General features: G+C 59.4%; 56 protein-coding genes, 4 tRNA genes and 1 pseudogene (1 of these 61 running past the window's edge). 26 read left to right on the plus strand and 35 right to left on the minus strand.

What is annotated here, in order from left to right:
* Window positions 1–395 precede the first annotated feature (395 nt).
* From LQ215_RS03195 to LQ215_RS03210, 4 genes are all read left to right on the plus strand, one after another.
* Entirely contained in the window at window positions 396–1,751 is a 1,356-nt protein-coding gene (locus tag LQ215_RS03195; protein WP_230147404.1) for an NAD(P)/FAD-dependent oxidoreductase, read from the plus strand.
* Complete coding sequence (locus LQ215_RS03200; RefSeq protein ID WP_230147405.1) at window positions 1,748–2,863, plus strand: NAD(P)/FAD-dependent oxidoreductase; 1,116 nt, start codon at window positions 1,748–1,750, stop codon at window positions 2,861–2,863. Before LQ215_RS03195 ends, LQ215_RS03200 begins: the two co-directional genes overlap by 4 nt.
* 18 nt (window positions 2,864–2,881) lie before the next feature.
* Window positions 2,882–3,943, plus strand: a complete 1,062-nt coding sequence (locus LQ215_RS03205) for an ABC transporter substrate-binding protein (protein ID WP_057447748.1) — start codon at window positions 2,882–2,884, stop codon at window positions 3,941–3,943.
* 278 nt (window positions 3,944–4,221) lie between these two features.
* Entirely contained in the window at window positions 4,222–5,547 is a 1,326-nt protein-coding gene (locus tag LQ215_RS03210) for a leucine-rich repeat-containing protein kinase family protein (protein ID WP_230147406.1), read from the plus strand.
* A 170-nt stretch (window positions 5,548–5,717) separates the two neighbouring features.
* Here the strand turns inward: LQ215_RS03210 and LQ215_RS03215 are convergent, their stop codons facing one another.
* Complete coding sequence (locus tag LQ215_RS03215) at window positions 5,718–6,422, minus strand: YebC/PmpR family DNA-binding transcriptional regulator (RefSeq protein ID WP_003199952.1); 705 nt, start codon at window positions 6,420–6,422, stop codon at window positions 5,718–5,720.
* A 219-nt stretch (window positions 6,423–6,641) separates the two neighbouring features.
* Between LQ215_RS03215 and LQ215_RS03220 the strand changes: the two genes are divergently transcribed.
* On the plus strand, window positions 6,642–8,048 hold the full coding sequence (locus LQ215_RS03220) for a type VI secretion system Vgr family protein (protein ID WP_230147407.1): 1,407 nt from the start codon (window positions 6,642–6,644) through the stop codon (window positions 8,046–8,048).
* A gap of 126 nt (window positions 8,049–8,174) precedes the next feature.
* Window positions 8,175–8,723, plus strand: a complete 549-nt coding sequence (locus tag LQ215_RS03225) for a cytochrome b (RefSeq protein WP_230147408.1) — start codon at window positions 8,175–8,177, stop codon at window positions 8,721–8,723.
* A 6-nt stretch (window positions 8,724–8,729) separates the two neighbouring features.
* Here LQ215_RS03225 and LQ215_RS03230 read toward each other — a convergent pair whose 3' ends face one another.
* The gene (locus LQ215_RS03230) at window positions 8,730–9,638 is read right to left on the minus strand and encodes a 1-aminocyclopropane-1-carboxylate deaminase/D-cysteine desulfhydrase (protein ID WP_230147409.1); all 909 of its coding nucleotides are present in this window, start codon (window positions 9,636–9,638) and stop codon (window positions 8,730–8,732) included.
* Window positions 9,639–9,828: 190 nt separating this feature from the next.
* Window positions 9,829–11,868 carry an FAD-dependent oxidoreductase gene (locus LQ215_RS03235; RefSeq protein WP_230147410.1) on the minus strand — a complete coding sequence of 680 codons (2,040 nt, stop codon included), beginning with the start codon at window positions 11,866–11,868 and terminating at the stop codon, window positions 9,829–9,831.
* Between the two features lie 239 nt (window positions 11,869–12,107).
* Between LQ215_RS03235 and LQ215_RS03240 the strand changes: the two genes are divergently transcribed.
* The 3 genes from LQ215_RS03240 to LQ215_RS03250 all read left to right on the plus strand — a co-directional run bounded on the left by LQ215_RS03240 (window position 12,108) and on the right by LQ215_RS03250 (window position 15,668).
* Complete coding sequence (locus LQ215_RS03240) at window positions 12,108–13,325, plus strand: DUF3422 domain-containing protein (RefSeq protein ID WP_230147411.1); 1,218 nt, start codon at window positions 12,108–12,110, stop codon at window positions 13,323–13,325.
* A gap of 172 nt (window positions 13,326–13,497) precedes the next feature.
* The gene (locus LQ215_RS03245; protein WP_230147412.1) at window positions 13,498–14,628 is read left to right on the plus strand and encodes a carbon-nitrogen hydrolase family protein; all 1,131 of its coding nucleotides are present in this window, start codon (window positions 13,498–13,500) and stop codon (window positions 14,626–14,628) included.
* Between the two features lie 2 nt (window positions 14,629–14,630).
* Window positions 14,631–15,668 carry an AraC family transcriptional regulator gene (locus LQ215_RS03250; RefSeq protein ID WP_230147413.1) on the plus strand — a complete coding sequence of 346 codons (1,038 nt, stop codon included), beginning with the start codon at window positions 14,631–14,633 and terminating at the stop codon, window positions 15,666–15,668.
* Window positions 15,669–15,972: 304 nt separating this feature from the next.
* Here LQ215_RS03250 and LQ215_RS03255 read toward each other — a convergent pair whose 3' ends face one another.
* Window positions 15,973–16,827: a DUF2242 domain-containing protein gene (locus tag LQ215_RS03255; RefSeq protein ID WP_230147414.1), complete on the minus strand. Its 855-nt coding sequence runs from the start codon at window positions 16,825–16,827 to the stop codon at window positions 15,973–15,975.
* 623 nt (window positions 16,828–17,450) lie between these two features.
* Between LQ215_RS03255 and LQ215_RS03260 the strand changes: the two genes are divergently transcribed.
* From LQ215_RS03260 to LQ215_RS03275, 4 genes are all read left to right on the plus strand, one after another.
* Window positions 17,451–18,383, plus strand: coding sequence for an alpha/beta hydrolase (locus LQ215_RS03260; protein WP_230147415.1), 933 nt, complete (start codon window positions 17,451–17,453; stop codon window positions 18,381–18,383).
* Between the two features lie 364 nt (window positions 18,384–18,747).
* Window positions 18,748–18,891: a hypothetical protein gene (locus tag LQ215_RS03265; RefSeq protein WP_230147416.1), complete on the plus strand. Its 144-nt coding sequence runs from the start codon at window positions 18,748–18,750 to the stop codon at window positions 18,889–18,891.
* 49 nt (window positions 18,892–18,940) lie between these two features.
* Entirely contained in the window at window positions 18,941–20,170 is a 1,230-nt protein-coding gene (locus tag LQ215_RS03270; protein WP_230147417.1) for a YcaO-like family protein, read from the plus strand.
* A complete protein-coding gene (locus tag LQ215_RS03275; protein ID WP_230147418.1) occupies window positions 20,163–21,122 on the plus strand; it encodes a class I SAM-dependent methyltransferase in 960 nt (319 codons plus the stop codon). Before LQ215_RS03270 ends, LQ215_RS03275 begins: the two co-directional genes overlap by 8 nt.
* A 70-nt stretch (window positions 21,123–21,192) precedes the next feature.
* On the opposite strand, the gene LQ215_RS03280 is transcribed toward LQ215_RS03275, so the two are convergent.
* The 6 genes from LQ215_RS03280 to LQ215_RS03305 are packed head-to-tail and all read right to left on the minus strand — an operon-like array spanning window position 21,193 to window position 27,144.
* Entirely contained in the window at window positions 21,193–22,935 is a 1,743-nt protein-coding gene (locus LQ215_RS03280) for an ABC transporter substrate-binding protein (protein WP_053189418.1), read from the minus strand.
* 48 nt (window positions 22,936–22,983) lie between these two features.
* Window positions 22,984–23,256, minus strand: coding sequence for a DUF2160 domain-containing protein (locus LQ215_RS03285; RefSeq protein WP_057451631.1), 273 nt, complete (start codon window positions 23,254–23,256; stop codon window positions 22,984–22,986).
* Window positions 23,257–23,266: 10 nt separating this feature from the next.
* Window positions 23,267–24,067: a carbohydrate ABC transporter permease gene (locus LQ215_RS03290; RefSeq protein ID WP_230147419.1), complete on the minus strand. Its 801-nt coding sequence runs from the start codon at window positions 24,065–24,067 to the stop codon at window positions 23,267–23,269.
* A gap of 10 nt (window positions 24,068–24,077) precedes the next feature.
* Window positions 24,078–24,944: a carbohydrate ABC transporter permease gene (locus tag LQ215_RS03295; protein ID WP_030142069.1), complete on the minus strand. Its 867-nt coding sequence runs from the start codon at window positions 24,942–24,944 to the stop codon at window positions 24,078–24,080.
* Window positions 24,941–26,050, minus strand: coding sequence for an ABC transporter ATP-binding protein (locus tag LQ215_RS03300; RefSeq protein WP_230147420.1), 1,110 nt, complete (start codon window positions 26,048–26,050; stop codon window positions 24,941–24,943). The genes LQ215_RS03295 and LQ215_RS03300 overlap by 4 nt, the downstream gene beginning before the upstream one ends.
* The gene (locus LQ215_RS03305; protein WP_230147421.1) at window positions 26,050–27,144 is read right to left on the minus strand and encodes an ABC transporter ATP-binding protein; all 1,095 of its coding nucleotides are present in this window, start codon (window positions 27,142–27,144) and stop codon (window positions 26,050–26,052) included. The genes LQ215_RS03300 and LQ215_RS03305 overlap by 1 nt, the downstream gene beginning before the upstream one ends.
* A 420-nt stretch (window positions 27,145–27,564) precedes the next feature.
* Between LQ215_RS03305 and LQ215_RS03310 the strand changes: the two genes are divergently transcribed.
* Window positions 27,565–29,421 (plus strand): sigma-54-dependent Fis family transcriptional regulator, encoded by a 1,857-nt coding sequence (locus LQ215_RS03310; RefSeq protein WP_230147422.1) that lies wholly within the window; start codon window positions 27,565–27,567, stop codon window positions 29,419–29,421.
* Window positions 29,422–30,061: 640 nt separating this feature from the next.
* On the opposite strand, the gene LQ215_RS03315 is transcribed toward LQ215_RS03310, so the two are convergent.
* Window positions 30,062–30,574, minus strand: a complete 513-nt coding sequence (locus LQ215_RS03315) for an anti-virulence regulator CigR family protein (RefSeq protein WP_230147423.1) — start codon at window positions 30,572–30,574, stop codon at window positions 30,062–30,064.
* 129 nt (window positions 30,575–30,703) lie between these two features.
* On the opposite strand from LQ215_RS03315, the gene LQ215_RS03320 reads away from it, so the two are divergent.
* The gene (locus LQ215_RS03320) at window positions 30,704–31,915 is read left to right on the plus strand and encodes an MFS transporter (protein ID WP_230147424.1); all 1,212 of its coding nucleotides are present in this window, start codon (window positions 30,704–30,706) and stop codon (window positions 31,913–31,915) included.
* A 232-nt stretch (window positions 31,916–32,147) separates the two neighbouring features.
* Window positions 32,148–32,354 carry a hypothetical protein gene (locus LQ215_RS03325; protein ID WP_027912993.1) on the plus strand — a complete coding sequence of 69 codons (207 nt, stop codon included), beginning with the start codon at window positions 32,148–32,150 and terminating at the stop codon, window positions 32,352–32,354.
* A gap of 53 nt (window positions 32,355–32,407) precedes the next feature.
* Here LQ215_RS03325 and LQ215_RS03330 read toward each other — a convergent pair whose 3' ends face one another.
* Together LQ215_RS03330 and LQ215_RS03335 are read right to left on the minus strand one after the other, a co-directional pair.
* Window positions 32,408–32,716, minus strand: coding sequence for an AzlD family protein (locus LQ215_RS03330; RefSeq protein ID WP_003203770.1), 309 nt, complete (start codon window positions 32,714–32,716; stop codon window positions 32,408–32,410).
* On the minus strand, window positions 32,713–33,423 hold the full coding sequence (locus LQ215_RS03335) for an AzlC family ABC transporter permease (protein ID WP_230147425.1): 711 nt from the start codon (window positions 33,421–33,423) through the stop codon (window positions 32,713–32,715). Before LQ215_RS03335 ends, LQ215_RS03330 begins: the two co-directional genes overlap by 4 nt.
* Before the next feature lie 396 nt (window positions 33,424–33,819).
* Here LQ215_RS03335 and LQ215_RS03340 point away from each other — a divergent pair, with 396 nt between their 5' ends.
* A complete protein-coding gene (locus LQ215_RS03340) occupies window positions 33,820–34,248 on the plus strand; it encodes a DUF2628 domain-containing protein (RefSeq protein ID WP_230147426.1) in 429 nt (142 codons plus the stop codon).
* A gap of 98 nt (window positions 34,249–34,346) precedes the next feature.
* On the opposite strand, the gene LQ215_RS03345 is transcribed toward LQ215_RS03340, so the two are convergent.
* Window positions 34,347–34,499, minus strand: coding sequence for a hypothetical protein (locus tag LQ215_RS03345; RefSeq protein WP_230147427.1), 153 nt, complete (start codon window positions 34,497–34,499; stop codon window positions 34,347–34,349).
* A 288-nt stretch (window positions 34,500–34,787) separates the two neighbouring features.
* Complete coding sequence (locus tag LQ215_RS03350; RefSeq protein ID WP_230147428.1) at window positions 34,788–35,237, minus strand: PACE efflux transporter; 450 nt, start codon at window positions 35,235–35,237, stop codon at window positions 34,788–34,790.
* 106 nt (window positions 35,238–35,343) lie between these two features.
* On the opposite strand from LQ215_RS03350, the gene LQ215_RS03355 reads away from it, so the two are divergent.
* Window positions 35,344–36,267 (plus strand): LysR substrate-binding domain-containing protein, encoded by a 924-nt coding sequence (locus LQ215_RS03355; RefSeq protein WP_230147429.1) that lies wholly within the window; start codon window positions 35,344–35,346, stop codon window positions 36,265–36,267.
* Window positions 36,268–36,330: 63 nt separating this feature from the next.
* Here LQ215_RS03355 and LQ215_RS03360 read toward each other — a convergent pair whose 3' ends face one another.
* Window positions 36,331–36,543 (minus strand): hypothetical protein, encoded by a 213-nt coding sequence (locus LQ215_RS03360; RefSeq protein ID WP_175360877.1) that lies wholly within the window; start codon window positions 36,541–36,543, stop codon window positions 36,331–36,333.
* A gap of 291 nt (window positions 36,544–36,834) precedes the next feature.
* On the opposite strand from LQ215_RS03360, the gene LQ215_RS03365 reads away from it, so the two are divergent.
* On the plus strand, window positions 36,835–37,692 hold the full coding sequence (locus tag LQ215_RS03365; RefSeq protein WP_230147430.1) for an AraC family transcriptional regulator: 858 nt from the start codon (window positions 36,835–36,837) through the stop codon (window positions 37,690–37,692).
* 29 nt (window positions 37,693–37,721) lie between these two features.
* Window positions 37,722–37,937: a DUF6434 domain-containing protein gene (locus LQ215_RS03370; protein WP_230147431.1), complete on the plus strand. Its 216-nt coding sequence runs from the start codon at window positions 37,722–37,724 to the stop codon at window positions 37,935–37,937.
* A gap of 114 nt (window positions 37,938–38,051) precedes the next feature.
* Here the strand turns inward: LQ215_RS03370 and LQ215_RS03375 are convergent, their stop codons facing one another.
* The 7 genes from LQ215_RS03375 to LQ215_RS03405 all read right to left on the minus strand — a co-directional run bounded on the left by LQ215_RS03375 (window position 38,052) and on the right by LQ215_RS03405 (window position 42,412).
* Entirely contained in the window at window positions 38,052–38,489 is a 438-nt protein-coding gene (locus tag LQ215_RS03375) for a GNAT family N-acetyltransferase (protein WP_033028208.1), read from the minus strand.
* Window positions 38,490–38,552: 63 nt separating this feature from the next.
* Window positions 38,553–39,059 carry an AAA family ATPase gene (locus tag LQ215_RS03380; protein ID WP_230147432.1) on the minus strand — a complete coding sequence of 169 codons (507 nt, stop codon included), beginning with the start codon at window positions 39,057–39,059 and terminating at the stop codon, window positions 38,553–38,555.
* 312 nt (window positions 39,060–39,371) lie between these two features.
* On the minus strand, window positions 39,372–39,572 hold the full coding sequence (locus LQ215_RS03385) for a hypothetical protein (RefSeq protein WP_230147433.1): 201 nt from the start codon (window positions 39,570–39,572) through the stop codon (window positions 39,372–39,374).
* 104 nt (window positions 39,573–39,676) lie between these two features.
* On the minus strand, window positions 39,677–40,102 hold the full coding sequence (locus LQ215_RS03390; protein WP_038858728.1) for a hypothetical protein: 426 nt from the start codon (window positions 40,100–40,102) through the stop codon (window positions 39,677–39,679).
* Between the two features lie 260 nt (window positions 40,103–40,362).
* Window positions 40,363–40,581: a hypothetical protein gene (locus LQ215_RS03395; RefSeq protein WP_230147434.1), complete on the minus strand. Its 219-nt coding sequence runs from the start codon at window positions 40,579–40,581 to the stop codon at window positions 40,363–40,365.
* A gap of 61 nt (window positions 40,582–40,642) precedes the next feature.
* A complete protein-coding gene (locus tag LQ215_RS03400) occupies window positions 40,643–41,188 on the minus strand; it encodes a hypothetical protein (protein ID WP_230147435.1) in 546 nt (181 codons plus the stop codon).
* Between the two features lie 468 nt (window positions 41,189–41,656).
* Window positions 41,657–42,412, minus strand: a complete 756-nt coding sequence (locus LQ215_RS03405; protein ID WP_230147436.1) for a hypothetical protein — start codon at window positions 42,410–42,412, stop codon at window positions 41,657–41,659.
* A gap of 337 nt (window positions 42,413–42,749) precedes the next feature.
* On the opposite strand from LQ215_RS03405, the gene LQ215_RS03410 reads away from it, so the two are divergent.
* The 3 genes and pseudogenes from LQ215_RS03410 (at window position 42,750) to LQ215_RS03420 (ending at window position 44,054) form a co-directional block, all read left to right on the plus strand.
* On the plus strand, window positions 42,750–43,175 hold the full coding sequence (locus tag LQ215_RS03410; RefSeq protein WP_230147437.1) for a hypothetical protein: 426 nt from the start codon (window positions 42,750–42,752) through the stop codon (window positions 43,173–43,175).
* A 275-nt stretch (window positions 43,176–43,450) separates the two neighbouring features.
* Window positions 43,451–43,743, plus strand: a pseudogene (locus tag LQ215_RS03415) (type II toxin-antitoxin system RelE/ParE family toxin).
* A 2-nt stretch (window positions 43,744–43,745) separates the two neighbouring features.
* On the plus strand, window positions 43,746–44,054 hold the full coding sequence (locus tag LQ215_RS03420; RefSeq protein ID WP_230147438.1) for an addiction module antidote protein: 309 nt from the start codon (window positions 43,746–43,748) through the stop codon (window positions 44,052–44,054).
* 126 nt (window positions 44,055–44,180) lie between these two features.
* Here the strand turns inward: LQ215_RS03420 and LQ215_RS03425 are convergent, their stop codons facing one another.
* On the minus strand, window positions 44,181–44,453 hold the full coding sequence (locus tag LQ215_RS03425) for a hypothetical protein (RefSeq protein WP_003203821.1): 273 nt from the start codon (window positions 44,451–44,453) through the stop codon (window positions 44,181–44,183).
* A 1,370-nt stretch (window positions 44,454–45,823) separates the two neighbouring features.
* Between LQ215_RS03425 and LQ215_RS03430 the strand changes: the two genes are divergently transcribed.
* Window positions 45,824–46,684 carry an AraC family transcriptional regulator gene (locus LQ215_RS03430; protein WP_436839555.1) on the plus strand — a complete coding sequence of 287 codons (861 nt, stop codon included), beginning with the start codon at window positions 45,824–45,826 and terminating at the stop codon, window positions 46,682–46,684.
* A 488-nt stretch (window positions 46,685–47,172) separates the two neighbouring features.
* The gene (locus LQ215_RS03435; protein WP_230147440.1) at window positions 47,173–47,802 is read left to right on the plus strand and encodes a LysE family translocator; all 630 of its coding nucleotides are present in this window, start codon (window positions 47,173–47,175) and stop codon (window positions 47,800–47,802) included.
* A 116-nt stretch (window positions 47,803–47,918) separates the two neighbouring features.
* Here the strand turns inward: LQ215_RS03435 and LQ215_RS03440 are convergent, their stop codons facing one another.
* A complete protein-coding gene (locus tag LQ215_RS03440; protein ID WP_230147441.1) occupies window positions 47,919–48,563 on the minus strand; it encodes a hypothetical protein in 645 nt (214 codons plus the stop codon).
* An 85-nt stretch (window positions 48,564–48,648) separates the two neighbouring features.
* Window positions 48,649–48,725: transfer RNA gene (locus tag LQ215_RS03445), tRNA-Val, on the minus strand.
* Between the two features lie 183 nt (window positions 48,726–48,908).
* On the opposite strand from LQ215_RS03445, the gene LQ215_RS03450 reads away from it, so the two are divergent.
* Window positions 48,909–50,192 (plus strand): NAD(P)/FAD-dependent oxidoreductase, encoded by a 1,284-nt coding sequence (locus LQ215_RS03450; RefSeq protein ID WP_230147442.1) that lies wholly within the window; start codon window positions 48,909–48,911, stop codon window positions 50,190–50,192.
* A 190-nt stretch (window positions 50,193–50,382) separates the two neighbouring features.
* Here LQ215_RS03450 and LQ215_RS03455 read toward each other — a convergent pair.
* From LQ215_RS03455 to folC, 9 genes are all read right to left on the minus strand, one after another.
* A tRNA-Asp gene (locus tag LQ215_RS03455) sits at window positions 50,383–50,459 on the minus strand.
* Window positions 50,460–50,547: 88 nt separating this feature from the next.
* Window positions 50,548–50,624, minus strand: a tRNA-Asp gene (locus tag LQ215_RS03460).
* A gap of 58 nt (window positions 50,625–50,682) precedes the next feature.
* A tRNA-Val gene (locus tag LQ215_RS03465) sits at window positions 50,683–50,758 on the minus strand.
* A gap of 103 nt (window positions 50,759–50,861) precedes the next feature.
* Entirely contained in the window at window positions 50,862–51,635 is a 774-nt protein-coding gene (locus tag LQ215_RS03470; protein WP_230147443.1) for an SDR family oxidoreductase, read from the minus strand.
* A complete protein-coding gene (locus tag LQ215_RS03475; protein WP_230147444.1) occupies window positions 51,632–52,843 on the minus strand; it encodes an O-succinylhomoserine sulfhydrylase in 1,212 nt (403 codons plus the stop codon). Before LQ215_RS03475 ends, LQ215_RS03470 begins: the two co-directional genes overlap by 4 nt.
* Window positions 52,844–52,901: 58 nt before the next feature.
* Complete coding sequence (gene purF / locus LQ215_RS03480) at window positions 52,902–54,407, minus strand: amidophosphoribosyltransferase (protein WP_003203840.1); 1,506 nt, start codon at window positions 54,405–54,407, stop codon at window positions 52,902–52,904.
* A gap of 41 nt (window positions 54,408–54,448) precedes the next feature.
* Entirely contained in the window at window positions 54,449–55,009 is a 561-nt protein-coding gene (locus LQ215_RS03485) for a CvpA family protein (RefSeq protein WP_003179770.1), read from the minus strand.
* 89 nt (window positions 55,010–55,098) lie between these two features.
* Window positions 55,099–55,767 (minus strand): SPOR domain-containing protein, encoded by a 669-nt coding sequence (locus LQ215_RS03490; RefSeq protein ID WP_230147445.1) that lies wholly within the window; start codon window positions 55,765–55,767, stop codon window positions 55,099–55,101.
* Window positions 55,751–55,865, minus strand: partial view of a bifunctional tetrahydrofolate synthase/dihydrofolate synthase gene (gene folC / locus LQ215_RS03495; protein ID WP_230147446.1) — the end only. It continues 1,193 nt past the right edge of the window; the window shows 115 of its 1,308 coding nt (coding positions 1,194–1,308); the start codon falls outside the window, past its right edge; it ends in the stop codon at window positions 55,751–55,753. Before folC ends, LQ215_RS03490 begins: the two co-directional genes overlap by 17 nt.

A 55,865-nucleotide genomic window follows, 5' to 3' on the forward strand; every position in this document is an offset into this window, starting at 1 on the left:
CCCACAGGAGACTTGCGGCGTACACAAGACCAACATCCACAACAGAACCAATGTGGGAGCGAGCTTGCTCGCGATAGCGGTGTGTCAGGCAACAACAATGTCGACTGGCCTGGCCTCATCGCGAGCAGGCTCGCTCCCACAGGAGACTTGCGGCGTACACAAAACCAACATCCACAACAGAACCAATGTGGGAGCGAGCTTGCTCGCGATAGCGGTGTGTCAGGCAACAACAATGTCGACTGGCCTGGCCTCATCGCGAGCAAGCTCGCTCCCACAGGAGACTTGCGGCGTACACAAAACCAACATCCACAACAGAACCAATGTGGGAGCGAGCTTGCTCGCGATGACGGCTTCGCCAACAGCACAAATCCCCCGGCCCGGCCAATGAGGTGGCGATGAAACCAATAGCCATCATCGGCGCCGGCCCCGCCGGCATTCGTGCCGCGCAGACATTGGTCGCCCACGGCCTGTATCCGGTCCTGCTGGACGAAGCCGCCCGCGGTGGCGGGCAGATCTATCGGCGCCAACCGGCCAATTTCAAGCGCTCGCCAGGCAAGCTCTATGGCTTCGAAGCGCACAAGGCCAACGCCATCCACCAGACGCTCGACGCATTGCGCGAACAGCTCGATTACCGTCCCGACACCCTGGTGTGGAACGCCGAGGCCGGCCTGCTCGATACCCTGCATGAAGGCCGCGCCGACCGCCTCGAGTACGCCAGCGTAATCGTCGCAACTGGCGCCACCGACCGGGTCCTGCCCGTACCGGGGTGGACTCTGCCAGGGGTCTACAGCCTGGGGGCTGCGCAGATCGCCCTGAAGTTCCAGGGATGTGCCATCGGCGAACGGGTGGTGTTCGCCGGCAGCGGCCCCTTGCTGTATCTGGTGGCGTATCAATACGCCCGGGCCGGCGCCAACGTGATCGCGGTGCTCGACAGTTCGCCCCTTGGCGCCCAGGTCCGCGCCCTGCCCGGCCTGCTGGCACAACCGGCTACCCTCGCCAAGGGCCTCTACTATCGCGCCTGGCTGACCGCCCATGGCATCGCCGTGCATCAAGGCGCGAGCCTGTCGCGTCTGGATGGCGAACGCCGGGTGCAGTCGCTGAAATGGCGTAACGCCAAGGGCGAACACACCCTCGACTGCGACGCGGTGGCCTTCGCCCACGGCTTGCGCAGTGAAACCCAACTGGCCGACCTGCTGGGCTGCGACTTTACCTGGAACGCCCTCAACCGCGCCTGGCTGCCCCAACGGGACCACGCCGGGCGCAGCAGCGTGCCGGGAATTTACCTGGCCGGTGACGGTGCCGGCATCATGGGTGCCGACGCGGCGGAAATGGCCGGCGAACGGGCGGCCCTGGCCTTGCTCGAGGACCTCGGCTACTCGACCGACCCACAGCGTTGCACGCAGTTGGAACAAGCCCTTGAACGCATCGGCCAGTTCCGCGAAGGCCTGGAGCGTGCGTTTGCCTTTCCTGAAGAGTGGGCCGCCGGCGCTGCCGATGACCTGATGATTTGCCGCTGCGAAGAAGTCAGCGCCGGCGACATCCGCCAGGTGGTGGGCGAAGGCCATTGGGAGATCAATCGGGTCAAGGCCCATTGCCGGGTCGGCATGGGCCGCTGCCAGGGACGCATGTGCGGTGCCGCCGCGGCGGAACTCATTGCCCGCGAAAGTGGCCGCGCCATCTCCAGCATCGGCCGCTTGCGGGCCCAGGCACCGATCAAGCCCGTGCCGTTCGGCCTGGAGGTCGAGCCATGATCGAAGTGGATGCAGTGATCATCGGCGGCGGCATCGTCGGTGCCTCGGCCGCGTTGTTCCTGAGCAAGGCTGGACGCCGGGTGGCGTTGCTGGAGCGCGACTTCTGCGGTTCGCACTCCAGCGGTGTGAACTACGGCGGCGTGCGTCGCCAGGGCCGGCCGCTGTCGCAATTGCCCTTGTCGCAACGGGCCCATGAGATCTGGCGCCAGTTGCCCCAGTTGATCGGCATCGACGGTGAGTACCAGCGCAGCGGTCATCTGAAACTGGCCCGCAGCGCTGAAGATCTGCAAGCGCTGCACGACTACGCCGCCGCCAGCCAAGGCTTTGGCCTGGATCTGCAACTGCTCGATCGCGATGCGCTGCGCGCCCGTTTTCCATGGGTCGGCACTGTTGCGGTCGGGGCGTCGCTGTGCCCGGACGACGGCCATGCCAATCCGCGCCTGGTATCGCCAGCCTTTGCCCAGGCCGCTCGCCGGCATGGCGCGCAAGTCCACGAACAAAGCGCGGTCAGCAACGTTGTGCATGACGGCCAGCGCTTTGTCGTACACACCGCAACGGGCCTGACGTTCCACGCGCCCTGGCTGCTGAACTGCGCCGGTGCCTGGGCCAGCCAGTTCGCCGCGCAGTTCGGCGAAGCGGTGCCGATGCACGCCGGGCACCCGGCGATGCTGGTCACCGAACCCTTGCCCTTGGTCATGGACGCCAGCACTGGCGTCGAGGGCGGCGGCATCTATGCGCGCCAGGTCTCGCGCGGCAATTGCGTGTTGGGCGGCGGCCAAGGTTTTGCCTTGGACGCTGCACGCGCCCGACCCGGCCAGAACGCCGTATTGGAAATCCTGCGCCAGGCCGTCGAGCTCTACCCGTTTTTGGAAGGCGCCCAGGCGATTCGTACCTGGAGCGGCACCGAAGGTTACCTGCCCGATCGCCAGCCGGTGATCGGCCACAGCAGCACCCAGCCCGGTCTGTTGCACGCATTCGGCTTTGCCGGCGCGGGCTTCCAGATCGGCCCGGCGGTGGGCCAGGCGCTCACCGAGATCATCTGCAGCGGGGCTTCGACCACGCCGCTGGATGCGTTTTCCATCACCCGGTTTCACTCCATCTCCGTTGCTTGATAGAGGAAGGTCGCGCCAATGAATAACGTCAAACGCAGTGCACTGTTCGGTTTCTGCTCGCTGGGTTCCGCTTGCCTGGGCGCCCTGCTCCCAGTCACCCAGGCGTTGGCCGAGCCGACGCTTTACCTGGGCATGAACGGCGGCACCATGGAGCGGCTCTACGCCGACAAGGTCCTGCCGGCCTTCGAGAAAGCCAACAACGTCAAAGTGGTCATCGTGCCCGGCACCTCCGCCGACATCCTGGCCAAAGTCCAGGCCAGCAAAGGCAACCCGCAAATGCATGTGATGTTCCTCGATGACGGCATCATGTATCGCGCCATCGCCATGGGCTTGTGCGACAAGCTCGAAGACAGCCCGCCCCTGGCGCAGATACCGGCCAAGGGGCGCATCAAGGATCAGGCCGTGGCCGTCAGCCTCGGGGTGACGGGGCTGGCCTACAACACTCGGCTGTTCAAGGAAAAGGGCTGGAATACGCCCACTTCATGGATGGACCTGGCCGATCCGCGCTTCAAGGACAAAGTGGTGTTCCAATCGATGGCCTCGTCCACGTTCGGCCTGCACGGCTTTTTGATGTTCAACCGGATCCAGGGCGGCAGCGAAACCGACGTCGAGCCGGGCTTCAAGGCCTGGCCGAACACGGTGGGGCGTAACGTGCTGGAGTACATTCCGAGCTCGGCGAAGATATCCGAAATGCTGCAGACCGACGAAGCTGCGCTATTTCCGCTGACGCCAACCCAGGTGACCGCGTTGAAACTCAAGGGCATGCCGGTCGAATATGCCCAGCCGAAGGAAGGCGCCGTGGTCCTCAACGTCGCCGAATGCGCCATCGCGCAAAATACCCAACCGGAACTGGCGCAAAAGCTCGCGGCTTTCCTGCTGACCCCGCAAGCCCAGGCCATCGCCCTGGAAGAAGGCGACCAGATCCCCTCCAACCCCAACACCCCGACCACCGACAAGACCCGCGGCCAGGTGGAGGCGATGAAGCAATACCTGGAAACGGCGATTGCCGTGGATTGGGACCAGGTCAACGAACAACGCCCGGCCTGGAACGCCCGCTGGAACCGCAGCATCGAGCGCTAGAGCGGACTTTGCAGTTATCATGCGGCCATCTCACAATGAATTGAACAGATGACCTGTGGCGAGGGAGCTTGCTCCCGCTGGGTTCTGTAGGAGTTGGCGAAGCCTGCGATCTTTTGATCTTGAACTTTCGCTTGAGACTCAAGTGGCTGGGGAAAGATCGCAGCCTCTTTGCACTCGACAGCTCCTACATAGCTCCTATAACGCCGCCGAGCGGGAGCAAGCTCCCTCGCCACAGGTTTTTCCGCGCTTTTTCTTCTTGATCAACAGCGAACTCCTCCATGCACACCCTCGCCCAACTACGCGCCGGCCAGCTCTCAGGCATTACCCGGCTGGACCTGGCCTGCGGCTTGACGCAATTCCCCCATGAAATCTTCGACCTGGCCGATTCCCTCGAGATTCTCAACCTCAGTGGCAATCAGTTGGACACGCTGCCCGACGACCTGCATCGGCTGACTCACCTGCGCGTGCTGTTCTGTTCGGACAACCGCTTCACAGAACTGCCCGAATGCCTGGGCCGTTGCAGCGCGTTGACCATGGTCGGTTTCAAGGCCAACCGCATCGCGCGCGTCCCGGGCGCCGCGCTGCCGCCCCGGTTGCGCTGGCTGATCCTGACCGACAACTGCGTCAGCCAATTGCCGGATGAACTGGGCCAACGCCCCTCTCTGCAAAAACTGATGCTGGCCGGCAACCATTTGCAGCAGTTGCCGGCGAGCCTGGCCCAGTGTCATCGCCTCGAACTGCTGCGCATCGCCGCCAACCAACTGAGCGAACTGCCGCAATGGCTGCTCACGTTGCCGAGCCTCAGTTGGCTGGCCTACGCCGGTAACCCGCTGGAAGCCCAGGCAGAAGCGGAGGCCCTGAATACCACGACGCCTATCGACTGGTCGCATCTGCAACTGCAGCAACCACTGGGCGAAGGTGCGTCGGGGGTGATTCATCAGGCGCTCTGGCAGGCGCCCGGCCAGGTGACGCGAAAGGTCGCGGTGAAGCTGTACAAAGGCCAAATGACCAGCGATGGCTCGCCGCTGCATGAAATGCATGCCTGTATCACTGCCGGTCGACACCCGAACCTGATTGAGGTGTTGGGCCAGGTGGCCGGGCACCCCGAGCAACAGGCCGGGCTGGTGATGGCGCTGATCGAGCCCAGCTACCGTAACCTCGCCGGGCTGCCGAGCCTCACGTCATGCACCCGTGACGTGTATGCCGATGAACTGCGCCTGAGCGCCCCGGTGGCCTGGCGCATCGCCCATGGCATCGCCTCGGTGGCGGCGCACCTGCACCGCCAGGGCATTACCCACGGGGATCTGTACGGGCACAATATTCTGTGCGACGACCAGGGCAATTGCCTGCTGGGGGATTTTGGCGCGGCGTCGTTCCACGCCACCACGGACAACGTACAGACCCGCGCACTGCAACGCATCGAAGTGCGGGCCTACGGGATCTTGCTGGGGGAATTGCTGGCGCGGATCGAACCGGCGCTCGGTGCGCAGGATCTTGCGTGGCTGCAGGATTTGCAGGCGCGCTGCTGTCAGCCGGATGTGCTGGCGCGGCCGGGGTTCGATGAGATTGAAAGGTTGTTGAGCGAGTTCAAACACATCGACTAGACCAACACCACCTCGTGTGGCGAAGGGATATATCTGTGGGAGCAAGGCTTGCCCGCGATGCGGACACCTCGTTTTCTCAGAGACCGCGTCGTCTTCATCGCGGGCAAGCCTTGCTCCCACAGAGTGAACCGCACCCTGGGATAAATTCCATCGTCACAGGGGTGTACTGCTTAACCCGCCAACCCGACAAACATGTCCTGCACGTCATCGTGGTTGTCGAGGCCTTCGAGGAACGCTTCGACTTCAGCCATCTGCTCGTCGGTCAGGCCACTGACCGGGTTTTTCGGCTGGTAGCCCAGCTTGGCCGACAACACGGTGAAACCCTGCTCCGGCAAGGCCTTTTGTACGGCATCGAGGTCGGCAGGATCGGTGAGGAACAACGTCGCGCCTTCTTCCCCCGGCTCGAAATCCTGGGCACCGGCCTCGATGGCGGCCATTTCCGGATCGGCGTCCGGGCTGTCCGGTGCGGCTTCGATCATGCCGACATGGTTGAAGTCCCACGCCACCGAACCCGAGGCGCCGAGCTGGCCCTTGCGGAACGCGACGCGAATTTCGGCAACGGTGCGGTTGATGTTATCGGTCACGCATTCAACTATCAGCGGCACCTGGTGCGGCGCGAACCCTTCGTAGGTGACGCGGTGGTATTGCACGGTTTCACCAAGCTGGCCAGAACCTTTCTTGATCGCACGCTCCAGGGTCTCGCGGGGCATCGAGGCCTTCTTCGCCTGTTCGACCACCAGTCGCAAATGCGCGTTGGTAGCGGTATCAGCGCCATTGCGCGCGGCAATGGTGATTTCCTTCACCAGTTTGCCGAAGATCTTGCCCTTGGCGTTGGCAGCCGCTTCTTTGTGTTTAACCTTCCACTGTGCGCCCATTACTCACTCTCTTGTCTGACGCGCCGAGACATCTGCCGGCCGGCGCTGTGGCGCAAGTTTATACGGCCTAAACCGGCTGATCGACCAAAAATTCACCCTGCTGGATCGACTTTTTCACAGCGTGTTGTAGGGCATTTCTGAAATAGCGGTTCACCAGCACCGTTTCCCCTCGCGGTTTCGTACCCTCTGCGCCTCTCTCCCCGGCCAGTAGGAGCTGCGATGCGCAACGACACGGAAAGTCCCTTCAGCCTGACGCTCACGCAAAGCGACTTGCAACTGCAAGTCTTGCGGTTCAATGGCCGCGAAGCCCTCAACCAGCCATACCGTTTTGACCTCGAACTGATCGGCCTGGCCCCACCGATAGATCCCGAGCTGCTCTTGGGGCATCCGGCCTTCCTGCGCCTGGTCGGCGAGTCGGGCGTCCATGGGATTGTCCACAACGTCAGCCTGAGTGCCCTGGCGCCGCGGCGCATAGGCTATCGCTTGACGTTGGTCCCCTACCTCCAGCAACTGGAGCAAGGCCCGCGGCGCAGGGTTTTCCATCGGCTCAGCGTGGTGCAGGTGCTGCAACGCCTGCTGGAGGAACACGCGCTACCGGCCGACAGTTACCGTTTCGAACTGCCCCATGGGCAGTATCCGTGTCGCCCGTTTTGCATCCAATACGACGAAAGCGACCTGACCCTCCTGCAACGACTGTGCGAGGAAGAAGGCATTCATTACCACTTCGAACACGCCCCCTTGGGCCATGTCCTGGTGTTCGCCGAAGACCCGAAGAGCTTTCCCGCGCGCGCCGTCGAGCTGCCTCTGCGCCCGAACGACAACCTGCAACCGGCCGTCAAGCACTTGTATTTGCATCACCATCCGATGATGCCTGGTCTGCCCGCCGGGTTCAGCGACCGGGCCTCGTCCGACACCGAAGCCTCGGCGACGAATCAATCCCTTGAACGGGTCGATCACGAAGGCATGCGCGCCAATCCGGCCTTGGCTCACCGTTACCAGGCCGGTCGCCGCCGCCTTGAACGACTGCGCTGTCGGCAACGGGAAATCCATGGCCACAGTACCCAACCGGCCCTGCACGGCGGCGACATCGTGCAGATCTGCGAACACCCGGTTTCCACCTTCAACGATCAATGGCTGATCACCGAGATCCAGCATCGCGGACGGCAGTTTTCGATCCTGGAACCTGACCTGCCCGCCGCACCGTCGGCCCGTGACTACCGCAACCGGTTCACCGCCATTCCCTGGTCCACCGTGTTCAGGCCGGCCCTCAAGCATCCCAAGCCCTGCATCCCCGGCTACCACCTGGCCCACGTACTTGGCCGTGCCGGCCAGCCTGCCAGCCCCGATGAACGTGGCCAGGTAAATGTCAGCCTATGGGCGCCTGACCAGGACGGCATCATGCTGCCCGTGTCGCGGCTGACACTGGATGGCAGCCCCTGCCTGATGGCCGGCAGCGAAGTGCTGGTGAGTTTTCTCGATGGCGACCCTGATCGACCGGTGCTGTGCCCAGGGGCTGTCGATACCGGCGCAGGCCATACCGCCACGCCCCCGAAACCGCCACGCGGCAATCATGATGCGGGGTTGCTGTTGGACTGGCTGCTCAATCCGCCGGACTTCACGCCCTGACTCAATCCTATGACTTCATACCGGCAAAACTGATCTGGCTCATGCAAACCCAGCGAAACGGGCTTAGAGTAAACGGATAACGCCGCGCTAGACGGCGCTCTACCCTGATCGCTGGAGATACCTGCAATGCCCTGGAAAAACTCAGAAAGCCGCTACAGTACCGTCACGGTAACCTTGCATTGGCTGATGCTGGTGCTGCTGGCCGTGGTTTATGCCTGCATCGAGTTCCGGGGGATTTTCCCCAAGGGCAGTGGCGGTCGAACCCTGATCAAGGAAGCGCACTTCATGCTCGGCCTGACGGTGTTCCTGCTGGTCTGGCTACGCCTGTTCGCCCGCAGCATGGGCAAGGCACCGGCGATTTTCCCGGCGTCGCCTGTGTGGCAAACCTTCCTGGCTCGCCTGATGCACTGGGCGCTGTACCTGTTCATGATCGCCATGCCGCTGCTGGGCTGGCTGATCACCAGCGCCGAAGGGCATCAGGTGATGTTCTACGGTTTCGATCTGCCCTTGCTGATCGGACAGGACAAGGATTTTGCCAAGCAACTGGAAGGTTGGCATGTGCTGGGCGGCACCATCGGCTATTGGTTGATTGGCTTGCATGCCCTGGCGGGGCTGTACCACCACTATGTGGTACGGGACAACACGCTGCTGCGGATGATGCCAAAACGCGGTTGATCGCCGTTACTCGAATCCTCGGCGGCCTTGCAAACCGCCGGTGTGGACAAAGATCAAACGGGTGCCAGGGGCAAACCTTCCAGTCTCGACTCGCGCTTTGAGCAACATCAAGGCCTTGCCGGTGTACAACGGCTCCAGTTCGATGGCCGCCGTGGTTTCGATGAATTCGGTGAGTTCGGCATCGACCCGGGCGAAACCGCCACGGCTGCCGTCGAATAATTCATAAAGCGCACTGCAAAGGCCCGCCTCCTCCACGATGCTTTCGACTTGCTGCGCCACGCCGTGGTCCTGGGGCACCGCCAGCACGCCATAGACCGGGCGCTGCCCCGCTTCGGCCAGCACCAGCCCGGCCAGTGACGTTCCCGTGCCGCAAGCCAGCCACCAGCCGTGAAAATCCGCCCATCCCAACGTCGCCAGTTGATCACGGACACTGGCTGCCCAGACCATACAACCTTGCGCACCAGACAACCCCGAACCGCCCTCGGGCACCGGATGCAAATGGGGATAGCGGGCTTGCCAAGGCGCCCAGAAACCCGCCGCGTGTCGCTCTCGGTATCCGCCATACCCCAACCAGTGCAGGTCCATGCCCAACGCTTTCAGATCGCGCACCGTCGGCGTGTCCTGGGGATGACCACGCAACAGCCCCGCCGTGGGAAACCCGAAGCGCTTGCCCGCCGCCGCCAACGCATGCAAATGATTGGAATAGGCCCCACCCAGGCTCATGACCCCCTCGGCACCGGCCTCATGGGCGGCGCGCAAATGATGAATCAGCTTGAACCACTTGTTGCCGCTGATCAGCGGATCGATCCGGTCCAGGCGCAACACCGCCACTTCAACACCGGCACGGGCGAGCCAGTCCAGGTGAAGGGGTTCGAGTCGGGGTTCAGGGTGCCAATCGAGGGCGGGAAGCAGCATGGCGGCAGGCCAGGGAGAAAGATGCCCGGCATCTTAACAGCTGGTCGCGGACTCCCTGACATCGAAAAAACTTGTGGGAGCGAGCCTGCTCGCGATAGCGGTGGGTCAGCCAGCATTTCTGAAACTGACTAACCGCCATCGCGAGCAGGCTCGCTCCCACAGGGGATCCGGGTGTCTAGAGGGCGCTGCGTTACAACTGCGCCGCCAACCGCGAACCCTGGTTGATCGCCCGCTTGGCGTCCAGTTCCGCCGCCACGTCGGCACCGCCGATCAGGTGAACGCTCTGCCCCGCCGCTTCCAGGCCTTCCTGCAATTCACGCAGCGGATCCTGGCCAGCGCAGATCACGATGTTGTCCACGGCCAGCACTTGTGGCTCGCCGGTTTCGCCGATGCGAATGTGCAGGCCGTCGTCGTCGATCTTCAGGTATTCGACGCCGTTGAGCATCTGCACCTGCTTGTTTTTCAGGCCCGTGCGGTGAATCCAGCCAGTGGTCTTGCCCAGGCCGTCACCGACCTTGGACGTCTTGCGTTGCAGCAGGAACACCTGGCGCGCCGGTGCATGGGGTTCGGCCTTGATCCCGACGACGCCGCCACGAGCCTCGAGGTGGGTGTCGATGCCCCACTCCTTCCAGAACGCCTCGCGGTCCTGGCTGGTGGCAACGCCTTGATGAACCAGGAACTCCGACACGTCGAAGCCGATACCGCCGGCACCGATCACCGCGACACTGCGGCCCACCGGCTTGCGCTCCAGGATCACGTCCAGGTAGCTCAACACCTTGGCATGCTCCACCCCGGGAATCGCCGGCACGCGCGGCGCGATGCCCGTGGCGAGGATGATCTCGTCGTAACCGCCGGCCACCAATTGCGCCACATCCACCCGGGTGTCGAGGCACAGCTCGACATGGCTGGTCTGCAACTTACGCTTGAAGTAGCGCAGGGTTTCGAAAAACTCTTCCTTGCCTGGCACGCGCTTGGCAATGTTGAACTGACCACCGATTTCGCTGGCCGAGTCGAACAGCGTCACCTGATGGCCACGCTCGGCCGCCACCGTGGCAGCGGACAACCCGGCCGGGCCGGCACCGACCACGGCGATTTTCTTCACCTGGGTCACCGGCAGGTAGTTCAGCTCGGTTTCATGGCAGGCCCGTGGGTTGACCAGGCAACTGGTGAGCTTGCCACCGAAGGTGTGGTCCAGGCACGCCTGGTTGCAGCCGATGCAGGTGTTGATTTCATCGCTGCGACCGGCAGCAGCCTTGTTGACGAACTCCGGATCGGCCAGGAACGGCCGCGCCATGGAAACCATGTCGGCATCGCCTTCAGCCAGGATCTGCTCGGCCACTTCCGGGGTGTTGATGCGGTTGGTGGTGATCAGCGGGATGCTCACCGAACCACGCAACTTGGCCGTGACCTTACTGAACGCCGCCCGCGGAACTTTGGTGGCGATGGTGGGAATTCGCGCTTCGTGCCAACCGATACCGGTGTTGATAATCGTCGCGCCGGCCTGCTCGATGGCCTTGGCCAACTGGACGATTTCGTCCCAGGTGCTGCCGCCTTCCACCAGATCGAGCATCGACAAGCGAAAGATGATGATGAAATTCGGACCTACCGCCTCGCGCACCCGGCGCACGATTTCCACCGGCAGGCGCATGCGGTTTTCATAGCTGCCGCCCCAGCGATCGGTACGGTGGTTGGTGTGGGCCGCCAGGAACTGGTTAATGAAATAACCTTCCGAACCCATGATCTCGACGCCGTCGTATTCGGCCTTCTGGGCCAGGACCGAGCAGGTGACGAAATCGCTGATCTGCTTCTCGATACCCTCCTCGTCCAGCGCCTTGGGCTTGAATGGGTTGATCGGCGCCTGGATCGCGCTCGGTGCCACCTGCTTGGGGCTGTAGGCATAGCGCCCGGCATGGAGAATCTGCATGCAGATCTTGCCACCGGCCTCGTGTACGGCCCGGGTCACGATCTGGTGCTTGAGCGCTTCTTCTTCGGTGGTCAGCTTGGCCGCGCCGGAGTAAACACCGCCCTCGTCATTCGGCCCGATTCCACCGGTGACCATCAGGCCCACGCCGCCACGGGCGCGCTCGGCAAAATACGCCGCCATGCGTTCGAAACCGCCAGGTTTCTCTTCCAGGCCGGTGTGCATCGAGCCCATCAGGGTACGGTTGCGCAAGGTGGTGAAACCCAGGTCCAGCGGGGCCAGCAGGTGCGGGTAATGAGAGGCGGTCATCGGTAACTCCACAACGGGCGATCACGGAAAAATGCGGAAGCTCTGCGGCTTCCATCAGTCATGCCCACAGCCTAAGAGTCAGGATGCGAGCGCTCAATGACCGTAACTGACAACTTAATGATCCAAATGTGCAGGGCGCCGATCAGCGGGGCGTGACTCTGGACGGGATGGGCCAGTCCTATGAACGCTGGCTCAGGTGCTCAACCCAACAATAACGCTAATCACACGGTCGCCCTTGCATGCATCCCCAACGAAAAATGCTGCACAACGAATTGCACGCCCGCCCGTCGCTGTATTTCGACGAGCCGGCCCACGTCTTCCACCTGGCGTTTCTTGGCGACAATGCCCAGTGCAACGCGTTGCTCGAACGACTGTGCCCTGAAACCGTCGCAGCAGAGGCCGCCCAAGGCATCACCCGCGTTGAAGGACATCCGCTCAAGTGGGAGCGCCACGCCGAGTTCTTCACCCTGACCCTGGTTGTTCCCGCCAGCACCAACGAACTGCACTGGACAACGCTGCCCGAATGCCTTGCCCAGGGTATCGAAGGTCATGCCCAGCACCTCATCAATGCCGTTCAGGTGGTGGTGCGCGCAGAGGCCGGTCTCGACCTGCCCAGCTACGGTTTCAAGGACCCGTGCGGCTCTTGCGTGGGCGGTGGCGATGCGGTGGTCTGGAGCGATTTTCGCCTGACCGAGGACGGCACCAATCGCCTGCTGTTCATCAACCGACGGCTCAACGCTTATCGCCAGGGCCGCATGATCCGGCGCCTGCTGGAAATCGAGACCTATCGCATGATGGCGTCCTTGTCGCTCAATACCGCCAAGGCACTGGACCCGCAACTGAACGAATTCGATCGCACCCTGGTGAGCCTGTCCGACCGCAACGCCAATGCCAGCGGCGTGCATGCCAAGGCCCTGCTGGAAGACATCGCCCTGCTGTCCCGCCAGGTCGTCAGCAGCACGGTCAGGAATCGCCACCGTTTCAGCGCCACCCGTGCCTACGCCCAACTGGTGTTCGAGCGCCTGGGAGAGTTGCGCGAAAGTCACCTGGGCGATTGCCAGCGGCTGGGCGTGTTCATCGAACGGCGTTTCAAGCCCACGGTGCGTTATTGCGCAGCCACCGAACAGCGCCTTGAACAACTGGCCATGAGCGTCGCCAACCTGGGTGACTTGCTGCAAGCCCGCGTACAAGTCGAGATGGAAGACCAGAACGCCGAGATCCTGCGCAGCCTCAATGCCCGCGCCGATGCACAGATAAAAATCCAGCGCGCGGTGGAAGGCCTGTCGATCATTGCCATCACCTACTACCTGATCAACCTGTTCAAACTGGTCTATAGCGGGCTGCACACCTTGGGCGCCAGCCTCTCGGCCCGCGAGGCGCTGCTGGGCATGACGCCGCCGGTGCTGCTGATCATGTTGCTGATTCTGATCCGGATCAGGAAGGCCAAAAGTCACTAGCGCGCCTTGCCAGCACAGAGGGTGTCCCAAGATTCCTGGACACCCTCTGTGCATGCTTACCGTGCGTACAAATCAGCGCTCGCCCTTCGCTAATCCCTTGTTTTACCGTACCCTGCCCCGTAGCTCCTGATGAAAAATCACGAACCTGCACACGGCCGCTGACTGTTCTCCCATGCGCAAATTTCTGTACCTGCTGTTTTCCTTGGCCTTGATTGCCGCCCTGATCACCTACGCACTGTGGACGACGGATCGTCCGGCGGGTCATTACCTGTCAGACCTGCGCATCAGCCTGGCGGTCGACCAGGGCACGCCCGCCGACCGCGGCAACCTGCTGGGCATCCAACCCGAACTGTTCCCCACCGACTACCAGAGCCCCGAGCGCCTGCATCGCAAACTGGCGGCCTATCTGCAGGCGGCTCGCGACCAGGGTTTTCTCAATGCCAAGTCCGTGGTGGTCCTGCCCGAGCACATCGGCACCTGGCTGATGGTCGGCGGCGAAAAAGACGAGTTGTACCAGGCCACCACCCAGAAAGAAGCCATGCACTGGCTGGCGGCCAGTAATCCGCTGGCGTTTCTCCAGGCATTGCTCAGCGCTCGAGGCGATAGCCGACTGGACGATGCCTACCTGCGCATGAAAGCCGAGCGCATGGCCCATGACTATCAAGCGCTGTTCGGTGGGCTGGCCAAGGAGTTCGGCATCACCCTGGTGGCCGGCTCCATCGTGCTGCCCGAGCCCAGTGTCAGCGACGGTGAGCTGAAGATCGGTCGCGGTGCGCTGTACAACAGCAGCCTGGTGTTCGGCAGCGATGGCCGGCCGATCGGCCAGCCACAACGCCAGCGACATCCGGTGTTTGAACAGCGCGATGTGCTTGGGGCTGACCGCCCGACCGCTGTCCAAGTCATCGACACCCCCGCCGGGCGCCTGGGCGTGCTGATCGGCAGCGACAGTTGGTACCCGCTCCACTACCGGCAACTCAACGACCAGGGCGCGCAACTGATTGCGGTGCCCGCCTTCATCACCGGTCGCGATACGTGGGACAAACCCTGGAGCGGTTATAAAGGCCTGTCCACGCCGAGCGAGGTGAGCCTCAAACCGGGTGAAGTGAGCGAAGGCCAAGCCTGGCATCGCCTGACATTGACCGGCCAATTGCCCATCAGCCAGGCCCGGGGCGGCGTCAGCGTGTTCCTGCGGGGCCAGTTCTGGGACAGCGGCAGCGCCGGCCAGAGCTTCATCAGCCACGACGGCCAACACTTCGCCGATGGCAACGCCCGTGGCGCCCGCCTGCTGAACCTGTGGTTGTGAACATGAAACCGCGGCCGATGCGCCTGGGCGACCTTTCAGTGGGCTTCGTCCATAGCCTGGCTGACGCCGTCGCCAGTCATGGGCAAGACCCTCAACCTTTGCTTGAACAGTACGGTCTCGATGCCGCGCGCCTGGCCGAGCCCGGGGCACGATTGTCGATCCCGCGCTACATGCGCCTGGGCCACGCCGCGATTCAACAAACCCAGGACCCGGCCCTGGGCCTGCGCATGGGCCAACTCGGCCGCTTGAGCCAGGCCGGACTGGCGGGTGTTACCGCGGCCCAGGCGCCAACCGTGCGCGAGGCTGCCCGCTGCATGATCCGCTTCGAGCCGCTGTATGGCTCCAACTATCGCGGCCAATCGAGTTTCCATGAAGATGCCCGAGGCGCTTGGCTACGGTTCTATTCCATCAGCCCGTATAACACCTACAACCGCTTCGTCGTGGACTCGATCATTGCCGGCTGGCTTGCGCAACTGTCCAGCGTCGGCGGCATCGCGTTGCGGCCAGAACGTATCGAAATCGAATTCGAGGAGCCGGCATACGCCCAGGCCTACCGCACGCTCGGTGACTGCCCAATCCAGTTTGGCGCCGAACAGAATCAACTGCGCCTGGGCCTGGACAGCCTCGCCCAGCGCAACCCACAGCATTGCCCCAGCACCTGGCACCAGCTGCTTGAGTTGTGTGAACGGGAACTGGAACAACTGACCCGCACCCGCACCCTGCGCGAGCGCATCATCCAACTACTGGGACCGTTGCTCAACGGCGGCCGGGAACCCGACCTGGAAGAAGTGGCGGCGCGCCTGAAGCTGCCGACCTGGACCTTGCGTCGCAAGTTGGCCGAGGAAGGCACGCAGTTTCGCGCCATCCTCAACGACACCCGCCGCGACCTGGCCATGACCTACATACGCGATACCGAACTGGCGTTCGGTGAAATCGCTTATCTATTGGGATTCGCCTCAGCCGAGGCATTTCAACGCGCCTTCAAGCGCTGGAACAAGCAGACGCCCGGAGAGTTTCGCCGTAGTCACAGAGGGGTTTGAGCTTCAAGAACCTGGCTTGGCGCTTACCACTTGTAGCGTGTCGCGATCCTCACAACTCCGTCGCATCTTCAGCGGGTTCCAACGGGTCCAGTTCATACGCCTGGTATTCCAGCAGCTCTTCCTGATAATCATCCATTACGTGTCCTTCCCCTGTCATTGAAACCAATGCCTGATGGCGCTGGCATCAGCATAAAGCTGCTTTATGAACAAAACATGAAGCTAAAGCTTCATGAATTAAACGTAGCACAGGGTCGGAAAATTACCGCGTGAAGTGTGACAGGGCGTTACTCCCTGCCACTGGACCTCAATATGCCGGAAGCGGCTGGATCGGCTCGGTCGGGGCCGGCAACGAGCTGGACGGCGGTGGTGTAACGGTTTCCGTCGTCGGCGCAGACTCGAATGACTCAGGCGCAATCGGCGCGGGCTCGCTCGGCGGTGCGACGGGCTCCGACACCGTGGGAGCGGTTTCGACGGGGGCCGGCGCGGCGTCTTCTACCGGCGCGGCCGGCGCGGGGGCGACAGGCTCCGGTGCAGGTGCTGGAGCAGGCATCGGGGCGGCCGGTTCGACCTTGGTTTCCGGAATGCCGAGTTCAGTTTTCGGTTTCTCGGCGTTATCGACCGCTTTCTTCGCCTCGGGAGGCAGGAACAGCTCCACCAGGGCAAAGAAGCGCTCATAGAACTTGGCCGCCGACACGGTTTCGCTGGCGACCTTGACCATCGAATCATCCGAGGAGCCGATCGGCATCGACACCGAACCCAACACGCCCACGCCCAGGCTGGCGGAGTTGTTGGTTTTCTTCAGGGCATAACGGTCCTGCAAGGCGTTGGCGAACATCGTCGCACGGTGTCCGGCACCGCCGTCCTCGGCACAGACCAGGTTGAAACTGATTTCCATGTGAGTGTCGCCGGTCTGCTGGAAACTCTTGTGACCGCTGACCAGCTTCGGATCGCTGCTGGTGATGATGTAGCCCTGGCTGAGCAACGCCCGACGCCCGGCCTCGCAGGTCGCCGCGTCGTTCACCGCATACGTGCGCGAGAACGTGCCGGAGTCATCGAAGTTCTCGTGCTCGTAAATGGCGGCCTTCTTCGACGAGCAACCGGCTGCGGCGGCCAGCACCAGTGCAAGCCCGACGGTGCGCATGGGAAATGATTTGAACATTGAACATCCTGAGAAAAACGGTCCGGGGCGTATTGTGCAACAGAACGCGACCTGGCAGCGTGGCTAATCTTGTTTCAAGGGGGTTACAAGTTTACTGGGGGTTGTTTGCAGGAAAAAGACGCCAATCGGATAGATCGACGAACACCCGCTTTCCAGGCAACAAGCAGATACAAAAACCTGGCGGTTCGGGCTAATGCTGTTCACTTGAGCGGCTAATGAAGATTTTTTTATTCCGTTTCCAGAAGCGTGGTTAGGTGTGTATATCCATTGCTGCGGTGATGGCCACTGGCGGTTCCGCTCTTACAGCGGGTCACTTTTGGAAGAGCCCGGAAGCCGGCCCAGTCAAAAGTAACCAAAAACGCTTTGTCCCACATCAAAAGCCAAAGCGAGGCGGCCTAACAGCCGACCTGGTTCTTGGTGGAGACCGCGTTCCCCTGGGAGCGAGCCTGAATTTGAGTCGAGAGCGAAAAAATCAACGATAAAAGATCGCAGCCTTTGGCTGAAGCTACCACAGTCCACCTGGAGCAAGCTCCCTTGCTGCAGGCAAGCTGTCCGAAACCCCTGCGCGCACTCTAGAGAACCTGCTAAAAGGCAGCTTCTGTCCCCAGTAGCGAATCGCGTCGATGCCCGCATTTTTATTTTCCCGCTTTAAGCAGCGTTGGCTGGCCTGGTCGTTGATGGCGGCCATAGTGGTCGGGCTGCCGGTGGGCTGTGCAGTGCTGCAGCATAAGGAACGCGAGCTGGTCTTTCGCATCGAGCCGGGGACGGCGAGCTGGTTCAGTGGGCTTCCCAGCGGCGTGCAGGAATTCGATCTCAAGCCCAAGCACTTCAAGGCCGGGGAAAATATCCATGGCTGGTGGTGGCCGGCCGAACGCAAGAATGCGCCGGCCATCCTGTACTTGCACGGTGTGCGTTGGAATTTGACCGGCCAGTTGTTTCGTATACGGCAACTGAGGGCGCTGGGCTATTCGGTACTGGCGATCGATTACCGTGGTTTTGGCAAAAGCCATGGGGGGCTGCCGTCGGAAGCCAGCGTCTATGAAGATGCACGCATCGCCTGGGAGCGCCTCAAGGTACTGCAACCGGACCCGGCCCTGCGGCTGATATACGGTCATTCTCTGGGCGGCGCCGTCGCGGTGGACCTCGCGGCGCAGTTGGGCCAGGAAGCCGCGAAGAATGGCGTTGCCCAGGCCCGAGGCCTGGTGATTGAATCCACATTCACCTCTCTGGGCGATGTCGCCACCGCGATGGCAAATACCTCCCTGCCGGTGCGTTGGTTGTTGTCGCAGAAATTCGACTCCATCGACAAGATCGGCGAGATCAACATGCCGCTGCTCATCGTCCATGGCGCTGCCGACCGCTACGTACCGCCACGCTTCAGCGAGCAACTGTTCAATGCCGCCCATGAGCCCAAGCATTTGTTGCTTGTGCCGGGCGCCACTCATAACAACAGCATGAGCCTGGCGGGCAGGACTTATCGGCAGGCCCTGGATACATTGATCCCGTCGCTGGATGCGCTGGCACCCGTCCGACCAAGGCCGGTTGCCCCCTTCTAAATCGATCAAAATTTGTAGGAAAAAGCATCAATTCACCCCCCAATATTCCCGACAATCTCAGCCAGCCAGACAGTGGATCACAACGCGTTAGGAAATCCCTCGCCCACTAAATACGCTTTTTCCCACTTTGCAGACATCCAGATCCTACGCCCACATCCTGCGCCCCCTCGTCACAGCCCGAACACAGGGGCCCGAGGCTTTCAAACACGACAGTGAAAGCGAATATGTTGGCCAGGCTCGTTACCGGTCTCGGTTACAAATCGTCATATTTGACCCCGCGCCGAGAGCTTCATAACGTTCTTCAGCGCCCCACGATCGGCGCTTGCAAACCACTTTTATTGGCTGAAAGAAGAGGAATCGACTCATGGGCTATATCGCCAGCGTGATGGTTAACGATCTGTCGGAATTGAGTAACGACCGGGACAATCCAGATGTGCTCGCTCCGGAGCAACTGCTGGAAGGCTTGCAACTGAGCCCAGCTGAAAAAGCCGAGCTTGACGCCGAGTAACGAAAGAAAACGGGGGCACGCCGTGCTCCCGTACCAGGAGTGACGACACATGGACGCATCTCCCGCGCCAGAGCGCGAACTGCCCCTGGCTCTGGCAGCACGACAAATCGAAGCCGAGCTGCGGGCCCTGGGCTTGCAAAGCAGGCTGCGTACCCTGGGTAACCGGGTCGTCTCTGTCCAGGCTGAAATCGGTAACCCACAGGGAACAGCCTTGGGATGCGGCAAGGGCTATATCGAGTCGGCTCGCATCGGCGCGCTGTACGAAGCACTGGAGCATTATCTGAGTAACCCAGCCTTCGCCACGGACCTTGACCTACTGACGACCGCCGACTTGAACGGCGTCGCATCCGACAAAGACGACTTGTTGAACACACTGCTGGACCAGCCCGACTGTAGGATCGCCTGCCGCCCCTACACGGCCATCCATGACGGCAGCTCGTTCCCCTATCCCATCGCCTTGACGATGCCGCTTTATGCAAATAATCCGCTGCCAAGCGATACGACCGACTACCGTTCGCTACGGCGCTATTCCAGCAACAGCGGAACCGCCATCGGCGCTACCCATGACGAAGCGGTACTTCACGGCCTCAACGAATGCCTGGAGCGCGACGCGGTCTCGATATTTTTGCTGGATCACTTCTATTACCAGAACGCCACGCCACTGCGAATAGTCCAGCACGTGCCCACCGACGAGGCCCTGGGTCGACTGTGGGCCGACGCCCAGGCCGAAATCGACGCGCAAATCGTGCTGCTGGACATCAGCACGCAGTTTTCAGTCACCACGTGCCTGGCATTCGCCAACACCGTCCATGGGCCGGTCAGCGTTTTCGGCTCGGGTACTTCACTCGACCCGCGTCACGCCGCTTCACGGGCCTTGACCGAACTGATTCAACTGCACCTGAACGCCAGAGAGACACCGCTGCGCGAGCAGCTAGCCAAGGCCGAGCGACACTTGGCGAAATTTGCCCGATTGCAACGCTGCATGCGTTTTGATCCACGTCATCTGCTCGACACCCGGCCGCAAGCAACCATCGCACTTCCGGAATCCGGCGGTGCCTGCCCGTTGGACGTGCAGATCCAGCAGTTGGCCGATAACCTCCATCTACATGGGTACACGGCCGGCAGCTCGACGCTGTATCGTTCCGAGGCGGGCACTACGCTGGTCAATGTCGTGGTGCCCGGACTGGAACGCTTCTACATCGTTTCCAGCGGCAATGTGGTGGTGCCCATGGCGCGCGGACGAGAACGCGCCCTCGCGGGAGCTGCGATCGATGCTTGAACAGACGACGCGGCGGCGTCTGCTGCGGGAAATCGACCTGGAAGAGGCTTTGCAAGCTGAACCTGTGACGCCTGGGTCATGGGAACGCTTCGTCGAGCCTGCGGGCCTCGGCCTCAATCATGTTTTCATCCTGCGCAGCCAGGGACGCGACTGGATCGGCCGCAAGACATTGCAACGGGACGAACGCTCGCGCCTGCGTTCGGACAGTCGACTCGCGCCGTGGATGCTGCTCGGCCCGCTCGGCCAGTTCCACTGGGGCGACGAGGGCCTGGTGCTGGATTACCGGTCCACCCGACGGGCCGACAAAGTGGCCGCGTTCGCGGATGCGTTGGACGACCCCGACAGTGAGATCTACTTTCCTTTTCCCGCCCTTGAGCGCAACGGGAAAGAGTTCGTCTGTCCACCCGAGCACTGGCAGTTCACTGAGGCCCTTGCCAGTGAGCTCGACGAGGGTGAAGCGCACTTTCGGCACCACTGTTGCGCGCTGCTGCGGCCCTGGCTGAAACCCGGTGCAGTGATCCATGACCCGGCCTGCTCCACCGGCACGTTCATTCACCAGCTGGCCCGTGCGCTGCCCGACAGCCGTTGCATCGGCTCGGATCGCTCACCCTCGATGGTAGAGGCTGCTCGCAATCGCTATGGATGTTGGGTGGACTTCCGGCTAGCCGATGCCACCGACGCCGAGCCCCTCATCGCCTGTTGCGATGTACTCGTGCTTCGGTTTCTCAACGCGGAAGTCATGACCCGCTCCGAAGCCGAACACTTGCTACGTCAACAGGTGGCGACACTGGCCCCCGGCGGCAGGCTTATCGTGTTTGGACATACGCCCGTGCTTCCGGCCATGGACTACCTGGCCAGCCGATGCGCACTGACGCTCATCTCCCGACTCGCATCGTGTGGCGTCACCGGACAGCTCTTCCAGTTTTACGTCCTGACGAAGGACCGGCAATGACGCGTCGCGTTGCCACCAGAAAAACAAAAAACGGCACCTTTCGGTGCCGTTCGTTTTCACGCCTGGGGCTTTACTTGCGTGCCGCCTCCCACGACTTCAACAGCTCGGTGTAGCTCACGGTTTCACCTTTAGGCTTCTCGTTCGCCAGTTTCGGCTTCGGTGCGCCCGGTTGGTCGAACCAGTATTGCGCGTCGCGCTCAGGGTTCATCTTAGGTGCGCAGGTAGCTTGGGCCTTGGAGCGTTCCAGGCGAGTCATGATCGCATCCTGGTCCTTGGCCAAGCCATCGAGGGCCTGCTGCGGGGTCTTCTCGCCGCTGGCGGCTTCGGCGATGTGGCTCCACCACAATTGCGCCAGGCGCGGATAGTCCGGCACGTTGGTGCCGGTCGGGGTCCATTGCACGCGGGCCGGGCTGCGGTAGAACTCCACCAGGCCACCGAGTTTCGGCGCCAGGTCGGTCAGGGCCTGGGAATTGATGTCCGACTCACGAATCGGCGTCAAGCCGACGATAGTCTTCTTCAGCGATACGGTCTTGGACGTCACGAACTGCGCGTAGAGCCAGGCGGCGAGTTTCTGTTTCTCCGGCGTGGACTTCATGAATGTCCAGGAACCCACGTCCTGATACCCCAGCTTCATGCCCTCTTCCCAGTACGGACCACGCGGCGACGGCGCCATGCGCCATTTCGGCGTGCCATCGGCGTTCATCACCGGCAGGCCTGGCTTGGTCATGTCGGCGGTGAAAGCGGTGTACCAGAAAATCTGCTGGGCGATGTTGCCCTGGGACGGCACCGGGCCGGATTCGGAGAAGGTCATGCCCGCCGCTTCCGGTGGTGCGTACTTCTTCATCCAGTCCACGTATTTGGTGGTGGCGAACACCGCTGCCGGCCCGTTGGTATCGCCGCCGCGGGTCACGCTGGAGCCAACCGGATGGCAATCTTCGACACGAATGCCCCACTCGTCCACCGGCAAACCGTTGGGCAGGCCCTTGTCGCCGCCGCCTGCCATGGAGAACCAGGCATCGGTGAAGCGCCAGCCCAGGGACGGGTCTTTCTTGCCGTAGTCCATGTGGCCGTAGACGCGCTTGCCGTCGATCTCCTTGACGTCTTCGGAGAAGAACTTGGCGATGTCTTCATAGGCCGACCAGTTCACCGGTACGCCCAGCTCGTAGCCGTATTTCTCCTTGAACTTGGCCTTCAGGTCCGCACGCTCGAACCAGTCGGCGCGGAACCAGTACAAGTTGGCGAATTGCTGGTCGGGCAGTTGATAGATCTTGCCGTCCGGTGCAGTGGTGAAGGAGATGCCGATGAAGTCCTTGATGTCCAGGGTCGGCGAGGTGAAATCCTTGCCTTCGTTGGCCATCAGGTCGGTGATCGATTCGGTCTTGCCGTAGCGAAAGTGCGTACCGATCAGGTCCGAGTCGTTGACCCAGCCGTCATAGATATTCTTGTCCGACTGCATCTGGGTCTGCAGCTTTTCCACCACGTCGCCTTCCTGAAGCAGGTCGTGGGTCAACTGGATCCCGGTGATTTCGGTAAAGGCCTTGGCCAGCACCTTGGACTCGTATTCGTGGGTGGCGATGGTTTCCGACACCACGTTGATCTTCATCCCGCGGAACGGCTGGGCGGCCTTGATGAACCACTTGAGTTCTTCGAGCTGCTGCTCGGCTGTCAGGGTCGACGGCTTGAACTCACTGCCGATCCATTTTTTAGCGGCGTCTTCATAGGCGTCGGCCCAGGCCGCAGCACTCAGCCCGCTGAGTGCCAGCATGGCTGCCAATGAAACGCTATGTCGCAGCTTATTGTTTTTATTGAACATAGAGACCTCCTGTTTGGGTTTAAGAGCCTGATCGGCGAACCTTCGCGACTAGCCCCACCGCATCACTGCCAACAGCCACACCAAGGACAACGCGAACGCTATCCAGATGCTCCAGTCGGTAGCACCGATCACCAGCATATGCAGGTAGGCGCTACCGAGAAGACCGATAAACAACCGATCGCCACGGGTGGTGGCAATCGGCAGGAAACCGCGCCGAGGGATACTCGGCGAACGAAGTTCCCACGTGGTCATGCCTGCCAGCAGCAAGGCGATGACGCCAAAGAATGCCGCCGTGGGGGCGGTCCAGTTCATCCATTCCATCATCGACTCCTCAGACCCGGCCCAGGGCAAAGCCCTTGGCCACGTGGTTGCGAACAAACCAGATCACCAGCATGCCCGGCAGGATGGTCAACACCCCCGCCGCCGCTAGCACGCCCCAGTCGATGCCCGAGGCCGACACGGTGCGGGTCATGACCGCCGCGATCGGCTTGGCATTGACCGAGGTGAGCGTGCGCGCCAGCAGCAGTTCGACCCAGGAAAACATGAAGCAGAAAAACGCCGTGACACCGATGCCCGAGCCGATCAACGGGATGAAGATCTTCACGAAGAACTTGGGGAAACTGTAGCCGTCAATGTAGGCGGTCTCGTCAATTTCTTTCGGCACTCCGGACATGAACCCTTCGAGGATCCACACCGCCAGCGGCACGTTGAACAGACAGTGGGCCAGCGCCACGGCGATGTGGGTGTCGAACAACCCGATGGACGAATACAGCTGGAAGAACGGCAACAGGAACACCGCCGGTGGCGCCATGCGGTTGGTCAGCAACCAGAAGAACAGGTGCTTGTCCCCCAGGAACCGGTAGCGCGAAAACGCATAGGCCGCCGGCAACGCGACGCTCAGGGAAATCACCGTGTTCAGGCTCACGTAGTACAGCGAGTTGAGGTAACCGGTGTACCAGCTCGGGTCGGTGAAGATCACCTTGTAGTTGTGGAAGGTGAAATCGTGCGGCCACAGGGTCAAGCCACCCAGGATCTCGGTGTTGCTCTTGAACGACATGTTCAGCAGCCAGTAGATGGGCACCAGCAGGAACAGGATGTAGATCAGCAGCGGTATCAGCTTTCTCTTGCTCATCGTGCGGGCCTCAACGGTTGGCGTCGGAGTGCGTCATGGCGGTATAGAACAGCCAGGACACCAACAGAATGATCAGGAAGTACACCAGGGAAAACGCCGCCGCCGGGCCCAGGTCGAATTGGCCGATGGCCATCTGCGTCAAGGTCTGGCTCAAGAACGTGGTGGCGTTGCCCGGCCCGCCGCCGGTGAGTACGAACGGCTCGGTGTAGATCATGAAACTGTCCATGAAGCGCAGCATCACGGCGATCAGCAGCACGCTCTTCATCTTCGGCAACTGGATGTGCCGGAACACTGCCCAGTTCGACGCCCGGTCGATCCGCGCGGCCTGGTAGTACACGTCGGGAATCGCCCGCAACCCCGAATAGCACAGCAGCGCCACCAACGACGTCCAGTGCCAGACGTCCATCACCAGCACGGTGACCCAGGCGTCCATGGTGTTGGCCGCATAGTTGTAGTTGATGCCCAGGCCATTGAGGGTGGAGCCCAGCAGCCCGATGTCGGCGCGGCCGAAAATCTGCCAGATGGTGCCCACCACGTTCCACGGGATCAGCAGCGGGATCGCCAGGATGATCAGCACCAGGGACGACCATTTGCCCTTGGTCGGCATGGTCAGGGCGATGGCGATGCCCAAGGGAATTTCAATCAACAGCACGCACGCCGAGTAGATGAACTGGCGCAGCAACGAATCGTGCAGCCGTGGATCAAGCAGCACCTGTTTGTACCAGTCGGCGCCGACGAAGTAGCGGCTGGACTGGTCGAAGATGTCCTGCACCGAATAGTTGACCACGGTCATCATCGGGATCACGGCGCTGAAGGCCACCAGCAGGAACACCGGCAATACCAGCCACCAGGCCTTGTTGTTCTGCACCTTGTTCATGGCTGCACCTCGCTCAACGGTTCCAGCAAATACTCATCGGCATAGACCATCAGCCATTGGCCCGGAAAACTGATGTACGCCGTGCCTTCGGGCACGGGCTTGTCTTCGGCCAGACGCACTTTCAGCGGTACGCCATCGAGGTTGAGGGTCAGGATCTTGTAGGTGCCCAGGTCTTCGACGTGGACCACGTCAGCGCGCATCGCGTCGTCGTAAGGGCCATCCCAGACATGCACGAACTCGGGGCGGATACCGACCTTCAGGCTTTTGCCTTCAGCTTCGGCGACCCGACGTTGCAAGGTTTCCGACAGCGGCAAGTGGGTCGAGCCAAAGCCGACGCCACCGGGCTGCGCCGTGACCTCGATCAGGTTCATCCCCGGGCTGCCAATGAAGTAGCCGACAAAGGTGTGGCTCGGGCGCTCGAACAAGTCCCGGGGCGTGCCGAACTGCACGATCTGGCCGCCGTACATCACCGCGATCTTGTCGGCGAACGTCGAGGCTTCCAACTGGTCGTGGGTGACGTAGACCATGGTGATGTTGAACTGCTCGTGGATCTGCTTGAGCTTGCGCCGCAGCTTCCATTTCAGGTGCGGGTCGATCACCGTCAGCGGCTCGTCGAACAGGATCGCCGACACATCGTCGCGCACCAGCCCGCGGCCCATGGAGACTTTCTGTTTTTCGTCGGCGGTGAGGTTGCGGGCCTTTTTGTCCAGCAGGCTCTGCAGGTCCAGGACTTCGGCGATTTCCTGCACCTTGGTGTGGATCCTCGCCTCGGCCATGCCCTGGTTGCGCAGCGGGAATGCCAGGTTGTCGAACACGGTCATGGTGTCGTACACCACCGGGAACTGGAACACCTGGGCGATGTTGCGCCGCTCCGGGGTCAGGTCATTGACGACTTTGCTGTCGAACATCACCTGCCCTTCGGAAGGGCTGAGCAGTCCGGAAATGATGTTGAGCAACGTGGACTTGCCGCAGCCCGAAGGTCCGAGCAGCGCATAGGCGCCGCCCTGTTCCCAGATGTGGTTCATCTCGCGGATCGCGTAGTCCTCGGGGCCCGCCGGCGTGCTGGTGTAGCTGTGGGCGAGGTTCTGCAAACGAATTTCGGCCATCAGGCAACCCTCGCGATACGCTGCCCTGGGGCTTGGACCAGCTTGCCCTGGGCGTCGAAGACAAACAGTTTATGGGTCGGAATGTAGATGCGGATCGGCGCATCCACGTCGTACTCATGCACCCCTGGCAAGTGCAGCACCAGCAGGAAATGTTCGTTGCGCACGTGCAGGAACGTCTCCGAGCCACTGATCTCGGCCACCTCGACGGTCACCGCCAGTTCGAGGTCGTCGTCGTTGCTCGGCACCAGGGAAATATGGCTGGGACGCACGCCGAAACGGAACTCACCCTCGCCCACCGGGCGCAGGTCGACGTTCAGCGGGAAGTGCACGAAATTGGCGAAGCTCACCTCGTTGCCGGCGATGCGTCCCGGCATGAGGTTGATCGGGGGTTCGGAGAACAATTCGGCGGCCAGCACGGTTTGCGGCTGGTGATACACCGAAGACGATTTGCCGCTCTGGATCACCCGGCCCTCATGCAGGATCGTGGTGGTGCCGCCCAAGGCCAACGCCTCGTTGGGCTCGGTGGTGGCATAGACGGCGATGGTGTGGCGGGCCTGGAACAGTTCGCGCATTTCCTGGCGCAGCTCTTCACGCAGCTTGTAGTCCAGGTTCACCAGCGGCTCGTCGAACAGAATCAGCTCGGCGTCCTTGACCAAGGCCCGGGCCATGGCGGTGCGCTGCTGCTGGCCACCGGACAACTCCAGCGGATGGCGCTTGAGGAATTTTTCGATCCGCAACATTTTTGCGGTTTCCAGGACTTTGCCCTGGATGACCTCTTCGGACACACCGGCCTGGCGCAGCGGCGAGGCGATGTTTTCGAAAACGGTCATGGTCGGGTAGTTGATGAACTGTTGATAGACCATCGACACGTTGCGCAGGCGCACCGGGCGCTTGGTGACGTCGACGCCGTTCATCAGGATGCGGCCGCTGTCGGGCTTGTCCAGCCCGGCCATCAGGCGCATGAGGCTGGTCTTGCCGGACAGAGTGCGGCCCAACAGGACGTTGAAGGATCCGGGTTCGAAACTCAGATTGGCATCGTCGATCCAGGTCTGGCCTTCGACGGTGCGACAGATGTGCTCAAGCGTTAATGACATGGCTCGGCCTTTTTATTATTGGAGTCAAGCGACCCGAGAGAGAAAGCGAAAGCCGTGCCAGAAAATACAAACCCTTGATGCGCTTGAAATTTCCATTTGCCCGCAGGAAAAAGACGTTCGTTGATGAACACAAGTGAACAATCAGGGATGAACAATTGAACAACGAGTGGGTTGACAATGAACAATTTTGAACAACACTGAAAGAACGTTTTCGGCTAGCCTGGCCATGCCCATGTGGGAGCGAGCTTGCTCGCGATAGCGGTGTTTCAGCTGCATTGATGTGACTGACCCACCGTTATCGCGAGCAAGCTCGCTCCCACAAGGGTTTGTGTATGAAGTGCTATTCAGGCCTGCCCCAGCACAAGGAGTCTGTGCGAGACTTGCCACAACAATAAAAACAGCTCCTGCGAGAGTGCCCCCATGGCCGCACCTGCTCCAGCCTTGTCTCACGAGGCAATCATCCAGGCCTCCTGGTCCCGTTGCCGCGCCTTCGGCCTGAACCATCAGAGCGTGCCGGCCTTCGACCAGTTGCCCGCCCATGGCATCGCCCAGTTGCTGGAGAGCCAGCATTCGCTGGTGCAGACCACCCACCAGGAAGTCCTGCCGTATTACGAAAACATCCTGAGCAACTCCAACTGCCTGATCATGCTGGCCGACAACCAGGGCCAAGTGCTGACGTCCTGGGGCACCCAGCGCTTCATCGAACCGAAACTGGCCCATGGCTTCAGCGCCGGGGCGAGCTGGATGGAGCGCTGCACCGGCACCAACGCCATCGGCACCGCGCTGGCCTGCGAACAGGCGGTGCACATCGAACACGATGAACACTTCCTCAAGGCCAATCGCTTCATGACCGGCTCCGCCGCGCCGATCTTCGATGCCGAGCGCAAGGTCATCGCCGTGCTGGACGTCTCCAGCGACAGCTACCTGCCGCCCTCCCACACCCTGGGCATGGTCAAGATGATGAGCCAGACGGTGGAGAACCGGCTGATCCTCAACCTGTTTCGCGGTGAACACTTCCAACTGACCTTCAACACCGGCCTGAACAACCTCGACAGCCAATGGGCCGGGCTGCTGATCTTCGATGAGAGCGGCCAGGTCCTGTCCGCCAACCGCCGGGCCGACAACCTGCTGGGCCTGAGCCTGTCGCGGGTCAGCATCGAAAGCCTGTTCAAGGTCTCGCTGCTGGAGTTGCTGAACCAGCCCGACGGCCTGCCGTTCGCCCTGCAAGCATCCGGCAGCAATCGGTTCCAGTGCCTGCTCAGGCGCCCGAGCCAGGTGTCGATCAAGGCGCGGGTCTTCACCGAGCCCGCGCCCACGCCCATGCCTGCCTCGGCTCCTGCCGCCCATGTCATCAGCCTCAACACCCTGCACTTCGGTGACAGCCGCGTGGAGAAAGCCGTGCGCCAGGCCGAGCGCTTGCTGGAGAAGGACATTCCGCTGCTGATCCACGGCGAGACTGGCGTCGGCAAGGAAGTCTTCGTCAAAGCCCTGCACCAGGCCAGTTCGCGCTGCAAACAGCCGTTCATTGCCGTCAACTGCGCAGCGATTCCCGCCGAGTTGGTGGAATCGGAATTGTTCGGTTATGAAAAAGGCGCCTTCACCGGCGCCAATCAAAAGGGCAGCATCGGCCTGATCCGCAAGGCCGACCGCGGTACGCTGTTTCTCGACGAGATCGGCGACATGCCCCTGCCGACCCAGGCCCGGCTGCTGCGGGTCTTGCAGGAACGTTGCGTGCAACCGGTGGGCAGCGCCGAGCTGTTCCCGGTGGACATCCGCATCATCTCCGCCACCAACCGCTCGCTGCGTGAACAGGTGCAATTGGGGCGGTTTCGCGAAGACTTGTACTACCGCATCGGCGGCCTGACCCTGGAACTGCCGCCCCTGCGCGAACGCAGCGACAAGCAGGCCCTGTTCAAACGCCTCTGGGAACACCACCGCGAACCGACCCAATGGGCCGGCCTGAGCCGCGAGGTACTGGACCTGTTCGAGCGCCATCCATGGCCGGGTAACCTGCGCCAGGTCAGCAGCGTGCTGCAAGTGGCCCTGGCGATGGCCGAGGAACAACCGATCCGCCCGGAACACCTGCCCGACGACTTCTTTGTCGACCTTGAAATGGAACCGGTGCAGACGCCTGAGCCGCTGACGGTAGACCTGAACGATGCCGAGGACCTGAACCGTCAGTTGCAGGCAGTGGGCGGGAATATTTCACACCTGGCGCGACGGCTGGGGGTTAGCCGCAATACCCTGTACAAACGCCTGCGGCAGCTTGAAAGCTGATGCGAAACCTGTGGGAGTGGGTTTGCTCGCGATGGCTGGACTTGCTCTGTTGATTGAGTACATATCCGTTTTCGCGGTAACGGCTGTTTAGGGTTCCGCCCTGACGGCGGGTCACTTTTGGAAGAGCGCCAAAAGTAACCAAAAACGCTTTGCCCCACCACTTGGTGCCTCGCTTAGGCTCGGCATGCCCGAACGAAGGCATTGCTCCGTGGGCCCGCCGCGAAGGGCCATCCATGGCCCAGCGCGGCTATCCCGGCATCCATGCCGGGATGCCCACTACGCAATACCTGCGTTCGGCCATCGTGGTTAACGGGGCGCCGAGATCAACGTCCTTTCCGAGGCGGCCTAGTAGCCGACCTGACTCTCCCGGTCGCACACCCGTCAGACTTGTTTGAGCAGGACCTGTGGGAGCAAAGCTTGCTCGCGAGGCGGACTTGCGGCCGGCCTGGCTCTCCCGGTCGTACTCCCACAGGGGATTTGTGCTGAGTGCGGTACCCGAGAACAACTCGGAAAAACTGTGGGAGCGAGCTTGCTCGCGAAGGCGTCGGGTCAGCCAACATCAATGTTGAATGACACACTGCTATCGGGAGCAAGCCCGCTCCCACAGGCGTTTTGCTTAACTGATTGGCATTACTCCGACTTAGTCGAACGCGCCATTGAGCACTTCATAGATGATGCCAGTGGCGATCGCCACTAGGATCAGGTCCGTGCCGACCTGTTGCCACTCATAACCGTCATAGTGCGGCAACCGCCCCAGCAGTCGCCCATCGAGCTTCTTGGCGATACCGGGTGGCAACGGCTTGCCTCGTGCAAGATTTTTCTGGATGCCTGGCGGCAGCGCCGGGCCGGGGCTCCAGTAATCGCGATAGCCGCCAATCACACCGAGGATGCCGCCGCGGTCAAGACTCGGGCCGTTATGCCAATCGCCGCCACCACCGCCTTGGTTGCCTTTGCCGCCCTGGTTGCCCTTGTTACCGGGATTTCCTTGACCGCCCTTGTTGCCCTGCCCGCCTTTGCCTCCCTGCCCTTGACCGGGACCTTGATCGAATTGAGCATTTCCCTTGCCGTTACCCGGGTCCGCGACAACAATGCCAGGGCCCACCGCCAGGGCGAAACAGGTCACTGCAGCAATCAACGAGCGCGATTTGAACATGGCAGTTCTCTCAAAAAAGGGATGTCGCCTGTAAAGATATAGAGACTAACGGTGATATTAGTTCCATATCACACTGCGCGCCGCTTGCCTGGACCGGATAACACCTGAACACAGCAATCAAGGAGTTTCATGCGCAAGGATTACCTGGCTTTTTTCGTCTCGATGTTCCTCTCCCGGTTGGCCGACCAGATTTTGCTGTTCATCGTTCCGCTGATTGTTTTCCAGACCACCAACAGCGTCACCTGGGCAGGCCTGGCGTTCTTCGTCGAGTCCTTGCCACGCTATCTGGCGTTCCCGATCTGCGGCGCGCTGTGCGACAAGTTCTCGCCGATTCGCATCCTGCACATCAGCCAGGTCTATCGCGCCGTCGCCTGCGGGGTGACGGTCGTGCTCTATGGTGTCTTCGGCGGTATCTACTGGATCGTCGCGCTCTCGGCCCTGTGCGGCGTGCTGACCACGCAGGGCATCATGGCCCGCGAAGTGGTGATGCCGTACATCTTCAAGCACTACACCTACACCAAGACCCTGTCCTACTCGCAAATCGCCGACCAGACCGGCTTGGTACTGGGCCCGCTGATCGCTGCGCTGCTGCTTGAGGTGTGGGCGTGGCACTGGGTGGTGCTGGCGATTGCCGGGCTGTTCCTGCTGGCGGATCTGGCGATGCTGTATTGGCAACGCATCAGTTCGGTCACCCTGCAAACCTTCGAACAGCATAACGACCTCTGGCTGAACCCGCTGCGCATTGCCTTCGGCCACATTCGCAACCTGGCGGAACTGAAAAAGATCATCAGCCTGGCGGTGGGCGTCAACCTGATCATCGGCGTCACCCTCGCCACCTCGGCGGCCATGGTCATCGGCCATTACGGCGCCGGCAAGGATGACTACGCAGGCTTACAGGCAGCCGGTGCCGTGACCACCATTCTCATCCTGTTTTTCCTGGCTCGGGTCACCTTGCCCTTGAAACTACTGGGCGCCCTCTCCTACACGCTGATTGCCGTCGGCGCCTTCATCACTGCCCTCAGCCCGAACACAGGGGGCTACGTCGTCGGTTTCTTGCTGATTGTCGGTTTCGACAAAATGTTCAACGTCTACTTCCGGACCCTCCGCCAGCAAGTCATTCCGCCCCAGGACTTCGGCAAGACCGTCGGCGTCATCACGCTGCTCAACAACCTGTCGCAACCGCTCGCGGGCCTGCTGGTCGCGGTGCTGGCCGCGCCGGTTGGAACGCAGCAGGTGATTCTGCTGCTGGCGGTTGCCACCAGCCTGATCGGAGCCGCAGTGGTTGTGCTGCACAGGCATTCGACATACCGATCAAGCGTCTACAACGCCGAGACCGACTGACCCTATCGGGGGGCGGTTTGTATTCTCAGTGACTTATTGTTGAGGCATGGTTGCAACGTTGCCGACGTCAATCCACGTCTACTCCGCCATTCGTCACCTGTTGAATATCGGGGCCAACAGGCGGCCACGTCTGGCTCAGGGTTTGCACTGGCCTGTCTCAGCAGCCAAGAACGACGCAATTCTGACGCGGCGGCAAATTAATCAATGCTTGGTCAGCAAACGGAGATGTACCGTGTCAACTCTCAACGAAATCGCAGCGAATCACGCGAGAATGGCAAAGTTAAAGGAAGAAGAGTCGATGCGGCTGAGTGCGCTTCAGGGTCAGGTGGTGGGGAGTTTTGAAATTCCACCCATTGAGGCGCCACAGGAGATGTCGCTGCACTTTATGACGGGTGTACAGGATCACTCGTTTGGGGAAGCGGCGGCGCTGAGTTTTTGACCTGGGTGTTGATGGGGTTTCGTCGCTCGCTTGTTCGCGGGCGACTCGACCTTTCAGAACTGCCTGGCTAAAGCAGCTGCAAGTATGCCGGCCGCAATTGCCGGCAGCGGTTTTTTCAGTGTCAGCATGACGATTGCCGTGGTCAGCAAAGCCAGGCGTGCGCCGTTGTCCCCTTTAACCGCCAGCGGGGCCAGCACCGCCACCAACACCGAACCGGACATGGCCGTGATGAACTGCTGCACCCTATAGTTGATCGGCACGAACGACATCACGAAAACACCGCCCCACCGAGTCGCCAACGTCACCGCGGCCATTATCAATATGACAACCAGGGTGCCGTAACCCGCCGTTTCAATGCTCATTGTTTTTTCTCCATCCACAGCGCGCCCAGAATGCCCCCCGCCAAAGCGCCGACCACAACATGACTGTTCGCCGGCAAGTACCAGTAAGCCAACAGCGATGAGCAGGCCGCCACGCTCCAGATGATGAACATGCGCAGGTTTTTCTTCCCGCCGACGACCATCGCCAACAAGAAACAGCCCATCACCATATCGAGCCCGAAACTGACCGGGTTCTCAATGGCGCTGCCAAAATGAAGCCCCAGCCAACTGCCCAGGATCCACGCGACCCAGAGTGCAATGCCGCCGCCGAATAAAAGCCCGAGCCCCGGCTTGCCACGACTGAACGCCTGCATCGCCATGGCCCAGTTGGCGTCCGAAACAACCAGCATGACACCGTAGCGTTTGGCAACGGGCAGCTCCCGCAGCCACGGGTAAAGCGTCGCGCCCATCAATAAGTGCCGGGCGTTGATGGCGAAGACGGTGATCATCAGCGGAACGATCGGAACTTGCTGCCCCCACAGGTCGAGTGCGGCAAATTGAGAAGCGCCGGCAAAAACCAGCGTACTCATGAGCACGGCTGAGGTATCACTCAGGCCCGTTTGCGCAGCCGCCAGGCCGAAAGCAACGCCGAACACGACGACGAAAAGAGAGATTGGGAGCAGTTGTTTGAAACCGTCGTAAATGTGATTCAGCTTTAGCTCATGCAAATGGGGTTGATCGTTCGACAAGACATCGCCTCTTTTTGGTTATCCACGGTGTAAAAGCTGGGAGTATGAAGCTGAATCTTCATGTCGAACACTTCTTGGCGGGCCTATACCCATCAAGCCAGCGAATCCTGTGAGTCGTAAAGCGCGCGCTTAGCGCGAGGGCGAGACTCCTGACGGCGTTGGAGCAACTGAAACCCCGCTGAAAAAATTGAGTGAAGCACGTCACAGACCAAGCGACCACTCAAGCGGCCAGTGCGGAATATTCCACACCAATGGCCATAAAACGGCAAAATAAACACCTCAGGCGTTTCACTCGCGCCCTTCGTCAAAGATCAAAGCAATCAATGCGCTAGAAACAGAGCACAGGATTTCTTGGAAGAAAGAAAAACTACTAATGGAAAGCAGGAGCCTTGCAAAATGAGCACAACTGAACAAGTACAAAGCACGGGTAAATACAGCGCCAAATGGCAGGAACGCTTTGACTTCTTTGACACTTACGGCGCACCAAACGACCCACGCTACAAGGAAGCCGTCAAGGCACTGCCTGGCGTCAAGAAGAAAATCCTCATCAACGCCAACGTGATTGCGTTTTTCTTCGGCCCGATCTACCTGTTCGTTCTGGGCCTCTGGAAGAAAAACCTGGCCCTGCTGGGTATTTTCGTGGCGATCCACATCGCATTGAGCGTGATTTTCGCAATCATCGGCATGGAATTTCCCCGTCCTTTGAGTACGGGCCTGAGCATCGCCATGTCGATGATGTACGCACTCATGGCCAACTACGCGTACTACCTCAAGGAAGTGAAAGGCGAGCAAGGCTGGAACCCGTTCAAAGGCATGCGTCTCTGATTGCAGGCTTGGGTCATCAAGAGCCCGCACCTCATCATGAGTGTGCGGGCTTGTTGTTTCTGAGGGTTTAATTCTTGGGGAGCAGCATCAGCCGACGCTCAACTGCCCCGATGAGCCGAATGTTGTTTTTTTACACCATTTTTAGCCTTGCGCTCAAAATAGGTATGAACGAACCACAGTGCCAGGGCAAACCCGGCAAAGCCAAAAATGAAGAGCAACACCTCTATCGCAGTACCTTCATGAGCAAACATTGTATTCACCTCATCCTTAAGTGGGTTGACCAAAAATCGCCATGCTTGAAATTTCTCGTAACAATCCAAACATTTTCAGGGTAGTCGCCAACAACCTGTGTGGCAACCCTTGGTCCGGCATACCCCCCCGGTCTAGACGAGTCGCCGACCAATGACACCCCGCCCCGCGGGTCAATGAGTGGTTTCATAACGGTCGTTTTACCGGCTTCATTGATTGCGGTCGGCTGGATGTCGCGGATCCAGCATCGGCACCTGGGGAACGATGAGCATACCCGACATGCAAACAACTCAGCGGGCGTTGGACACAGAACCCTCACCGGCCTGCGCCGAAAGCGGAACATCAAACACTCGATCAAACACCCACTGGAAAACCAGCGCGTAAAAAAAGAAAAACACGAACAACCCCAGGTTGGTCACCAATGCCAACCACAGGCTGATGCCCAGCCACGCGCCAATCACAGGTGTAAGGATCAACGTCAAGCCGCCTTCAAATCCCAGGGAATGCAGCAGTCGTCGCTGCCAGTTTCGATGGCGACTGGGTTGGCGACGTTCCCACCACTCGAACAGGCCGTTGAAAAGCATGTTCCAGGCCAGCGCAACGGCGGAAATCACCAGCGACAGCAGGGTTGAATAGCCCATCCCTTGTTCGTAGGTCAGCGCCAGCGCCGGGGCCACGAACAGCACGCCGCCGGCTTCGTAGAGGATGGCCTGAAGGATTTTACGGGGCGTGCCTTGCATCGCTGGGCTCCTGGAGTGAGGTGGGAGACCACAGCCTGGCAAGTTGAGCACCCGCGCACAATTGAGCTAAATTGAGCCACGCTCAACCTGAGTAACCTACCCACCCATGTTCGCCAAACTGCCCCTCACCGCCTTGCGCGGCTTCGAGTCCGCCGCACGGCTGGGCAGCTTCAAGGCAGCGGCCCAGGAACTGAATGTCAGCCCGGCGGCGATCTCCCATCAGGTCAAAAGCCTTGAAGCCTTCCTTGGCGTGCGGCTGTTCGAACGCTCCAGCCAAAGCGTACGCCTGAGCGCCGATGGCGAGCGCCTTCAGCCGTTCATACACCGCGCCCTGCTTGATATCCAACATGGCCTGCAGGTGCTGTCACCGCCTTGTGCTGCACAGTCGCTGGTAGTGAGCACGACGCCGGCATTCGCCAGCCTGTGGCTGATACCGCGGCTCGGGGATTTTCATCGGTTGTACCCGGAGATCGACGTCAGGCTGCATACCAGCAACGACGTGGTCGACCTGCAGCGTGACGCCAGCATCGACCTGGCGATCCGCGCCCTCTTCACGCCTGACCCACAGCTGTTCGAACAGCCTTTGCTGGACGAGTACTTTGGCGTTTATTGCCGCCCCGGCTGGCAACCGCCCGCAGCAGGCTCGCCCGTCGAACTGATCGACGTGCCGTGGCTGAGCAGTGCAAAGGTGGCGGTCGACTGGCCTGCGTGGTGCGCCAAGGCCGGCACCCTGGGCTGGCTGAAGAACGCGCGTTTTCGGCGTTATGACGAGGAACAGCATGCCCTGCAGGCGGCGATCGCCGGGCACGGGCTGGTGCTCGCCAGCAATGTGCTGGTTGCTGAGGCTGTTGCGCGTGAAGAGCTGGTTGAATATCGCCCTGAGGTTCGTTTGGCGGGTGCGCGGTATACGGTGGTATGTGTGCCGGGGCGGGAGCGGCAGACGGCGGTGCGGGGGTTTAGTGAGTGGTTGTTGGGGCGGAGTATTGCTGAAGCGGATGCTCCTGCCAGCGACACCTTGGACCAAGACTGATTCAATGGCGCCTTCAGCGCGGAAAAAGGGCAGGATTCGCCCCGCCCCTTTCCTTCCGCCCCGTCAGGGAAGAGGCGGATTCACAGCAAAATCCGTAGGGATATTGAGAAAGGAATGCCAAGCATCTACAGCATCATGATGCCGCTGGGCAGCATCCTCCCAAAAAGGACCGGATACCTCTTTCGCAGAAACCAGCATCATCATTTTTATCGTCGCAGCGTCCAGCTCTTTGAGAAGCTCATGGGATGTGGCCCTGAATTCTTCGAACGACGTCATTCCATTTACCTCGAGCGGTATTCACCGCAATTGAGAAATACATATTTCTCTATGAGTGGAGTCCCCCGGGTGACAGCAATTCCAAAAGGTTGGACCGCCGGTAAATTCATTTCGAAGCCAGCCTTTAGCGGCAATGGCGCTCGCAGCACACGGTTGAGCTCTCATAAGCCATAGTGACGAGAAGTGGAGATCTTTCATTTGCTCTGGCGTGGAAAGCAGAAACCGCAAGAACGATCAAATGCTGTCCCCATCCATTTGATAACGTCGCTTCAGCATTCATGGAGATTCGTCATGCTGAATATCGAAAGGGCCCTGTGGTATATCGAGCTGGAGCTGGGATCCCAACTCGATCTGGGACGTGTCGCACGCCATTGCAACATGTCTCCCTTTGCCTTGGCCCGTTTGTTTGCGCTGTCGACGGGCTGGTCGGTGATGCGTTATATCCGCGCACGGCGTTTAAGCCAAGCGGCATTGACCTTGCGTCAAGGTGCGCCGGATATCCTGAAAGTAGCGCTGGATGCTGGCTACGGCTCCCATGAAGCCTTTACACGCGCCTTCTGCGATCTGTTTGGGCTCACTCCAAAGCAGGTGCGTGGGCACGAGGATGAACATCTCTCGCTAGTGGAGCCTTTACGCATGAAAGAAAGGAAGCTCATAACACTCTCTGAACCTCGCTTTGAAACTAGAGCAGAGTTTTTCATCGCGGGTCTGGGGAATCGTTTTACCTTCGATAAGAACGAAGGCATCGTCGGCTTGTGGCAAGCGTTCTCCCCCTACCTGGGACAGATACCCAATCAGGTAAACAACTGGAGCTATGGCCTGTGCTGTAATCCTGAACCGGATGGCAGTTTTGAGTACATTGCCGGCACCGAGGTGTCCTGTGTCGAAGGTCTTCCTCCGGCTTTTCGGTATTTCAGGGTGCCGCAGCAAAACTATGTCGTGTTTCGGCATCAAGGCCATATCTCGACGATCCATCAGACCTTCTTCACCATTTTCAATCATTGGTTGCCTGAGTCCGAATATGAGCTTGCCGACGCGCCTGAGTTCGAACAGTACAGTCCTGATTTCGAACCCTCCCGAGGGAAGGGTTACGTGGACGTGTGGATACCGCTTGCCAGACGCCAAGCATTCCATGCCATAAATGTATAAATCAGACCACTAAGCATGGAGCCCGCCCCATGAGTTTCAATTGGCACAGTGATCAGCTCACAAGAAATACGACAATATGCAAGAATTACCGAAACACCCAAAACGTCCGCAGATTCATGGTCGAACACTGCGGCGCGGACTTTAAATTTGATAGGGGCTTTATGGCCTGGATACGTAATGGCGTACCTAAAACGCTCGGCGAAGCCGTCGATGAGTGGCTGCAGCGCAATCGCGATATCCACTGAACATCCCACGGGCATCAGGCCCAACACTCTGGATGTTCAAATGGGCGCCCACGCAAGGTGACTTCGCAGGATGTTACTCTGGTCAGGGTGACGTGCTAGCCGAATTTAAACCTACTATGCCCCGGAAGAATCATACCGTTTGACAAACCGGCGCTCGTCGACCGCGTAACCGTGCTGTTGATAAAAAGTGTGAGCCTGTATTCGATGATCACTGCTAGTCACCTCAGCTCGGACGCAAAGCTGCTCTGTAAAAAACGCGTCAGCAGCGGAAACAAGCATTGCCCCTACTCCTTGTCCTCGGAAATTTTCATCAATGACAAGGGAAGTTATGCGTCCGAGCCTACCCGGCTGATGAAACAGCTCAAGTACGTGCAAGCTTATGACACCGACAATATTTTTACCGTCTTGTGCCAGCAGCACGGTATCGCGAGCGCTAAGCTCTAAAGCCTCAAGCTTATCTCGGATTAGCTTTTGCGAGACTTGGTAGCCTAACTGGCCTAGGAGTTTGGACACCGATTCTGCATCGGCTAGTAAGGCTTTTCGCACTTTCATGTTGTTCTCAACAGGGTATTGCATAGGCTCGCCCATCATTTGTATCCGAGCGGCGCAGGGATGCTACTCACTGGACAAAAATCGGTCGATGATCATCGAGACCGCTTGCACCGGAGAGGTCAAGGCTGTGTCTATGCAAAACGGAGCTTCCTCCCACGGCTCATATTTATGATCCAGTACCGACTGCCAAGTGGGTGGAGTCAGCCCGGGAACATCAACCATCCTTGTTTCGACCCGGCGCTGATGTTCATCTTTATCGGAACAAACCACTTGGATATTTGCCAATCGAATACCAGCCTGTGAGGCGATTTCGCTCCACGCGACTCGGCTTTCGAGGACGGGATTGACACAATCAACGATGACTGTGCGACCCAAACGAAGGTTGCTCAGGGCAAGCTCATTAGCAACCATGTAACCACTGCGCCCTACATCTTGCGCAAGAGCACCCGAGTTTCGAATCGCCTGTTCAATCGTATCGATCCGCAGGTACACGGCGCCTGTTGTAGCGGCAAGATCATTAGCGATAGTCGTTTTTCCGGTGCCGGGAAGGCCGCTGAAGACGATGAGCATTCCATGTCCTTCGATTAGTGAGCTAACCCAGTGTAGCCAGCAGCCAGTTATGCGACAGCGATTGGAAACCAGGGACAGACCACGATTTTAAAACTCGTACTGGACGCAATCTTTCACATCCCTTTCACAGCCGAGCGCCTATGGTCATCTCAGCTCCTAGTGAAACCCTTTTAGCCCGGCCTCCCCAGTCGGGCTTTTCTTTGCGCGCCAAAGGTACGCCGACGCCGTGAAACCAGGGACAAGACCACGATTTTGCCCCCCTTGTAATCGGCCCGTTTTATATCGTGGGTGTGTCCCATTTCTCGTCACGCTTCAATGAAGAACCCTGCGACTCTCCCCAATCCTGATCCTGTCGAGCGCCCTGTTTAAAGCATCCAAGGCATCGAGCAGGGCTTTCGCCTCAGCCTCCCGGCCATCGCCCCAGAGGCGTTCCGCCATTTTGTTCAGTGCCTGGATGGAGCGCTCAATGTCAGCAGCCGTCGCTACTTTGCTTTCCTGAAGTTTCTTTGGCATTGATCAACCCTTCCTAGGGGCGTTGCTTCATCAGCTTCGACGCAGATACATCACGGCAGAGCGCTACGCAGCGTTCCCTACCCATCCCACCGCCGATGCCCCAATCAGCGCTTCGCGGACTCACACTGGACGCGCAGGTCATGATTGTCGATATTCCCGCAACTACTGCTGCCGGTGGTGGCATTGCAGTAGGCGCGCTGGTCATGGTCATCAATGTTGCCGCAGGAACTGCTACCCGTCTCCGCGTTGCATCGCGCACGCAAGTCATGATTATCGATGTTGCCGCAACTGCTGCCGCCCTGCTTGGCATTGCAATAGGCACGCTGGTCATGATCATCAATGTTGCCGCAGGAACTGCCTCCCAGCTCTGCGTTACACGCCGCACGCAAATCGTGATTATCGATGTTTCCGCAACTGCTGCCGCTTTCCCTGGCATTGCAATAAGCGCGCTGGTCATGATCATCGATGTTGCCACAACCGGCAAAGGCGTAACCGCTGAACATCAATACCATCGCAAGAATCAGTTTCATTTCATACTTTCCTGGGTCTGCCAGGAAACAGCCTGGCACTGGTTGATCCTCATTTATTGAGCGTCGCGACACGCTATCAAATTGACATCATTCTAAGGAAAAGTTCCGGGGCCGGATTGAGTGAAGCTGGAGGGATGCAGCCGGGCGTGAGGTGGGAAACAGGAGCAACAGGGGACAGACCACGATTTTGAGTTCATCTGTAATCAGCCCGTCTCATAATCGTGGCCGCCCCGCGCCCCCTCAATCCTTTAACTCTCACCTCATCTATTCGCACCATAGAAGTGATTCAGCACCATTAGCTCAAACACAGCCACCAATGCGCAGAACGCGATGAAACCGGGGCTGAAGACCCGCTTGGGCTTGGATGGGCCGTCGCCCAGCCAGGTCGCGTCGGAGTAAAAGGAAAACACTACGAGAAATACCAACAACGCATAGGTCCACGCCTTGCTCCAGACTCCCTGTGTTTTCCATTGAGTCATCCGCGCTCTTCCGCAACCCGCTTTATTCGTCGACTCATGACGCCGGTTAACCAGGATCGCATTACTTGGCTTTTGCGCTCTTGATATCACTTATGATTTTTTGGGAAATAGCCTGGACCTGCTCTTTGGTCATAGCCGACATGACACCTTCCCAAGCCGATGAGGACGTGTCATAGGTGCGAGTTCCAATCAGGTGACCCGATTTCAAGTCCGAGTAGTCTGCACTGGAATTGACCCACGCATTTCCCACCATGACCCCGGCTCCGTAGCGCGCGCCAGGGGTCAGGTAACGGAAATTGGTCACGTTGATCTTGATACCGACACCGTCCTTGCCCTCGAGGCTTGATGCCTGAGCCTCTTTAAGGCTGTAGCCGGCGCGAGTTGCTTCGACTTGCAGGGCGTCATTCCACTCTTGCTTCAAGCGAGGCCAGTCCTCGTTTTGTTGAACCTTGCTATTGCCTTGAAAGTTTACGACCAGGTTCTGCTTGGCTGACTCCTGAATGACGAGCGTTTCAGTCCCGCCGCTTTTTACAGAGGCAGCGCATCCGCTCAACATCAAAACAGCTACCGCGCAGGACAGCGCAATCGGAAGCTTGGATGTGTTCATTGAATTTCCATATCCACAAAATCGGTTGAGAGAGGGGTTAAATATCCCGCTGAGCCAGATGGGCCCACACGCTGGACGCGCAGAATTTAGCACCATTACTTCGCTGCTACGAGCCAAGAACGGGCCAGGTGCGTGCATTAATCTGACGGCCTCAGAATCGTGGTTTTGTCCCTTCTTACCGGCGCGAAATCAGTGCTTACACAGGCGCCTATGGGCAGGTAACAGCCTTTCGAGCCTGCTTCTTGGTCCACAGCAGACGACCATTGATTCGTCCCTCAGACCATGACTCGGTAACCAGAGCGCAATTGCCGCTCTGGTTCTCAACAAACGACCTTGGATAACCTTCAGGCTCATCTCCACCCAGACGCATCCAATTTGGATCTGGCGAGGTCACTGATTGATAAGGCATGCAGGCTGCCAGTGTGACCAGCGAGAGAGCCAAAACTACCTTTTTCATTTAAGTCCCAATTAATTGACGAGTGTCTGGGCAAAACGCGGAGTGTAGATTGACTGGATGTTTTCCCAGCGCGAGCTACGACGGGGACTTGCTGCAAGTGCCGCTATGGAATCCACCTCGATCGGAGGAAACCAGAAAGCTGGGGACAGGCCGCGATTTGAGTTCAAGTCTAATCGGACCGCTTCATAATCCTGGTCTGCCCGCATTTTTCTTGCATCCGCAGCCCACAAGACCATTGTCGCGATTGACGATGAGGAGATGGAGACAGACTCCGATTTGAACTCATGATCACTCTCCAACCCACTGTAACGCCACCCTAATGCTCGCCCCCTTCGGGCTCGGCTCGTGAAGAAGGCACGGAAACGACGGCAAGGGTTTAAATTGGACCAGGCCATATCCAAGCGTGCCTGCACCATCTCATTCTTCGCCTGAACGATCTGCCCTGCCAAACTTAGCGCCCTCCTTTTGAACTCCCTGTGAAGCGCCTGCTCCTCGGTCTCGTTTCCCAGTGGCTTAACCTCCATCTCGGAAAATGTGAAAAGCGTTTTGTCGCTGAGCACACAAAACGTGCCGCGACATTTTTGTATTTCACCCTGAAAGACAAAATCGACCGAAATGAACGCACGTTCGTCCATGTCTATGTAGTACAGCGGCTCACCTAGGAGGTTTCGAACTTTTCCGTCCTGGTGAATCCGGCCAAAGGGCGCCCCATCGCTGCCCCGGCCTTTGAAGACCAGATAGCGGCCGTTCGTGTAGTTGTACGGCATTAACGGTCCTCATTCCGAATAGACATCGGAACACATGGTTTGGCCATTCTCTGTTCCCATCCGTGACCCTTTCACGCAACGCTATCAGGTCAGGATTACCGATGCTCAACTTCTTCTGGCGACTGCTCGCCGAGCTGCTGGCGCGCCCGGCAATTGCCACCCGGGTCATCGAGCGTGCCCAGCGCCCGCCCTGTGAGGGGACTACGCGGGCGCTGGCGGGCGCTGGGGACAGACCACGATCCTTTTCAACCACACGAATCATCGGCATTTTTCCAGCTTGAGATGAGGGGGATGGCATGGTCAAATAACTGATAGCCTTTTGACATGGATATTTCAGTTGAAGCAGTACCGCGGACCCATCCTCTTTTTTTCAGCAATGATCTCACTCTTTGTGCTGCTTCAACTCTGGCATGCACGGTCTGCTTCGGAAGACAAAAAGGAGGAGCGAGAACGCCAGCTTAAAGGGACCGCGCTCATCATGAATGCCCAGTCCCAGAAGACGGTCGATGACACTCGCCTTGATTCGGTGACCTATCAAGACGGTATCATGCGTATCTCCTACACGCTTACAAAAACCTCGAAAGATGAAATCGATTCCGACGCATTTACGAAAGACAAAAAAGCTCTTGCGGCCTCTGTATCCTGCGATGAAAAAGGTCTAGGACAGTTCGTGAAGTCGGGGCTCTTGATCAGATACACAATCAATGACTCAAGCAGTGCTCCGATCACTGACTTTCAGATAAGCAAGTCCGATTGCCTTTGAAGGTCAGCCCTGAATAAGCCCGCCTCTCTCGCGGGCTTTTTTATGCGTGCCATACCCGCTCTCTCGACGTTTCCGCGCAGTCCGTCCCCTCGAACACATCCCACTGACTCCTCTTCGCCGCGTACGCAAAGACTGGGGACAGACTACGCTTTTGAGTTCGCTCATCCTCAGATCCTGGTCTGTCTCTGTTTCCCCCCACCACCGGATTGAGAATATAGGGGGGGCGACCAAAATCAGCACTTTGACTTCCTGTATCCAACTGGATACGGTCATTCATGATTTACCGCATACAGCAAACGCAGACGTTCACTGCTTGGCATTCATCGGTCCGTGATCTGCGAGCAAAAATCGCTATCGCCCGCCGCATTGATCGCGCCGCAGCAGGTAACCTGGGCGATGTGAAACCTGTCGGTGATGTATTTCAGAGTTGCGTGTGGATGTAGGCGCTGGCTACCGGGACTATTTCACCATGCGCGGTGGAGTGGTCATCGTGCTACTGGCGGGTGGTGACAAGTCTTCACAGAGTGCTGATATCCGGCGAGCGAAGAAATTGGCAAAGGAGATTTGAACATGAGCCAACACCTGACGACATTTGACATGGCGGCACTACTCGATAGCGACGAAGCCATCAGTGAATACCTTTCCCAAGTGCTGGCTGATGGTGATAGCGAGGAGTTTCTCCGAGCGATCGGCTATGCCGCCAAGGCCCGCGGCATGGCGCAGATCGCTAAAGACTCTGGCATGGGGCGAGAAAGCTTGTACAAGGCGTTCGCACCCGGATCAAAGCCGAGATTTGATACCGTACTCAAGGTCATTCATGCGCTAGGCATTGATCTTCATGCGCAGCCTGGGCATGCAGCTAATCATTCACCGGCCTGACGAACGGATTAGACACCGGGACAAACCACGATTTTGAGTTCGCTTGTAAAATTGCCCGTCTCATGATCGTAGTCTGCCCCTGTTCTCCTCTTATGAAACGGGCGGCTTATAAGTCGCCCGTCTTCATTATTCCGCCGCCTGCGCCCGCAATCGTCTTCCAATCACATCCATGACATCACAACCATCGCGTAACGATGTAGTCAGCAATTTACAAAAATCAGTCAGCACCACCGTGTCTGAGCTGATGTCCGAGCGAAACGCGATATTTTCCAAGACTTGGGTCACCGTGCGGATGCGGTAATCGGCGGTTTCGAAAAGGACGTCTAGAGGCGCTTCGGTGTCGATGAGCAGGGTCGCGGGGATGCAGTCGATGCCAGTGATGGGCATGTATCGGGTCATGAGCAGTACCTTCATTCAATTGATTTAGGAGCAGGAGCTTCTGCGCTTCATTCAATCGAGTCGCCAAACCCGAATCGCCATCTGGGCGACAGAGAGACAATAGGTTGCACATCCTGCTGCTGCAATGCGCTGGCTTCCGAGGTTTGTGTAGGAATTTGCGTCAATGCCCCCGCGGTGCTCGTTTAAACCCTCATAAGCCGTAGCGAAGGGACCAGACGCCGGCTGCCAGTTGATCCAAGCGAATCCATTCGATGGAAGCTCGCAGCGCAGCGAAGCAAAAAAATAAATCTCTCCCCTCTTTTCTCTTTAGCATCAGCGCTGCCGCGAGCTCTAAAGATAATTATTTTCCGGTGTGATGCTTCGCGTTTAGCACTTGAAAAGTACATTGCACCGGGTACACCACGCTTCAGCTGCGCTCCGGTTCATTGGAAAACGGAGGAGAGGATGACTTGTATCGGCAACCGTCAAAACCAGTGAGAATCTTATGAATCTACGCCGAATCTCGTCGGCTGGAACGCTCATGCCCGCCCCATCGACTATTTGAATAACCCCGCCCGACACCCTGGTGTCAATCTGTTGCCACTCGCACTGCCATCCTGTTACCCACGTGAAGTCTCGAATTTGATAGTCGCCGGTGGCGCTTTGGCATTGAGCGAGTTTCTTGCTGGAGAGGTCAAAGACAAAAAACAGGGGGCTTGGATAGCCGAGCAGCTGAGTGTCGTCAAGGCTCAGACCTTCTTTTAGGTTGATGGATGCTACCAGTGCTTTTGCTCGTCTCTTGCGCCGTATCAAATGCCATATGGCGAGACAAAAAATAGAAACAGAAGCCAGGAAGAGCTGACGTCCTTCGACTGAAAGCTTATCGGGCCAAAACTCTATCATGCCCCACAAGAGCCCTATCGTCGTAAGCCCCGATAACCAAGCGGCGGGGATCACTATACTGTTAGCGAGGCTAGCTCCAAGCGTCCTCAAACAGCTTGTCATAAGGTATCCAATATCATTTATAGAAGGACTCGTAGGTTATCACTCACAGTGCGCTGCCTTATGGGAAAAGCGGATTTACGTTCTAATCGGCTGTTGATCCAAGCAAATCCACTCGATGAAACTCTCAGCGCAGCGAAGCAAAAAATAAATCCCCCCCCTTTTTTTACCTTCTCATTCGACTTGACCAGCACGCGAGGTAGTGAGCACCAGCAGAGAACGGCCAGAAGTGGTCACCTGAAATGCCCCTGACCTCCACATCGCCTTGAAAGAGATCGCACGTACCAACCCAAAACGTACCTTGAGCAAACGCGGCTAGGCGCGTTCACGTCGCTATAGTCGACTCTATCGCCGACCGTACTTCCAGGAGCCTTTTCCCAGTGTCTGACATGTCGCCCAACTTCGCTTACACAAAACGCTTCAACGCCGTCCTCGCCTACATTAATGAGAATCTCGAGGGTGATCTGTCGGTGAATACGTTGAGCCATGTGGCGAACTTTTCGGCATTTCACTTCCATCGACAATTCACCGCGTTCGTGGGCGTGCCTGTTTCACGTTATGTGCAACTGATGCGATTACGACGCGCGGCGCATCGCCTAGCCGCCGTCGCTGATCACTCGGTACTGGAGGCCGCACTCGGTGCCGGCTTCGAAAGTCCGGAGGCATTTTGCAGGGCGTTCAGGCGGGCGTTCGGTATGACGCCGAGTGCGTTCAGGAAGGAGCCGAACTGGCAGGTCTGGAATGCGGTGTTCGCAATCCCTCATTTTTCCAGGACGATCATCATGCAAATACGAATCGTGCAATTCCCTGAAGTCAGGGTCGCCGCATTTGAACACTGCGGGCCCGCCGGGCTCGTCAATGAGAGCGTGCGCAAGTTCATCGAGTGGCGTAAGCAGAGCGGACAGTCGCCGGTGGCGTCGAGTCGCAGCTTTGGCATTCCCTATGGCAACCCCGATACGACACCTGCGCAAGAATTCCGCTTCGCAATCTGCGGCGAGATTCACGAGGCCGTGGCGCCGAATGAGTTCGGCGTGCGCGAAATCGTCATTCCCGGCGGTCGCTGTGTCGTGGTGCGACATGAGGGGTCACCGGATCACATCGGCGAAACGATCTATCCGATTTACCGCGATTGGCTTCCTGCCAGTGGAGAGGAACTTCGTGACCAGCCGCTGTTCTTCCATTACCTGAGCATCTACCCCGAGACACCGCAGGATCAGTGGCAAACGGATGTGTATGTTCCGCTGCAATAGCGGAGCAAGTAGCTTTCGACCCTGAACTGACGTCGATGAATGTCCGTTCAGGGTTGTGGATTCAACCGGTCGACGCAACACAGCTGAGAGGTACCCACTTACATCCATCAACTGCAAACAGCTGGTCTGCGCGATGCTCGTTTTGCTCGTCAGTTCATCCTGGTAGCTGTGCCTGTGCCGAGATCAGTAGGGTCCATCGTCACGTCAGAATAAAAGCGGCCTGATTTGTAAGCGGCCGGAGAATACGCCTTGCGGAGCTTGGACGAGCATCCGCTCATGCGCCAGCAACTCGCTGTGCGCTGCTCCTCGCGAAGGGCTGCTTTGGGTCGATTCTGTTCAAGACAGTCGGTGGGGGTTACGGCCAAGAAGCACTCGCGTGATTACCTTCTGGCAAACACACCTTCTTGATCCCAGCGTTTAGGGCTAAAGTGAGGATCAATTTCAAACAGGTAGATTGTTGCCGATCACCGCTGAGGAAGGATGCCTTCATGCTGGGTATAGTCCACTTTCCGTTGTTTGTAATAGCAGTCATCGCTCTCAATGCAACGCCAGGCCCGGATGTCGCTTACGTTGCAGGCCAAAGCATGGTGCATGGCAGGCGCGCCGGCATTTTGTCGGCCTTGGGCGTATCCTTGGGAGGATGTTTACACACGATTTTTTGTGCGGTCGGGCTCACGGCCCTGCTGGCTACTTCCCCATCAGCGTTCATCGCGATTAAATACCTGGGTGGCATGTATCTTGTTTATCTGGGAATTCGGACACTCTTCGCAAAAGCGGCTCCAAGTAACATCAGCCCGAGTACACCCCGGTTAAAAAACAGGACACTTTTGTTTCGTGGCTTCCTGACGAATGCGTTTAATCCCAAAGTCTTACTTTTTTACGTCGCATTTTTTCCACAGTTCGTAACACCCGATAGCGCTGACAAAACTGCTGCGTTTTTGGTGCTCGGTGCAGTTTTTGTTTTCCTGGGGCTAATCAACGATATTACCGTCGCGTGGTTAGCGGCGAAAGCCGCACGAGCCGTCAGCGGTAGCCCGCGTGTCAGGAGGTGGATAGATAGAATGATCGGTTTCACGTTCATCGGGCTAGGGGTGCGACTCGCTCTGACTCATAAGTAAAGAGTCAAATGATCGAAGAAACCGGGCCAGACCACGAAACGAGAAAGCCCCGATCAAAATCGGGGCTTTCTCGTTTCTGCCAGACGCAAAACCCGCTCGACGGCGGGCTGTGCTTATCAGTTCTTGCAGACCACCTGCGGAGGCGCAGCATGCGTCAGCTTTTGGGGAATCACAATCGAAGTGCCAGGCAAAGTGGTAAGTTCGAGAACCGCCAACATGCAAATCAGCGCTGGCTCGCCATCCTTGCTTGGTCTGCCATCCACCCCTACCACCGCTTCGTAGTCTTTCCCGGGTTCCAGCTTGTAAACGAGCGCCTGGCCACCACAGGTCCGGTAAGAGCTGCCGTTGCCCGCAATGGTCGCGCCCCGGGTTGCAATTTGGAATGGCAGATCCGTCCTGACGCGATACTCGGTTACGACCTCTTTGTAAGCCCCTTCTCCCATCCGAATTGCAGGGATGTACTGGATAAGACTGGGCCAAACTCTTTTCGGTATGCCAATGCTCGCCGACTTCAGGGGATACTGCGGATAGTTGATGCTCGCCGTACCGTCCTGCCCGAAACGTCCGGCTTCAGCCATCTTATGCCGGGTAGCAGGAGCACAACTGCCAACGACGCTATCTCCGTACACATCAGAGTTCGTGATAACGCGAACACGCGCCATTCCCTCTGATTGAGCAGGCTCTTCGTATGGAACTGAAGGTATTCCAGAGCAACCAGCAAGTGCTATAGAAAGAAAAGTTAGGGAAGTGACAACCCGCATGACCATGTCCTTATGTGTGCGCCAACAAAAAAGGGCCCACCTTTCGGTGAGCCCTTCTAGACCGCCCAGCAGAGCGGATTTTGTTTGGTAGGCGCGATTGGACTCGAACCAACGACCCCCACCATGTCAAGGTGGTGCTCTAACCAACTGAGCTACGTGCCTGCTGTGAGGCGGCATTCTACGGAATTCCGGAGGGGTGTCAACACCTTTTTTTCACCTAACCCTATGAATATGCAAAATATTTAATTTCGCCAAGGCAACGAAGATTTTGCGGTGGCTGGCGGCCGATTTTTATCTCGGGTAGGATCGCTGCATTCGTAAAAAATATAAAACAGAGGTTGCAGAATGGCGAACACATCCTATCCAGCGTCCTATTATGCCGCGTCGGCCAATCCGGTTCCTCCGCGCCCTGCCCTGCAGGATGACGTCGAGACGGACGTTTGCGTGATCGGCGCTGGTTACACCGGCCTGTCCTCTGCACTGTTTTTGCTGGAGAACGGTTTCAAGGTCACCGTGCTTGAGGCGGCGAAGGTCGGCTTTGGGGCTTCGGGTCGCAACGGCGGGCAGATCGTTAACAGTTATAGCCGCGACATTGATGTGATCGAGCGCAGCGTCGGTCCTCAGCAGGCGCAGTTGCTCGGCAAAATGGCGTTCGAGGGCGGTCGGATCATTCGTGAGCGGGTGGCGAAGTATCAGATTCAGTGTGATTTGAAGGATGGCGGTGTATTCGCCGCCCTCACCGCTAAACAGATGGGCCACCTGGAGTCGCAGAAGCGTTTATGGGAGCGTTTCGGGCATACCCAGTTGGAGTTGCTGGATCAGCGGCGTATTCGCGAGGTGGTGGCTTGCGATGAGTATGTGGGCGGCATGCTCGATATGAGCGGCGGGCATATTCATCCGCTCAACCTGGCCCTGGGCGAAGCGGCGGCTGTGGAGTCGCTGGGCGGGGTGATTTATGAACAGTCGCCGGCGGTGCGCATCGAGCGTGGTGCCAGTCCGGTTGTGCATACGCCACAGGGCAAGGTCAGGGCCAAGTTCATTATCGTGGCGGGCAATGCTTACCTGGGCAATCTGGTGCCAGAGCTGGCGGCCAAATCCATGCCTTGTGGTACGCAGGTGATTGCCACCGCGCCGTTGGGCGATGAATTGGCGCATAGCCTGCTGCCCCAGGATTATTGCGTCGAAGACTGCAACTACCTGCTCGATTACTACCGGCTGACAGGGGACAAGCGCCTGATCTTTGGGGGCGGCGTAGTGTATGGCGCGAGGGATCCGGCGAACATTGAGGCGATCATTCGTCCGAAGATGCTCAAGGCCTTTCCGCAGCTCAAGGATGTGAAGATCGATTACGCCTGGACCGGAAATTTCCTGCTGACGCTGTCGCGTCTTCCGCAGGTCGGGCGGCTGGGGGATAACATTTATTATTCCCAGGGCTGCAGCGGCCATGGCGTGACGTATACGCACCTGGCGGGCAAGGTCCTGGCTGAGGCGCTGCGGGGTCAGGCTGAGCGTTTTGATGCGTTTGCGGACCTGCCCCACTACCCTTTCCCTGGCGGTCAGTTGTTGCGTACGCCATTTGCGGCGATGGGGGCTTGGTATTACGGGTTGCGGGATAGGTTGGGGTTCTGAAGCCGCCAACAACAAGGGCTGCTATGCAGCCCAGCGGGAGCAAGCTCCCTCGCCACGGGCTTGTTCCAATCTTTCAAATCCCGAAAACAAAAAACCCCGGTCTTTCGACCAGGGTCTTTGCTATCGACTAGAAGTAGCTTTGCAGCTTTCTTCTTAGCTTCAAGGCGTTCAGTGGGCCTCGAAGCAGATATGGCGCAGCGGACGGGACTCGAACCCGCGACCCCCGGCGTGACAGGCCGGTATTCTAACCGACTGAACTACCGCTGCGTATCGCTATGGACTTGCGTCCAGTTAACTCGTCTGATCAAAACCCTTGGGCTTGATCTCGAACCAGGCGAACCTGCTTCGGAAAATATGGCGCAGCGGACGGGACTCGAACCCGCGACCCCCGGCGTGACAGGCCGGTATTCTAACCGACTGAACTACCGCTGCGCGTCGGTGGAGGCTTTTGACAGCTTCCGTCTTGCTTTCGCAAAACTCTCGTAAAACATGGTGGGTGATGACGGGATCGAACCGCCGACATTCTGCTTGTAAGGCAGACGCTCTCCCAGCTGAGCTAATCACCCTTTGCTTCGTTGAGGCCGCGAAATTTACGCAGGTACCGAAGCTAAGTCAATAGCAGGGTTGAAGTTTTTTCAAAACAGTTTCAAACGGCACCCGCAACCGCACTCACGTATAAATCATTTTCTTGGTCATGCCACCGTCCACGACGAACTCCTGCCCCGTGACAAAACCGGCATTGCGCGACAACAGCCACGCCACCATCGCCGCCACGTCCTCTACCGTGCCCACCCTGCCCGCTGGATGCTGGGCGTGATCGGCGTCGGTCAGCGGCTGTGCGCGACGCTGGGAGGGGTCGCGCGCGTCGATCCAGCCAGGGCTGACGGCGTTGACCCGGATCTCCGGCCCAAGGCTGATGGCCAGGGCATGAGTCAGGGCCAGCAAGCCGCCCTTGCTCGCCGCATAGGCTTCGGTGTCGGGTTCCGATTGCGCGGCGCGGGTCGAGGCCAGGTTGACGATGGCGCCGTTGTGGGCGCGCAGATACGGCGCGCAGTGCTTGGCCAGCAGCATCGGCCCACCCAGATTCACCGCCAGGACCCGATTCCAATAAGCCAGGTCCAGGCTTTCCAGGGTGATGTTGTGCGGGTCGGCAATGGCCGCGTTGCACACCAGCGCGTCGAGCCGCCCGAACTGCCCGAGCACCTCGGCGATGCCGGTAGCAACCTGCCCCTCGTCCGCCACGTCCATGGCGATGAACCACGCATTGTCGCCCAGGGTCTTCGCCACCTTGGAACCGCGTTCGCGGTCCAGGTCGGTCAGCACCACCTGCCAGCCTTCACAGATCAACCAGGCAGCGATGCCCAGGCCGATGCCCCGTGCGGCGCCCGTAACCAGTGCAACCCGGCCATGAGTGCCGCTTGGCGGCGTAGCCAGCTCGATCACAAGGCCGCCAACCCGCGGGCCAGGTCGGCTTGCAGATCGGCCACGTCTTCCAGGCCGACCGCAACGCGGATCAGGCTGTCACGAATACCCGCCGACTCACGTTCCTGGGGCGACAGGCGACCGTGGGACGTGGTGCTCGGGTGGGTGATGGTGGTCTTGGTGTCACCCAGGTTGGCGGTGATGGAAATCAACCGGGTCGCGTCGATGAAGCGCCAGGCGCCCTCCTTGCCCCCCTTGACCTCAAAGCTCACCACCGCGCCGAAACCGCGCTGCTGACGCAAGGCCAGGTCATGTTGCGGATGACTCTTGAGGCCGGCGTAATGCACTTTCTCGATGCCATCCTGCTGCTCCAGCCACTCGGCCAGGGCCTGGGCATTGGCGCAATGGGCTTTCATGCGCAGGCCGAGGGTTTCCAGGCCCTTGAGGAAGATCCAGGCGTTGAACGGGCTGAGAGTGGGACCTGCGGTGCGCAAAAAGCCCACCACTTCCTTCATCTGCTCGCCACGACCGGCCACCACGCCGCCCATGCAACGGCCCTGGCCGTCGATGAACTTGGTCGCCGAATGCACCACCACGTCCGCGCCCAACTTCAGCGGTTGTTGCAGCGCCGGGGTGCAGAAGCAGTTATCGACCACCAGCATGGCGCCCTTGGCATGGGCGATTTCCGCCAGCGCGGCGATGTCCACCAACTCTGCCAGGGGGTTGGAAGGCGATTCGACGAACAGCAGCTTGGTATTGGCCTTGATTGCCGCATCCCAAGCGGACAGGTCCGCCAGGGGCACGTAGTCGACTTCCACGCCAAAGCGCTTGAAGTACTTCTCGAACAGGCTGATGGTCGAGCCGAAGACGCTGCGCGACACCAGCACGTGGTCGCCAGCGCTGCACAGGCTCATCACCACAGCCATGATCGCGGCCATGCCGGTGGCAGTGGCCACGGCTTGCTCGGCGCCTTCAAGGGCGGCGATGCGCTCCTCGAAAGCCCGCACAGTCGGGTTGGTGTAGCGCGAGTAAACGTTGCCCGGCACTTCGCCGGCAAACCGCGCGGCGGCATCGGCAGCGGTGCGGAACACGTAGCTGGAGGTGAAGAACATCGGATCGCCGTGTTCGGCTTCCGGTGTACGGTGCTGACCCGCGCGAACCGCCAGGGTATCGAACGCTACGCCTTCAAGGTCGCTGTCCAGCCGACCGGCATCCCAATCCTGACTCATGCTGTCACTCCTGAAATCGGTTTAAACGCAAACCGGCCCCTCAGGGCCGGTTGGTTAATCAATTGTTGTACAGATCGATGATCGCGCTGACCGCCTGAGTCTTGGCCTTGGACGCATCGTTACGTGCGTTCTCGATCTTGTTCAGGTAGGCCTCGTCGATGTCGCCGGTGACGTACTTGCCGTCGAATACCGCGCAATCGAAGTGCTCGATCTTGATCTTGCCGCCACCGACCGCTTCGATCAGGTCCGGCAGGTCCTGGTAGATCAACCAGTCGGCGCCGATCAGGTCGGCCACGTCCTGGGTGGTACGGTTATGAGCGATCAGCTCATGGGCACTCGGCATGTCGATGCCGTAGACGTTAGGGTAGCGCACGGCCGGGGCCGCGGAGCAGAAATACACGTTCTTGGCACCGGCTTCACGGGCCATCTGGATGATCTGCTTGCAGGTGGTGCCGCGGACGATGGAGTCGTCCACCAGCATCACGTTCTTGCCGCGGAATTCCAGTTCGATGGCGTTGAGCTTCTGGCGTACGGATTTTTTCCGTGCAGCCTGGCCCGGCATGATGAAGGTCCGGCCGATGTAGCGGTTCTTCACGAAGCCTTCGCGGAACTTGACGCCCAGGTGGTTCGCCAGCTCCAGGGCCGCAGTGCGGCTGGTGTCCGGGATCGGGATGACCACGTCGATGTCATGGTCCGGACGTTCGCGCAGGATCTTGTCCGCCAGTTTTTCGCCCATGCGCAGGCGGGCCTTGTAGACCGAGACGCCGTCGATGATCGAGTCCGGACGCGCCAGGTAGACGTGTTCGAAGATGCATGGGGTCAAGGACGGGTTGGTCGCGCACTGACGGGTGTGCAGCTTGCCGTCTTCAGTGATGTAGACCGCTTCGCCCGGGGCCAGGTCGCGAATCAGCGTGAAACCCAGCACGTCCAGGGACACGCTTTCGGAGGCGATCATGTATTCGACGCCTTCATCGGTGTGGCGTTGGCCGAAGACGATCGGGCGGATACCGTGGGGATCGCGGAAACCGACGATGCCGTAGCCGGTGATCATCGCCACCACCGCATAGCCGCCGACGCAACGGTTGTGCACGTCGGTCACGGCGGCGAACACGTCTTCTTCGGTAGGCTGCAGCTTGCCGCGCTGGGCCAGCTCATGGGCGAAGACGTTGAGCATCACTTCCGAGTCGGAATTGGTGTTGACGTGGCGCAAGTCAGATTCGTAGATCTCCTTGGCCAGTTGCTCGACGTTGGTCAGGTTGCCGTTGTGCGCCAAGGTGATGCCGTACGGCGAGTTGACGTAGAACGGCTGGGCTTCAGCCGACGTCGAGCTGCCCGCGGTCGGGTAGCGCACGTGGCCGATACCCATGTGACCGACCAGGCGCTGCATGTGGCGCTGGTGGAACACATCACGCACCAGGCCGTTGTCCTTGCGCAGGAATAACCGGCCGTCATGGCTGGTCACGATACCGGCAGCGTCCTGGCCGCGGTGCTGGAGCACGGTTAGCGCGTCATACAGCGCCTGATTGACGTTCGACTTACCGACGATACCGACGATGCCACACATGCGACGCAACCCCTACTTAATGGATCTGAACTGAACAACACTTACTGCGGCGTTTTGGCCATCGGCAAGAGGTGTTCCTTGAACGGTATTTCAGCGGGTACGCTGATACCGCTGGCAAGCCACTGACTGCTCCAACCCAGGATCAGGTTTTTGGACCAGTCTGCGACCAATAGAAATTGTGGCACGAGCCGGGACTCCTGCCACCACGTATCCTGCTGTACCGGCCCCAGGCTCAAGAGCCCGACGGCCACGACCACCAGCAACGCGCCACGCGCCGCGCCAAAGGCCATGCCCAGGAACCGGTCCGTCCCGGAAAGCCCGGTGACGCGAATCAGTTCGCCGATCAGATAATTAATCATTGCGCCAACCAGCAAGGTGGCGATAAACAAGATGGCACAGCCCGCGATCACGCGAGCCGACGGCGTTTCGATGTATCCGGCGAGGTACTGGGACAGCGAACCACCAAACATCCAGGCTACGACTCCCGCGATGATCCAGGTCAGCAGCGAGAGGGCTTCCTTGACGAAGCCGCGGCTCAGACTGATCAATGCGGAGATGGCGACGATCGCAACGATCGCCCAGTCAACCCAGGTAAATGGCACGGTGCAGCCTACAGACGGATAAGGCGGCGCATTTTAGCAGAGCGCAGGGCTGTCGGTAAGCTGCACGATTCAAATCAGCTAAATCGCTGTCAGCCGCGCTCTGGCTGGAAGCGCACCACGAAACCCTTGAGGTTCTGCTGGCGGCTGAGCAGATCACGCAGGCGGTCGGCTTCGGCGCGCTCGATCAACGGACCGACAAACACCCGGTTCTTGCCATCGGCGGAACGGATGTAGGCGTTGTAGCCCTGGCTGCGCAGGGTTTTCTGCAAGTTCTCGGCACTTTCGCGACTGGTCAGGCTGGCCAGTTGCACCGACCAGCTGACCGACAGGCCATTGGCATCCACGCGGCTTTGCGTGGTGTCCGGCTTGGTCGTGGCGGCGGTAATCGGCTGGCTTGGGGCCGGCTTGACCGCCGGATTAGCCGGAACGGGAGCTGGGGCGGCTGCCGGCTTGCTCGGTGCGGCAGGCGCAGGCGTTGCGGGGGCAGGCGTAATCGGCATCGACGGCGCCGATTGCGCGGCCAGCTCCTCGTCGCTCGGAATGGGCTCCTGGGGCAGCGCCTGTGGTTCGGGCACGATGACTGGCTCGACCTGCACAGGCGGCACGGACGGCGCCTGGGGCGCTGCTGGCGCATCGACCGTGACCTGGCGCTGCTCGTCCTGACGGGAAAACAGCATTGGCAGGAAAATCACCGCCAGGGCCACCAACACCAGTGCCCCGACCATGCGCTGCTTGTACGCCTTATCCAGCAATGCCATCTGCAGCTTCCTCCGTGGAGCGCCGGGCCAACCATTGAAGGGCCTCGGCAACACAAAAAAATGATCCGAACAGCAGGATTTCATCATCGGCCGTCGCC

Origin of the sequence: Pseudomonas brassicacearum (assembly GCF_918698105.1) — a bacterium.
Classification (GTDB): Bacteria; Pseudomonadota; Gammaproteobacteria; order Pseudomonadales; family Pseudomonadaceae; genus Aquipseudomonas; species Aquipseudomonas brassicacearum_F.

Bases quoted from the DNA above. Each gene is read 5' to 3' on its own strand.
- LQ215_RS03195 (WP_230147404.1), top strand. From the start codon at position 396: ATGAAACCAATAGCCATCATCGGCGCCGGCCCCGCCGGCATTCGTGCC.
- LQ215_RS03200 (WP_230147405.1), top strand. From the start codon at position 1,748: ATGATCGAAGTGGATGCAGTGATCATCGGCGGCGGCATCGTCGGTGCC.
- LQ215_RS03205 (WP_057447748.1), top strand. From the start codon at position 2,882: ATGAATAACGTCAAACGCAGTGCACTGTTCGGTTTCTGCTCGCTGGGT.
- LQ215_RS03210 (WP_230147406.1), top strand. From the start codon at position 4,222: ATGCACACCCTCGCCCAACTACGCGCCGGCCAGCTCTCAGGCATTACC.
- LQ215_RS03215 (WP_003199952.1), bottom strand. From the start codon at position 6,422: ATGGGCGCACAGTGGAAGGTTAAACACAAAGAAGCGGCTGCCAACGCC.
- LQ215_RS03220 (WP_230147407.1), top strand. From the start codon at position 6,642: ATGCGCAACGACACGGAAAGTCCCTTCAGCCTGACGCTCACGCAAAGC.
- LQ215_RS03225 (WP_230147408.1), top strand. From the start codon at position 8,175: ATGCCCTGGAAAAACTCAGAAAGCCGCTACAGTACCGTCACGGTAACC.
- LQ215_RS03230 (WP_230147409.1), bottom strand. From the start codon at position 9,638: ATGCTGCTTCCCGCCCTCGATTGGCACCCTGAACCCCGACTCGAACCC.
- LQ215_RS03235 (WP_230147410.1), bottom strand. From the start codon at position 11,868: ATGACCGCCTCTCATTACCCGCACCTGCTGGCCCCGCTGGACCTGGGT.
- LQ215_RS03240 (WP_230147411.1), top strand. From the start codon at position 12,108: ATGCATCCCCAACGAAAAATGCTGCACAACGAATTGCACGCCCGCCCG.
- LQ215_RS03245 (WP_230147412.1), top strand. From the start codon at position 13,498: ATGCGCAAATTTCTGTACCTGCTGTTTTCCTTGGCCTTGATTGCCGCC.
- LQ215_RS03250 (WP_230147413.1), top strand. From the start codon at position 14,631: ATGAAACCGCGGCCGATGCGCCTGGGCGACCTTTCAGTGGGCTTCGTC.
- LQ215_RS03255 (WP_230147414.1), bottom strand. From the start codon at position 16,827: ATGTTCAAATCATTTCCCATGCGCACCGTCGGGCTTGCACTGGTGCTG.
- LQ215_RS03260 (WP_230147415.1), top strand. From the start codon at position 17,451: ATGCCCGCATTTTTATTTTCCCGCTTTAAGCAGCGTTGGCTGGCCTGG.
- LQ215_RS03265 (WP_230147416.1), top strand. From the start codon at position 18,748: ATGGGCTATATCGCCAGCGTGATGGTTAACGATCTGTCGGAATTGAGT.
- LQ215_RS03270 (WP_230147417.1), top strand. From the start codon at position 18,941: ATGGACGCATCTCCCGCGCCAGAGCGCGAACTGCCCCTGGCTCTGGCA.
- LQ215_RS03275 (WP_230147418.1), top strand. From the start codon at position 20,163: ATGCTTGAACAGACGACGCGGCGGCGTCTGCTGCGGGAAATCGACCTG.
- LQ215_RS03280 (WP_053189418.1), bottom strand. From the start codon at position 22,935: ATGTTCAATAAAAACAATAAGCTGCGACATAGCGTTTCATTGGCAGCC.
- LQ215_RS03285 (WP_057451631.1), bottom strand. From the start codon at position 23,256: ATGGAATGGATGAACTGGACCGCCCCCACGGCGGCATTCTTTGGCGTC.
- LQ215_RS03290 (WP_230147419.1), bottom strand. From the start codon at position 24,067: ATGAGCAAGAGAAAGCTGATACCGCTGCTGATCTACATCCTGTTCCTG.
- LQ215_RS03295 (WP_030142069.1), bottom strand. From the start codon at position 24,944: ATGAACAAGGTGCAGAACAACAAGGCCTGGTGGCTGGTATTGCCGGTG.
- LQ215_RS03300 (WP_230147420.1), bottom strand. From the start codon at position 26,050: ATGGCCGAAATTCGTTTGCAGAACCTCGCCCACAGCTACACCAGCACG.
- LQ215_RS03305 (WP_230147421.1), bottom strand. From the start codon at position 27,144: ATGTCATTAACGCTTGAGCACATCTGTCGCACCGTCGAAGGCCAGACC.
- LQ215_RS03310 (WP_230147422.1), top strand. From the start codon at position 27,565: ATGGCCGCACCTGCTCCAGCCTTGTCTCACGAGGCAATCATCCAGGCC.
- LQ215_RS03315 (WP_230147423.1), bottom strand. From the start codon at position 30,574: ATGTTCAAATCGCGCTCGTTGATTGCTGCAGTGACCTGTTTCGCCCTG.
- LQ215_RS03320 (WP_230147424.1), top strand. From the start codon at position 30,704: ATGCGCAAGGATTACCTGGCTTTTTTCGTCTCGATGTTCCTCTCCCGG.
- LQ215_RS03330 (WP_003203770.1), bottom strand. From the start codon at position 32,716: ATGAGCATTGAAACGGCGGGTTACGGCACCCTGGTTGTCATATTGATA.
- LQ215_RS03340 (WP_230147426.1), top strand. From the start codon at position 33,820: ATGAGCACAACTGAACAAGTACAAAGCACGGGTAAATACAGCGCCAAA.
- LQ215_RS03345 (WP_230147427.1), bottom strand. From the start codon at position 34,499: ATGTTTGCTCATGAAGGTACTGCGATAGAGGTGTTGCTCTTCATTTTT.
- LQ215_RS03350 (WP_230147428.1), bottom strand. From the start codon at position 35,237: ATGCAAGGCACGCCCCGTAAAATCCTTCAGGCCATCCTCTACGAAGCC.
- LQ215_RS03355 (WP_230147429.1), top strand. From the start codon at position 35,344: ATGTTCGCCAAACTGCCCCTCACCGCCTTGCGCGGCTTCGAGTCCGCC.
- LQ215_RS03360 (WP_175360877.1), bottom strand. From the start codon at position 36,543: ATGACGTCGTTCGAAGAATTCAGGGCCACATCCCATGAGCTTCTCAAA.
- LQ215_RS03365 (WP_230147430.1), top strand. From the start codon at position 36,835: ATGCTGAATATCGAAAGGGCCCTGTGGTATATCGAGCTGGAGCTGGGA.
- LQ215_RS03370 (WP_230147431.1), top strand. From the start codon at position 37,722: ATGAGTTTCAATTGGCACAGTGATCAGCTCACAAGAAATACGACAATA.
- LQ215_RS03375 (WP_033028208.1), bottom strand. From the start codon at position 38,489: ATGAAAGTGCGAAAAGCCTTACTAGCCGATGCAGAATCGGTGTCCAAA.
- LQ215_RS03380 (WP_230147432.1), bottom strand. From the start codon at position 39,059: ATGCTCATCGTCTTCAGCGGCCTTCCCGGCACCGGAAAAACGACTATC.
- LQ215_RS03385 (WP_230147433.1), bottom strand. From the start codon at position 39,572: ATGCCAAAGAAACTTCAGGAAAGCAAAGTAGCGACGGCTGCTGACATT.
- LQ215_RS03390 (WP_038858728.1), bottom strand. From the start codon at position 40,102: ATGAAACTGATTCTTGCGATGGTATTGATGTTCAGCGGTTACGCCTTT.
- LQ215_RS03395 (WP_230147434.1), bottom strand. From the start codon at position 40,581: ATGACTCAATGGAAAACACAGGGAGTCTGGAGCAAGGCGTGGACCTAT.
- LQ215_RS03400 (WP_230147435.1), bottom strand. From the start codon at position 41,188: ATGAACACATCCAAGCTTCCGATTGCGCTGTCCTGCGCGGTAGCTGTT.
- LQ215_RS03405 (WP_230147436.1), bottom strand. From the start codon at position 42,412: ATGCCGTACAACTACACGAACGGCCGCTATCTGGTCTTCAAAGGCCGG.
- LQ215_RS03420 (WP_230147438.1), top strand. From the start codon at position 43,746: ATGAGCCAACACCTGACGACATTTGACATGGCGGCACTACTCGATAGC.
- LQ215_RS03425 (WP_003203821.1), bottom strand. From the start codon at position 44,453: ATGACCCGATACATGCCCATCACTGGCATCGACTGCATCCCCGCGACC.
- LQ215_RS03430 (WP_436839555.1), top strand. From the start codon at position 45,824: ATGTCGCCCAACTTCGCTTACACAAAACGCTTCAACGCCGTCCTCGCC.
- LQ215_RS03435 (WP_230147440.1), top strand. From the start codon at position 47,173: ATGCTGGGTATAGTCCACTTTCCGTTGTTTGTAATAGCAGTCATCGCT.
- LQ215_RS03440 (WP_230147441.1), bottom strand. From the start codon at position 48,563: ATGCGGGTTGTCACTTCCCTAACTTTTCTTTCTATAGCACTTGCTGGT.
- LQ215_RS03450 (WP_230147442.1), top strand. From the start codon at position 48,909: ATGGCGAACACATCCTATCCAGCGTCCTATTATGCCGCGTCGGCCAAT.
- LQ215_RS03475 (WP_230147444.1), bottom strand. From the start codon at position 52,843: ATGAGTCAGGATTGGGATGCCGGTCGGCTGGACAGCGACCTTGAAGGC.
- purF (WP_003203840.1), bottom strand. From the start codon at position 54,407: ATGTGTGGCATCGTCGGTATCGTCGGTAAGTCGAACGTCAATCAGGCG.
- LQ215_RS03490 (WP_230147445.1), bottom strand. From the start codon at position 55,767: ATGGCATTGCTGGATAAGGCGTACAAGCAGCGCATGGTCGGGGCACTG.